Annotated in this window: 52 protein-coding genes and 1 pseudogene (1 of these 53 only partly in view); 5 read left to right on the top strand and 48 right to left on the bottom strand. The window is 48.7% G+C overall.

The annotated features are described in order from the left end of the window. The 15 genes from ACNA6I_RS03220 to ACNA6I_RS03150 all read right to left on the bottom strand — a co-directional run. Nucleotides 1-192, bottom strand: the 5' portion of a protein-coding gene (locus ACNA6I_RS03220) for an amino acid ABC transporter permease (protein ID WP_048005981.1). The gene continues 468 nt to the left of window position 1, outside the view; the window shows 192 of its 660 coding nt (coding positions 1-192); its start codon is at nucleotides 190-192; its stop codon lies off the left edge, out of view. Nucleotides 193-240: 48 nt separating this feature from the next. Continuing rightward, entirely contained in the window at nucleotides 241-1017 is a 777-nt protein-coding gene (locus tag ACNA6I_RS03215) for a transporter substrate-binding domain-containing protein (protein WP_048005982.1), read from the bottom strand. A gap of 175 nt (nucleotides 1018-1192) precedes the next feature. Then, nucleotides 1193-1630: a BrxA/BrxB family bacilliredoxin gene (locus ACNA6I_RS03210; protein WP_048005983.1), complete on the bottom strand. Its 438-nt coding sequence runs from the start codon at nucleotides 1628-1630 to the stop codon at nucleotides 1193-1195. Nucleotides 1631-1701: 71 nt separating this feature from the next. Continuing rightward, the gene (meaB, locus tag ACNA6I_RS03205; protein WP_048014034.1) at nucleotides 1702-2727 is read right to left on the bottom strand and encodes a methylmalonyl Co-A mutase-associated GTPase MeaB; all 1026 of its coding nucleotides are present in this window, start codon (nucleotides 2725-2727) and stop codon (nucleotides 1702-1704) included. Further along, entirely contained in the window at nucleotides 2727-4883 is a 2157-nt protein-coding gene (gene scpA / locus ACNA6I_RS03200) for a methylmalonyl-CoA mutase (RefSeq protein ID WP_251528699.1), read from the bottom strand. Before scpA ends, meaB begins: the two co-directional genes overlap by 1 nt. Then, nucleotides 4867-6606, bottom strand: coding sequence for a methylmalonyl-CoA mutase family protein (locus ACNA6I_RS03195; protein ID WP_416312952.1), 1740 nt, complete (start codon nucleotides 6604-6606; stop codon nucleotides 4867-4869). The genes scpA and ACNA6I_RS03195 overlap by 17 nt, the downstream gene beginning before the upstream one ends. A gap of 152 nt (nucleotides 6607-6758) precedes the next feature. Then, on the bottom strand, nucleotides 6759-11084 hold the full coding sequence (locus tag ACNA6I_RS03190; RefSeq protein WP_416313210.1) for a S8 family serine peptidase: 4326 nt from the start codon (nucleotides 11082-11084) through the stop codon (nucleotides 6759-6761). A 508-nt stretch (nucleotides 11085-11592) separates the two neighbouring features. After that, on the bottom strand, nucleotides 11593-12876 hold the full coding sequence (locus tag ACNA6I_RS03185; protein WP_048014032.1) for a dihydrolipoamide acetyltransferase family protein: 1284 nt from the start codon (nucleotides 12874-12876) through the stop codon (nucleotides 11593-11595). 24 nt (nucleotides 12877-12900) lie between these two features. Then, on the bottom strand, nucleotides 12901-13884 hold the full coding sequence (locus ACNA6I_RS03180; RefSeq protein WP_048005987.1) for an alpha-ketoacid dehydrogenase subunit beta: 984 nt from the start codon (nucleotides 13882-13884) through the stop codon (nucleotides 12901-12903). Between the two features lie 14 nt (nucleotides 13885-13898). Continuing rightward, entirely contained in the window at nucleotides 13899-14897 is a 999-nt protein-coding gene (locus tag ACNA6I_RS03175) for a thiamine pyrophosphate-dependent dehydrogenase E1 component subunit alpha (protein WP_048005988.1), read from the bottom strand. Between the two features lie 259 nt (nucleotides 14898-15156). Further along, a complete protein-coding gene (lpdA, locus tag ACNA6I_RS03170; RefSeq protein WP_048014031.1) occupies nucleotides 15157-16581 on the bottom strand; it encodes a dihydrolipoyl dehydrogenase in 1425 nt (474 codons plus the stop codon). A gap of 14 nt (nucleotides 16582-16595) precedes the next feature. Beyond that, on the bottom strand, nucleotides 16596-17705 hold the full coding sequence (gene buk / locus ACNA6I_RS03165) for a butyrate kinase (protein ID WP_048014030.1): 1110 nt from the start codon (nucleotides 17703-17705) through the stop codon (nucleotides 16596-16598). 129 nt (nucleotides 17706-17834) lie between these two features. After that, complete coding sequence (bcd, locus tag ACNA6I_RS03160) at nucleotides 17835-18929, bottom strand: branched-chain amino acid dehydrogenase (RefSeq protein ID WP_048005991.1); 1095 nt, start codon at nucleotides 18927-18929, stop codon at nucleotides 17835-17837. A 36-nt stretch (nucleotides 18930-18965) separates the two neighbouring features. Beyond that, nucleotides 18966-19874, bottom strand: coding sequence for a phosphate butyryltransferase (yqiS, locus tag ACNA6I_RS03155; protein ID WP_416312951.1), 909 nt, complete (start codon nucleotides 19872-19874; stop codon nucleotides 18966-18968). 134 nt (nucleotides 19875-20008) lie between these two features. Then, nucleotides 20009-22069 carry a sigma 54-interacting transcriptional regulator gene (locus ACNA6I_RS03150; RefSeq protein WP_048014121.1) on the bottom strand — a complete coding sequence of 687 codons (2061 nt, stop codon included), beginning with the start codon at nucleotides 22067-22069 and terminating at the stop codon, nucleotides 20009-20011. 131 nt (nucleotides 22070-22200) lie between these two features. Between ACNA6I_RS03150 and ACNA6I_RS03145 the strand changes: the two genes are divergently transcribed. Next, nucleotides 22201-22440, top strand: coding sequence for a DUF2627 domain-containing protein (locus tag ACNA6I_RS03145; protein WP_048005993.1), 240 nt, complete (start codon nucleotides 22201-22203; stop codon nucleotides 22438-22440). 8 nt (nucleotides 22441-22448) lie between these two features. On the opposite strand, the gene ACNA6I_RS03140 is transcribed toward ACNA6I_RS03145, so the two are convergent. The 5 genes from ACNA6I_RS03140 to ahrC all read right to left on the bottom strand — a co-directional run bounded on the left by ACNA6I_RS03140 (nucleotide 22449) and on the right by ahrC (nucleotide 27994). Then, on the bottom strand, nucleotides 22449-23177 hold the full coding sequence (locus ACNA6I_RS03140; protein ID WP_416312950.1) for a glycerophosphodiester phosphodiesterase: 729 nt from the start codon (nucleotides 23175-23177) through the stop codon (nucleotides 22449-22451). 99 nt (nucleotides 23178-23276) lie between these two features. After that, nucleotides 23277-24053, bottom strand: coding sequence for a sporulation transcription factor Spo0A (gene spo0A, locus ACNA6I_RS03135; RefSeq protein ID WP_048014027.1), 777 nt, complete (start codon nucleotides 24051-24053; stop codon nucleotides 23277-23279). 264 nt (nucleotides 24054-24317) lie between these two features. After that, nucleotides 24318-25595: a SpoIVB peptidase gene (gene spoIVB, locus ACNA6I_RS03130; RefSeq protein ID WP_416312949.1), complete on the bottom strand. Its 1278-nt coding sequence runs from the start codon at nucleotides 25593-25595 to the stop codon at nucleotides 24318-24320. A 126-nt stretch (nucleotides 25596-25721) separates the two neighbouring features. Beyond that, a complete protein-coding gene (gene recN / locus ACNA6I_RS03125) occupies nucleotides 25722-27422 on the bottom strand; it encodes a DNA repair protein RecN (protein WP_048006024.1) in 1701 nt (566 codons plus the stop codon). Nucleotides 27423-27541: 119 nt separating this feature from the next. Continuing rightward, nucleotides 27542-27994, bottom strand: a complete 453-nt coding sequence (gene ahrC / locus ACNA6I_RS03120; protein WP_317947880.1) for a transcriptional regulator AhrC/ArgR — start codon at nucleotides 27992-27994, stop codon at nucleotides 27542-27544. Between the two features lie 490 nt (nucleotides 27995-28484). On the opposite strand from ahrC, the gene ACNA6I_RS03115 reads away from it, so the two are divergent. Then, entirely contained in the window at nucleotides 28485-30080 is a 1596-nt protein-coding gene (locus ACNA6I_RS03115) for an APC family permease (RefSeq protein ID WP_048006026.1), read from the top strand. 72 nt (nucleotides 30081-30152) lie between these two features. On the opposite strand, the gene ACNA6I_RS03110 is transcribed toward ACNA6I_RS03115, so the two are convergent. The 23 genes and pseudogenes from ACNA6I_RS03110 to ACNA6I_RS03000 form a co-directional block, all read right to left on the bottom strand. Next, complete coding sequence (locus ACNA6I_RS03110) at nucleotides 30153-30992, bottom strand: TlyA family RNA methyltransferase (protein WP_048006027.1); 840 nt, start codon at nucleotides 30990-30992, stop codon at nucleotides 30153-30155. Nucleotides 30993-30994: 2 nt separating this feature from the next. Further along, on the bottom strand, nucleotides 30995-32887 hold the full coding sequence (dxs, locus tag ACNA6I_RS03105) for a 1-deoxy-D-xylulose-5-phosphate synthase (RefSeq protein WP_048006028.1): 1893 nt from the start codon (nucleotides 32885-32887) through the stop codon (nucleotides 30995-30997). 356 nt (nucleotides 32888-33243) lie between these two features. Next, nucleotides 33244-34128 (bottom strand): polyprenyl synthetase family protein, encoded by an 885-nt coding sequence (locus ACNA6I_RS03100; RefSeq protein WP_048006029.1) that lies wholly within the window; start codon nucleotides 34126-34128, stop codon nucleotides 33244-33246. After that, complete coding sequence (locus tag ACNA6I_RS03095; RefSeq protein WP_048006030.1) at nucleotides 34125-34361, bottom strand: exodeoxyribonuclease VII small subunit; 237 nt, start codon at nucleotides 34359-34361, stop codon at nucleotides 34125-34127. The genes ACNA6I_RS03100 and ACNA6I_RS03095 overlap by 4 nt, the downstream gene beginning before the upstream one ends. After that, on the bottom strand, nucleotides 34339-35709 hold the full coding sequence (gene xseA, locus ACNA6I_RS03090) for an exodeoxyribonuclease VII large subunit (RefSeq protein WP_416313209.1): 1371 nt from the start codon (nucleotides 35707-35709) through the stop codon (nucleotides 34339-34341). The genes ACNA6I_RS03095 and xseA overlap by 23 nt, the downstream gene beginning before the upstream one ends. Nucleotides 35710-35844: 135 nt before the next feature. After that, a complete protein-coding gene (locus ACNA6I_RS03085; RefSeq protein WP_251528684.1) occupies nucleotides 35845-36690 on the bottom strand; it encodes a bifunctional 5,10-methylenetetrahydrofolate dehydrogenase/5,10-methenyltetrahydrofolate cyclohydrolase in 846 nt (281 codons plus the stop codon). 21 nt (nucleotides 36691-36711) lie between these two features. Next, complete coding sequence (gene nusB, locus ACNA6I_RS03080) at nucleotides 36712-37095, bottom strand: transcription antitermination factor NusB (protein WP_048006032.1); 384 nt, start codon at nucleotides 37093-37095, stop codon at nucleotides 36712-36714. A gap of 201 nt (nucleotides 37096-37296) precedes the next feature. After that, a pseudogene (locus ACNA6I_RS03075) lies at nucleotides 37297-37822 on the bottom strand (GrpB family protein). A 317-nt stretch (nucleotides 37823-38139) separates the two neighbouring features. Beyond that, on the bottom strand, nucleotides 38140-38550 hold the full coding sequence (locus tag ACNA6I_RS03070) for an Asp23/Gls24 family envelope stress response protein (protein WP_048006033.1): 411 nt from the start codon (nucleotides 38548-38550) through the stop codon (nucleotides 38140-38142). A gap of 23 nt (nucleotides 38551-38573) precedes the next feature. Then, on the bottom strand, nucleotides 38574-39926 hold the full coding sequence (accC, locus tag ACNA6I_RS03065; RefSeq protein ID WP_048014023.1) for an acetyl-CoA carboxylase biotin carboxylase subunit: 1353 nt from the start codon (nucleotides 39924-39926) through the stop codon (nucleotides 38574-38576). Nucleotides 39927-39941: 15 nt separating this feature from the next. After that, on the bottom strand, nucleotides 39942-40424 hold the full coding sequence (gene accB / locus ACNA6I_RS03060; RefSeq protein ID WP_048006035.1) for an acetyl-CoA carboxylase biotin carboxyl carrier protein: 483 nt from the start codon (nucleotides 40422-40424) through the stop codon (nucleotides 39942-39944). 224 nt (nucleotides 40425-40648) lie between these two features. Further along, entirely contained in the window at nucleotides 40649-41185 is a 537-nt protein-coding gene (locus tag ACNA6I_RS03055) for a SpoIIIAH-like family protein (RefSeq protein ID WP_048006036.1), read from the bottom strand. Between the two features lie 14 nt (nucleotides 41186-41199). Beyond that, nucleotides 41200-41838, bottom strand: coding sequence for a stage III sporulation protein AG (spoIIIAG, locus tag ACNA6I_RS03050; RefSeq protein WP_048006037.1), 639 nt, complete (start codon nucleotides 41836-41838; stop codon nucleotides 41200-41202). Further along, nucleotides 41825-42442 (bottom strand): stage III sporulation protein AF, encoded by a 618-nt coding sequence (spoIIIAF, locus tag ACNA6I_RS03045; RefSeq protein ID WP_048006038.1) that lies wholly within the window; start codon nucleotides 42440-42442, stop codon nucleotides 41825-41827. The genes spoIIIAG and spoIIIAF overlap by 14 nt, the downstream gene beginning before the upstream one ends. A 24-nt stretch (nucleotides 42443-42466) precedes the next feature. Then, nucleotides 42467-43657: a stage III sporulation protein AE gene (gene spoIIIAE / locus ACNA6I_RS03040; RefSeq protein WP_048014712.1), complete on the bottom strand. Its 1191-nt coding sequence runs from the start codon at nucleotides 43655-43657 to the stop codon at nucleotides 42467-42469. A 22-nt stretch (nucleotides 43658-43679) separates the two neighbouring features. Beyond that, on the bottom strand, nucleotides 43680-44063 hold the full coding sequence (gene spoIIIAD, locus ACNA6I_RS03035; protein WP_142128645.1) for a stage III sporulation protein AD: 384 nt from the start codon (nucleotides 44061-44063) through the stop codon (nucleotides 43680-43682). Nucleotides 44064-44089: 26 nt separating this feature from the next. Then, nucleotides 44090-44296, bottom strand: a complete 207-nt coding sequence (spoIIIAC, locus tag ACNA6I_RS03030) for a stage III sporulation protein AC (RefSeq protein ID WP_048006041.1) — start codon at nucleotides 44294-44296, stop codon at nucleotides 44090-44092. Between the two features lie 19 nt (nucleotides 44297-44315). Then, complete coding sequence (gene spoIIIAB / locus ACNA6I_RS03025) at nucleotides 44316-44831, bottom strand: stage III sporulation protein SpoIIIAB (protein WP_048006042.1); 516 nt, start codon at nucleotides 44829-44831, stop codon at nucleotides 44316-44318. Further along, nucleotides 44828-45754, bottom strand: coding sequence for a stage III sporulation protein AA (gene spoIIIAA / locus ACNA6I_RS03020; RefSeq protein WP_251528691.1), 927 nt, complete (start codon nucleotides 45752-45754; stop codon nucleotides 44828-44830). The genes spoIIIAB and spoIIIAA overlap by 4 nt, the downstream gene beginning before the upstream one ends. Nucleotides 45755-45949: 195 nt before the next feature. Further along, a complete protein-coding gene (efp, locus tag ACNA6I_RS03015) occupies nucleotides 45950-46507 on the bottom strand; it encodes an elongation factor P (protein ID WP_048006044.1) in 558 nt (185 codons plus the stop codon). Nucleotides 46508-46544: 37 nt separating this feature from the next. Continuing rightward, nucleotides 46545-47612 (bottom strand): M24 family metallopeptidase, encoded by a 1068-nt coding sequence (locus tag ACNA6I_RS03010; protein ID WP_416312948.1) that lies wholly within the window; start codon nucleotides 47610-47612, stop codon nucleotides 46545-46547. A 2-nt stretch (nucleotides 47613-47614) separates the two neighbouring features. Beyond that, nucleotides 47615-48067, bottom strand: coding sequence for a type II 3-dehydroquinate dehydratase (aroQ, locus tag ACNA6I_RS03005; RefSeq protein ID WP_048006046.1), 453 nt, complete (start codon nucleotides 48065-48067; stop codon nucleotides 47615-47617). 91 nt (nucleotides 48068-48158) lie between these two features. Continuing rightward, a complete protein-coding gene (locus ACNA6I_RS03000; RefSeq protein ID WP_416312947.1) occupies nucleotides 48159-48722 on the bottom strand; it encodes a YqhR family membrane protein in 564 nt (187 codons plus the stop codon). A 226-nt stretch (nucleotides 48723-48948) separates the two neighbouring features. On the opposite strand from ACNA6I_RS03000, the gene ACNA6I_RS02995 reads away from it, so the two are divergent. Then, nucleotides 48949-49311, top strand: coding sequence for an SA1362 family protein (locus ACNA6I_RS02995; RefSeq protein WP_053073081.1), 363 nt, complete (start codon nucleotides 48949-48951; stop codon nucleotides 49309-49311). Nucleotides 49312-49333: 22 nt separating this feature from the next. Here the strand turns inward: ACNA6I_RS02995 and ACNA6I_RS02990 are convergent, their stop codons facing one another. The 3 genes from ACNA6I_RS02990 to ACNA6I_RS02980 form a co-directional block, all read right to left on the bottom strand. Next, the gene (locus ACNA6I_RS02990) at nucleotides 49334-50209 is read right to left on the bottom strand and encodes a patatin-like phospholipase family protein (RefSeq protein ID WP_048014709.1); all 876 of its coding nucleotides are present in this window, start codon (nucleotides 50207-50209) and stop codon (nucleotides 49334-49336) included. Between the two features lie 170 nt (nucleotides 50210-50379). After that, nucleotides 50380-51408, bottom strand: a complete 1029-nt coding sequence (locus ACNA6I_RS02985; RefSeq protein WP_048014708.1) for a ketopantoate reductase family protein — start codon at nucleotides 51406-51408, stop codon at nucleotides 50380-50382. A 14-nt stretch (nucleotides 51409-51422) separates the two neighbouring features. Further along, nucleotides 51423-52169, bottom strand: a complete 747-nt coding sequence (locus tag ACNA6I_RS02980) for an acetoacetate decarboxylase (RefSeq protein WP_416312946.1) — start codon at nucleotides 52167-52169, stop codon at nucleotides 51423-51425. Between the two features lie 144 nt (nucleotides 52170-52313). Between ACNA6I_RS02980 and ACNA6I_RS02975 the strand changes: the two genes are divergently transcribed. Next, entirely contained in the window at nucleotides 52314-53198 is an 885-nt protein-coding gene (locus ACNA6I_RS02975) for a LysR family transcriptional regulator (RefSeq protein ID WP_048014707.1), read from the top strand. Between the two features lie 87 nt (nucleotides 53199-53285). Here the strand turns inward: ACNA6I_RS02975 and ACNA6I_RS02970 are convergent, their stop codons facing one another. Together ACNA6I_RS02970 and ACNA6I_RS02965 are read right to left on the bottom strand one after the other, a co-directional pair. After that, nucleotides 53286-55847: a vitamin B12-dependent ribonucleotide reductase gene (locus tag ACNA6I_RS02970; RefSeq protein WP_416312945.1), complete on the bottom strand. Its 2562-nt coding sequence runs from the start codon at nucleotides 55845-55847 to the stop codon at nucleotides 53286-53288. Between the two features lie 333 nt (nucleotides 55848-56180). Continuing rightward, entirely contained in the window at nucleotides 56181-57017 is an 837-nt protein-coding gene (locus ACNA6I_RS02965) for a biotin/lipoate A/B protein ligase family protein (protein WP_416312944.1), read from the bottom strand. 212 nt (nucleotides 57018-57229) lie between these two features. Between ACNA6I_RS02965 and ACNA6I_RS02960 the strand changes: the two genes are divergently transcribed. Then, a complete protein-coding gene (locus ACNA6I_RS02960; protein WP_048006053.1) occupies nucleotides 57230-57613 on the top strand; it encodes a rhodanese-like domain-containing protein in 384 nt (127 codons plus the stop codon). The last annotated feature ends 58 nt before the right edge of the window (nucleotides 57614-57671 follow it).

Here is a 57671-nt window from a genome sequence, read left to right as displayed (position 1 = left end):
CCCCCGAAAAATGGATGTATATAAGTCTGCCAGAATGATAAGCGGTTTGATCCGGCTGATTTTTAATAGAGCCAGGAGGATCCCGAATAAGAAACCAAGAACCGCGGCAATGGCGACAATTTTCAATGTAACCTTCAACCCTTCAAGAATGAAGGGAATGGAAGGTGTGAGCTGTGCGAAATCTAGTGGCATGCTATCTCCTCCAAGTAACCGGGGAAGGGACTGCCCTTCCCCTAAACCTTATTCTTCGTTGTCGAACCATTTTTCGGCGAGCTTATCGAGCTCCCCGCTGTCTTTCAATTTTTTCAATTCAGCGTTGAACTCTTTCGTAAGCTTACTTTCTTTCGGGAAGGCGATGGCGTATCCGGACTCTTCCTCATCGACAGGCATTGTCACACCCTGCAGGCTGTCTTCTTTATCTAGGTATCCTTTGGCCACCGTATTCTCGATGATCAAAGCATCAAAACGGCCATTTTGCAGATCCTGGATGAGCTCAGGAATCCGGTCCCGGCTTTCGACCTTTACATCCATGCTCTCGGCAAGCGACTTCGCAGCATCTTCCTGGATCGATCCCAACTGAACACCCACTGTCTTCCCGTCAAGGTCTTTTTCTGATTTGATTCCACTTTCTTTCGTAGAAATGATCATGTCTTCCGCAGTATAATACACATCACTGAAATCCACGTTTTTCTTACGCTCCGGTTTGACGCTCATGGCAGACATAACGAAATCCACCTGCTTCGTCTTCAATGCGGTGATCAGACCGCTGAATTCCATGTCCTTGAATTCTACTTCATAGCCGAGTTCGTCTGCGATCATATTCGCTACATCAATATCGTATCCAACGATTTTAGAGCTGTTGGCCGTATCAACAAATTCAAACGGTTTATAATCTGCCGAAGTCCCCATCACGAGTTTTTTCGGATCTCCCGTTGTGGTCTCGTCTTTGTTCGTACCGCATGCCGCCAAAGAGAAAGTCAGTGCGACAGCCGCTGCAGATAGTAGTATCTTTTTCATGTGTTATGCCCCCTGTATTTGAATATTTATAAGTGATAATGAATAATTATTGCATAAAAGTATTTTAGCAAATTACTAGCGTTATGCAAGACTATTTTCACATATTTTAAGAAGTTTGTATATTCTGATATTTAACCTCTTAAAAAATCCCCATCTTTCTAGATGGGGATTTCGCTTATACTTCTTCGCAATATTCGTCAAAGTACGACTGCAGTTTCGAAACGACCGACATCGGATCATGTCCTTCGATCTCATGACGCTCTACCATCTTGAGGATCTGACCATCCTTTAGCAGAGCAAAAGACGGGGAGGAAGGCGGATACCCTGTAAAATAACTGCGTGCTTTGGCCGTTGCTTCCTTATCCTGACCGGCAAATACCGTAACGAGACGATCCGGGCGTTTATCATAATGGATGGAATGGGCCGCAGCCGGACGAGCAATCCCTCCCGCACAACCGCAAACGGAGTTCACCATTACGAGGGTGGTGCCTTTTGCCGTGAGGGCCTGATCGACATCCTCTTCCGTTGTCAGCTGTGCATAGCCTGCCATCTCGATTTCCTGGCGTGCTTGACGGACAACATCATTCATAAGCAAATTAAAATCTATATCCATGTGGATCTCTCCTTTTCCTTTTCAGACATATCCTTATCATACCAATGAACCTACTATGGTTTCAATAAAATTCACCTGAACCCGTTTTTATACAGGGTCAATAGTTCTTCAATCGCCTTTGTCGTCGTGGTCTCTGAATGTTTCAGCCGCTCTTCCATCCGGGGGAGCGTTTCTTTGATTTTCTCATTGAATAGGAAGTCTGTCAGGACCCGCTCTTTCAGCATGGTATGGAACCATTCTTCTTTTTGCTTTTCCCTTCTGCTGTCAAAGACGAGGGACTTTTTCATCTCTTGTTCAAATGTACGGATGAGCTGCCATAGTTCGCTCAGCCCCTCCTTTTTCAGTGCGGAACATGTATGGGCGCCTGGTGTCCATCCCTTTGTGGCTGGCGTAAGGAAATGAAGGATCTGATTCAATTCTTTTTTCGTTTTCTCTGCAAGGGCGCGATTCTCGCCGTCTGCCTTGTTCACGACGATGGCATCGGCCAGTTCCATGATCCCCTTTTTCATCCCCTGAAGCTCATCACCTGCTCCTGTGATGACGAGGAGCATGAAAAAGTCCACCATTTGCCGGACAAGCACTTCACTTTGTCCGACACCCACGGTTTCAATGAGGACGACTTCATAACCGGCTGCTTCACATAGAAGAAGCGTTTCATTCGTCCGGCGGTGGACGCCCCCAAGGGTCCCGGCCGTCGGGGATGGCCGGACGAATGCAAGGGGATTTTTTGAGAGGAGCTCCATCCGGGTCTTGTCCCCGAGGATGCTCCCCCCGCTTACAGATGAGCTCGGATCGATGGCAAGGACTGCCACCTTCAGCCCCTCCTCACACAGCATCTCTCCGAATTGCTCGATGAAGGTGCTTTTCCCTGCTCCGGGTACACCTGTGATGCCGATCCGTAATGAATGGCCTGTATGGCCAAGCAGCTCTTGTAATAATTGTTGACCTGCGGCGTAATGCCCGGGCGAACTGCTCTCAATGAGGGTGATGCCCCTGGCGAGGGAAGCCCGGTTCCCCTGAAGGATGCCTTCTTTCATCTCCTCGATTGGAATCGGTGCAGCCTGTTTCTTGACGAACTTCTTTTTAGGGAGTGTCATCACTCCACCACTTCCTCATATCCAAGAACACGGTAGATCTCTTTGATTACTTTTTGCGCGGCCACAGGGATGATGGTACCCGGACCGAAAACAGCGGATGCCCCGTTGGTTAGAAGGAATTCATAATCCTTCGCCGGGATGACTCCGCCGATCACCACCAGGATATCCTCCCTTCCAAGAGCCTTCAGCTCTTTCACGAGCTCGGGAAGGAGGGTTTTATGACCGGCTGCGAGGGAGCTGAATCCGACCACATGCACATCATTCTCCACAGCCTGAAGCGCCGTTTCTTCAGGGGTCTGGAAAAGGGGACCGATATCTACGTCGAATCCGAGATCGGCAAACGCCGTAGCAATGACCTTGGCTCCCCTGTCATGTCCGTCCTGCCCCATCTTCGCGATGAGGATACGCGGTCTCCTCCCTTCATTTCCAAGGAATTCCTCTGCCATCTCCTGCACTTCGCGGATCTCCTGCTCGTTGGAAAAATTGGAGCTGTATACCCCGCTGATGCTACGGATCGTCGCTTTATGCCGTCCGCATGCCCTTTCCACAGCATCCGAGATTTCTCCAAGGGTCGCTCTTGCACGTGCAGCTGCCACCGCACGGTCGAGGAGGTTCCCATTCCCGGAAGCCGCTGTTTCAAAGAGATCATGGAGTGCCTTTTGAACCACTCCCTCATCGCGGGTTTCTTTGAGCTGTCGGATTCTCTCCACCTGTTTCAACCTGACCGCCGTGTTATCGATATCGAGGGTATCGATCGGATCCTCTTGCTCGAGTCTGTACCGGTTGACCCCGATGATGGCTTCTTCTCCAGAGTCGATCATTGCCTGCCTCCGAGCAGCTGCTTCTTCGATCCTCATTTTCGGGAGGCCCGTTTCAATGGCTTTGGTCATGCCGCCCAGTTCCTCGATCTCCTCGATATGTTCCCATGCCCGCTCCATGAGTTCACGGGTAAGGGATTCCACATAATAGGAACCTGCCCATGGATCGATGACTTTGGTGATTCCCGTTTCCTCCTGGAGGTAGAGCTGGGTATTCCGGGCAATCCGCGCCGAGAAATCAGTCGGCAGCGCGATGGCTTCGTCCAGTGCATTCGTATGGAGCGATTGCGTATGCCCCATGGCGGCGGCATGGGCTTCGAGAAGGGTCCGTGTGACATTATTGAACGGATCCTGCTCGGTCAGACTCCATCCGGAGGTCTGGGAATGGGTACGAAGGGCAAGGGATTTGGGGTTGGCCGGTTCAAATGTTTTCATCATCTTGGCCCAGATGCGCCTGGCTGCCCTCATCTTCGCGACTTCCATGAAGTAGTTCATCCCGATTGCCCAGAAGAAGGATAGCCTCGGTGCGAATGAATCGATCCCGATCCCTGCTTTCAATCCCGTGCGCACGTAGTCAAGGCCATCTGCCAGGGTGTAGGCAAGCTCGATATCCGCCGGTGCCCCCGCCTCCTGCATGTGATAGCCCGAGATGCTGATGCTGTTGAACTTCGGCATATGGGTGGCTGTATAGTCAAAAATATCCGCGATGATCTTCATCGACATTTCGGGAGGATAGATATACGTATTCCTGACCATATATTCTTTCAAAATATCATTCTGGATCGTTCCGGAAAGCTTTTCCCTGCTTACCCCCTGCTCTTCAGCCGTGACGATGTAGAAAGCCAATATGGGAAGCACGGCCCCGTTCATCGTCATGGATACAGACATCTGATCGAGGGGGATCCCGTCAAACAGGATCTTCATATCGAGGATGGAATCAATGGCCACACCCGCTTTTCCGACATCCCCCAGTACCCTCGGGTGATCGGAGTCGTATCCCCGGTGGGTGGCAAGGTCGAAGGCGACGGACAGCCCTTTTTGCCCCATGCTCAGATTCCTTCTGTAGAAGGCATTGCTTTCCTCGGCTGTAGAGAATCCCGCATACTGCCTCACCGTCCACGGACGGGATACGTACATGGTCGGATAGGGGCCTCTCGTAAATGGTGCAATCCCCGGGAGATCATTCAAATGCTCGCTGCCGTCCAAGTCACGTTCGGAATAGCGGGACTTGACCTCGATGGATTCGTTTGTTGTATAAGAACGATCATGTTCGTTCCCTTTTTCACCGTTCCCGGAAGCAAACGGGTCGATGGCAGACCAATCAGGCTTGTTCATCATCATTCATTCCCTCCTCCCAGATGGATAGTAATCGGTCCAGCTTCTCCAGGGCATCCATTCCCTTGCGGATCGTGCCATTTATCCCAGGAGCGGTTCTCGACCCGGCAATGTCCAGGGTGATCCCTGGATCAATGGCGATGATCGATTCGGACGCTTCAGGCAGGAAACGGTCGTACTCTGCGTCCGTTCCACAGATAACATAGTAGGAATACCTTGTTTCCTCTATGAATCTCAGGATCTCACTTTTTGTATGGCACGGACTGCTTTCCTTCGTGTATATGCCCCCGACGGCCAGGAATCCTTTTGTAAAGTCGGCTCTCGCCTTATAATCCTTCCAATCCCCCAGACCGATGATGCCGGCAATCGGTTTTGATCCCCTCTCTGCAATCCGCTGTGCCCTTACCCGGAGACGTTCATATGGAAGGGAAAGGCGCCCGGGCAGATCGTCCTCCACGGATGAGAGCGTGTCCTCGGGATTAGCGTATGCATTTGTCCCGATCAGCGTGCTTTTACCTGAGGAAAGGTCATTCAATCGTCCGGCGTGCACCGCTTCAAGATCACGTGCAAGGTCCCCGCTCTCGATATAAGGGATGACCCCTCCAGACTCTTGCATCCGCACGAACTCTTTCCATGCTCTCCGACCGACTTCCTCGGTAAGCCATTCGATATAATACGATCCGGCACCCGGATCGATCACTTTGTCCAGATGGGATTCCTCCCCGATGATCATGGGGATATTCCTTGCCATCCGTTCTCCGAGAACACTTCCGCCACTCCCGTCAAACGGTTGAACATCGATATAGTCGACTCCTCCAAGCGTGGAGGCAAATGCTTCTCCTCCGCTTCTGAGCATATTGACGTAAGGATCCAATCGGGATTTATTCAGTGGCGACGTTTCGGCACTCATGCTTCCCCGTTCTGTAGAATCATCCCCGTATGTTTGAATGACGGTCTTCCAAAGGGATGAGAATGCCCTCATCTTCGCCACTTCCATGAAGAATTGACTGCCTACAGCGAAATGAATGTGGATTTTCCCTGCAATTTGATCCATCGTCCACCCTTGTTTCAGCAAAACATCAATGAAGAGGACCCCCTCGGAAAGAGCCAGTGCAAGTTCTTGCACCGCATGGGCACCTTTCCTATGATACGGTGTAAGATCTATTATGATGGGCTTTAAGGCAGGTGCAAAATCATGGATGGTTTCAAGATTCCTTATCCATGCTGGCACATCCCATTCTTCCCCTGAAAAGAGTCCTTGAGATAAGGGATCCCAACCGAACACTCCCGAGAAGGCTCCGCCTTTTTCTGTCTTCCACGCTTTCATCAATGAAAAATCCCGATCGGTGAGGTAGAATGCATTGATATCTTTTCCCTTTGCAAGAATCTTCTCCATGAATGGAGGGAAGCCTTCGGGATCGAGGTCATCCCCTCTGAAGGAAATGCACTCCTGTCCTTTCTCCAACGCCTCTTCCAATGCTGTGAATAACCCTTCCCAATTGTTGCGCCAAATGCGCGGGGCCACTTTTGGGCTCCTGCGCTGCGATGTTGCCGATAACTTGGAAGGAAGATCATCTTTTGTATATAAAGGCTTCAATGTTATGCCTTCGTAGGTTTCTGTGCGGAGGGAATCAATGGATTTCCCCTTCAAAGCCGATTCTGCGGCTGTCTTCCATTCCTCGACGGTACGTGCTTCAAATTCCTGCTCCTTCATTTCCCGCAGCATGAAACTCCCCCTATAATGTAATCGTTTACAAATATGAAGATTCGAAATGTTTTCTCTTTACTATTTTAGTATATAGAAAGAAGCCATCAGGTTCAATGCAGGCATATGAAAAAACGTCCCGGGATACGATCCCGGAACGTTCCTTGTCACCATTACTTTTTCGCGTTGATATACAGTTTTCCTTCAGCGCGTTTCGTTTCTACATTTCCGAAGTCATCTTCCACTTTCACTTCCACGACTGCTCCAGGAGCTTTCACGTTTGAAGTGGCTGTGTAGTAGCCTTCATAATGACCTTCAGACGTTTCCCTCATCGGGAGTTCTGTCGAATTCGAGGTCATGCTGCGGGCATTCGTCAATGGCATATGGAGAACGAATGTCGCATCGAGTCCAGGCTCACTGTCAAATTCGATCTTGACTGATTCACCTGATTTCAATTCCTTATCTTCTCCAGGGAGTACATTGGAAATCTCAAGATTTCTGTATTTAGCCTCGATGGTGACTTTCTTCGTGGTTTTGTTGCCCGCTTTGTCTTGAGCAACGACTTTAATGATGTTTTCACCCTGTTCTAGAAGGATTCGATGGCTGAATGCACCATCCTTCACGTCTGCCTTTTTGCCGTTCACCTTCACCCAATCAAGATTGTCGTCAGACACATTCCCTTTGACGGTAACCGTTTCTTTATTGGTTTTGGATTTATCGGCAGGAGATGTGATGGAAAGCTCCGGCTTTTCTTGATCAAGGATGATGGTAACAGGTTCGGATGCCCCTGTTTGCCCCTGCTCAGTGGAAGCCTTGGCCGTCAGTACATTTTCCCCTTCCTGCAGGCTGACGTCAGCAGCGAATTTACCTTCACTGTCTGCTGTTGTCGTAGCCGCTTCTTCATCACCATTCAAGATGATGACATCTGTGTCCGGAGCAGATGTTCCTTCCACTTTCACCTGATCTTTGTTCGTGAATGAACCATCTTCAGGTGATGTGATGACCGGCTCTTTCACTTCATAATTCACCGTTGCACGGATCATATAGTTTCCTTCATCTTCAGGAGACTGCGACCATGCCCCGCTGACACGCTGCCAGCTGCGCGCAGCATATTCCCCGTCTTCATCTGTTGCAAGTCCAGGGGCATTCGGGTTGGCTTTTGTCTGCGTGTAGACCATGTAGAAGTCACCATCGACCATGATGCCTTCATCACTGAGGTCGACCTGTGTCCATTGACCGTTACGGAGAGCTTCCCCTTCGAATGGTCCAGCAAGCTTCTTGCCTGGAGCACCGTCCGGACCGCTTGCATCATAAACTTCCACTTCAAACTCGGTTCCACCCGGTACCGGCCATTCTGTATCCCAGAATCGGAACAGACCGCCAGTGACGAGGGCAGTATCATTTCCTTCCGCAAGCGACATCTTCACAGCCCATGAGTTGCCAGCTGCATTATAGGCACGTGCATTTTCAGCCGTACCGTCATCGTAGCCGATTTCTCCAGGATATCCGATGAATGGTTTCAGTGCAAAATCCTTCGTTTCGGATTCCCCACCTTCAACCGTGACTGCGTCTTCTTGACTGTAATAGTTAGGAGCGACCACTTTGACCGTATAGTCGCCTTCATATACGTTCAGCTCATATCGTCCGTCAGCGTCCGTTTGGACAGGTTGAACGGCAGCATCTTCAAGGACCATGACGGTTGCATTTGCAACAGGATCCCCGGTCAATTGATTCGTGATGGTACCCGTGACGGTCCCTTTAGGAATTTCTTCAAGGGTGAAGTTGGCAGTCGTTGTACTGTCTGCTTCAATCGTCACACTCTGAGTCTGGGAACGGAATCCGTAGGTCGATGCCTGCAGGGTGAAATCACCAGCTGCATGAGCGATTTCATAGGATCCTGTTGCCGGATTCGTATAGACACTTCGTCCAGTTTCCAAAACAGATACTTCTGCTTGAAGTGGAAGCAGGACAGGTGCCGGTGCTTCCTTGCTTTGATCTTTAGCCACAGGCTTTTCAACCTGGATCTTGGCTGGGTCTACTTTCGGCTTTTTGGAAACGGAAGAAGCGGCATCCTTCTTCGAATCCAATCCAAGGCTCATTTTCTTGGATGGCTGCAGGGATGAATCGGTCAGCTTGACATCATCCAGATACCATCCTTGCTTTTGAACACTTCCATCGCTTGTCACATTGAATGCGATATAGATGCGTTGACCTGCATATTCACTCAGATCCACTTCTCCATCGATCCATCCGTTCGTCGTTCCGTTGACGCGGAGAGCCTGTGTCCACTCCTTGCCGTCTGTAGAGACGAATACATGACCGAAATCATATCGGGTTTCAAGGTCATGCCACTGTTTGAACTGGAGGAAGCTGTTTCCTTCAGGCAGATCGACCGGTGGCATTTGCAGGGACATGTTGGCGCTGTTTGCATAATTCCCATCGAGCTTCGTAGCGTACACCTTTTCGCCGGAAGCTGCATTTCCTGGTCCGGAAGTAGGAATTCCCCATTCCCAGCTATTCCCGTTTCCATAAGAGAACCAGCCCGCAGGTTCAGATTCGAAGTCCTGCTCGTAACCGACCGAAATGCCCGGAAGAAGTTCTAAGGAATATTCATCTGTTGCAGCCTCATTTCCTCCGAAGTCTACCGCTGTCCATTTATAGGTCACATTGTCCGTATTCAACGCATCAGCAGGGATGATCGCTTCGTAGATCCCTTTAGTGAAGTCGCCGCTTTTACGTTTCGCGTCGACATCCACCCACTCGCCATCAGCATGTTGATAAGACAGCTTAACAGATGTGACACTGACATTATCCGTTGCTTCTGCTTCCAATTTCAGATCCATTCCTTGGTAGACGTCTGTCGGTTGTTCGTGGTTGATGGACGGTGCTTCTGTATCATCGCCCTCTTTAGCGACTTGACCACTCACCTTACCAAGGCCATTCATGATGGAATTGACCGCATCGAATGCGTTGACAAGACCATTCCCGAATCCGTTGTTCGGTACATCAGGATACGTACCGTTCGTCAATGGTACAGCAGTCGTGTTCAAGATTTCCTCAATCTGATCGACTGTCAGGTTGGCGTTTACTTGTTTCAGCAGGGCCACAACAGCTGAAACGTGAGGTCCAGCCATGGACGTCCCGTTCCATCCGCCTTCATACGTCCCACCTGGAACGGAAGATCGGATGTTCACACCAGGAGCTGCGATATCCGGCTTGATTTCATCATAAGGGGATGGACCAAGCAGGGAGAAGCTCCCAAGGTTGTTGTTGATGTCTGTTGCCCCGGTTGCATAGGACTCAGGATAGTTTGCCGGGTTCGCGATGGAACCAGGACCCCCTGGATTCGTAAGGGTCGTATTTCCTGCTGAGAACTCTGGGAAGATTTCCGCCGCTCTCCATGCATTGACCATTTCACGATACCATTCGTCAAGTCCTTTCCCTCCGCCCCATGAGTTATTTACAACGTCCGGAGCTTTTTCAGGATGTGGATTGCCCTCGGCATCTTTTGGAGCAAGGATCCATTCCCCTGCAGCCAATAGATCGGCATCCGTTCCTCCTTGGGAAGTGAACGCTTTGACAGCGATCCATTTCGCACCAGGAGCCACTCCGATCTGATTGGAACCATTCGGCTCGTGACCGACCATCGTACCGGTTACATGGGTACCATGGCCATTATCGTCATATGGTGTCCCTTGACCGGCCGTTGCATCGAACCAATTGAACTCATGGTTCGGTGAGTTCGGGCTTTGAGGATTGAATCCTCTGTACTGCTCTTTCAAAGCAGGGTGATCCCATTGAACACCCGTGTCGATGGAAGCAACGACTGTCCCTGATCCATCAATGCCCATATCCCATACGGCAGGAGCACCGACCTTATCAATGTTCCATTCAACAGCAGCCGTTTCACCTTTCTTCTTGGAGGTTTCCTTCTCTTTTACCACTTCTGGCTTGTTGAGCTCACGAACTTCATTCGGCAGGATTTTCTCAACTTCAGCGTAAGTGGAAAGCTTCTCCATCACTTCTTTCGTACTTGTAACGGCCATGCCATTGACAACATAATAGCTTTGGATGTCTTTGACTGCACCGGATTTCTTTTGCTTGGTTAAGTATTCTTTTACTTCTGCTTGCGTTTCAAGTGAGGTAGCACGAAGCTCTGAAACAACGAGGTTCCGCTTCAACAGTTTACTGTTGTTGGCAGAAAGCTTTTGCTTCTTCGCATTTTTTTCCGCTTTCTCGGCGATCTTTAACGTATCTACCTGCTCCTTGAACTTTACTAAGTATGTGACGTGCTTATCTTTGTCGAATTGTTTCTGGAGCTTTGATGTGATCTTGGACTGTGGAGACACTTTGGCAGAATCTTTTACTGAAGTCGATGGCTTTTCCTTTTGAGCGGCACTGACAGCCCCTGCGTTAAAAGGAAATAATAGTGGAACGAACATCGCTAATGTCAAAATGATGGATAACCATTTTGCCCTCTGTCTTCTTCTTCCCTTCATCCAATTCCCTCCGTTTGGTTTCATTTTGGTTGTTCGGACATGATCTCCTTTCATTTTTATTCCACCTGGTAAATAGTAGGTGTTAAACCAAACATAACCAAAGAGTATTGTCGAATGTTGTAGAGGAATGTCATGTAAATTCCTAATATTCTGAAAATAAACAGAAAGGCTTAGCCACCTTGTTCCGAATTGTGACGAAGGGTGTATTTATGAATGACCATTCACCTATCCCATCCCTTATTTTCCTGTTTTATATGGGCCATTCGACTATTCCTTACAAATTGGGAACAATAATTCCTCATTAAGCCTCACCTGGGATCTAAGGGGAAAAGCGTTTAGCCTATCGTCCTATTCTCATTGATTACTTAACCTTATGAAATATTCTTTTGAAACTATTCCGTGCCATTTGCCTACTTTTTCATTCCGATCCCCCTCTCCCGTCACCCTAAAGTCTCATGGATCGTCAACAAAAAAAGGACCCTCCTCCCCAGGAAGGGTCCTTTCTCACTTAGTAGATGGACGTTGTTTCTTTCGACGTGTTTTCGAGGATTTCTTTCACACGCTGCAGGAATCGTCCGCAAACCAGTCCGTCCAATACGCGGTGATCAAGGGACATGCAGAGGTTCACCATATCCCGCACGGCAATCATTCCGTTGTTCATGACAACAGGACGCTTGACGATCGATTCCACCTGAAGGATCGCTGCCTGAGGATAATTGATGATTCCCATTGATTGCACTGATCCAAAAGAACCCGTATTGTTCACTGTAAATGTACCACCCTGCATATCTTGGGAAGTCAGTTTCCCACTTCTTACTTTTCCAGCAAGCTCGGTGATTTCCCTTGCAATGCCCTTAATGGTCTTTTCGTCTGCATTCTTGATGACCGGTACATAGAGGGCATCATCGGTTGCAACAGCGATCGACAGATTGATATCCTTCTTCTGGATGATCTTATCGCCAGCCCACATGGAATTGATCTGTGGGTACTCTTTAAGCGCCTGTGCAACGGCCTTGACGAAGAATGCGAAGAAGGTCAGATTATAGCCTTCCTTCTGCTTGAATTCTGTTTTGAGGGAATTGCGGTAGTCGACCAGGTTGGTGACATCCACTTCCATCATCGTCCAAGCATGGGGAGCTTCATGCTTGCTTCGAAGCATATTTGCTGCGATGGCTTTCCGGATTCCAGTTACAGGAATTTCAATATCACCTGGCTTGGTAGGCACGTCCGGAGCCTGAGGGGCAGGCTTTTTGGACGGCTGAGCTGCAGTTTCCCCTTGTGAGGGCGATTCCTGCTGCGGAGCGGCCTTCGGTGCCTCGCTCGCCTGAGGGATGTTGCCTGACTCGATGATCTTTTTAAGGTCTTTTCTTGTAATCCGGCCACCGGCCCCTGTTCCCGTCACCTGGGTCAGGTCGATTCCGTTTTCCTGGGACATTTTCAGGACGGCAGGAGAATATCTGCCTTTATTGCTTGTATCCGCTGAGGCAGGTGAAGACGGTGCTGCTTCTTCTTTCTTTTCCACCTTTTCTTCAGCAGGAGCATCAGTGCCCCCCTCTAATTCAATCGAACAGATGAGCTCTCCGACTTCAAGGGTGTCGCCTTCCTCGGCAAGAAGTTCCTTGATGACCCCTGTAAACGAAGAAGGTACTTCGGCGTTGACTTTATCCGTTTGTACTTCGGCGATCGGATCATATTTATTGACCGCATCTCCCGGAGACACCAACCATTTGCTGATCGTCCCTTCGGTTACGCTCTCGCCTAGCTGAGGCATTTTCATTTTTTCAATCCCCATGAGGATCCCTCCTAATCTGGTTCGTTAAAATTCCGCCAATTCCCTCATTGCTTTTTCCACTTTATCCGGGTTGATCATAAAGTGTTTTTCCATTGTCGGTGCGTACGGCATGGCCGGTACATCCGGGCCGGCAAGGCGCTTGATTGGTGCATCAAGGTCGAACAAGCAATGTTCTGCGATGATGGCAGACACTTCACCCATGATGCTTCCTTCTTTATTGTCTTCCGTTACAAGCAGTACTTTACCCGTCTTGGAAGCTGCTTCGATGATTGCTTCTTTATCCAATGGATAGATGGTGCGAAGATCGAGGATATGTGCTTCAATGCCATCCTGGGCAAGCTTTTCTGCTGCTTGAAGGGCAAAGTGGACGCAAAGGCCGTAGGTAATGACCGTAATGTCTTCCCCTTCGCGTTTTACATCTGCTTTTCCGATCGGAAGCGTATAATCGTCCTCCGGTACTTCACCTTTAATGAGGCGGTAGGCCCGTTTATGTTCAAAGAATAGCACAGGATCTTCATCACGGATCGCTGCCTTCAGAAGGCCTTTTACATCGTAAGGCGTTGAAGGCATGACGATCTTCAGACCAGGCTGATTGGCAAAGACCGCTTCTACTGATTGAGAATGATAAAGGGCTCCGTGTACTCCTCCGCCATACGGTGCGCGGATGACCATCGGACAGCTCCAGTCATTGTTGGAACGATAACGGATTTTGGCCGCTTCGGAAATGATCTGGTTGACAGCAGGCATGATAAAATCAGCAAACTGCATTTCAGCGATCGGTCTCATACCGTACATGGCAGCTCCGATCCCAACCCCTGCTATGGCCGACTCGGCAAGGGGCGTATCGATGACGCGGTCCTCTCCGAATTGATCATATAATCCGTGAGTCGCCTTAAAGACGCCTCCTTTTTTGCCGACGTCCTCGCCGAGCACAAATACTTTTTCATCTCGTTCCATTTCTTCTCTCATGGCCAATGTTACGGCATCAATATAAGACATTACTGGCATATTGGTTCTCCCCCTTACTTCTCTTCTGCGTAAACATATTTCATGGCGGATTCAGGCTCTGCATACGGTGCAGCCTCTGCGTAATCCGTTGCTTCATTCACTTGTTTCATCACGCGGTCATTGATGGCTTTCTCCAGCTCATCGTCCATGACGCCTGTTTCTTTTAAATACGCACCAAACGTAATGATCGGATCATTCGTTTTGGCTTTCGCCACTTCATCTGGAGAGCGATAGCTGCGGTCATCATCATCTGAGGAGTGGGGAGTCAGACGGTAGGAAACCGTCTCGATCAATGTCGGACCTTCTCCGCGTCTTCCGCGATCAGCCGCTTCCTTGACCACTTTATACACTTCGATGGGATCATTTCCATCAACGGTGATTCCTGGCATACCATAACCGATGGCACGGTCTGATACTTTCTCACATGCCAATTGCTTCTCGATCGGGACCGAAATGGCATATTTATTGTTCTCACACATGAAGATGACCGGAAGTTTATGTACACCGGCAAAATTTGCTCCTTCGTGGAAATCCCCTTGGTTGGACGATCCTTCACCAAACGTAACAAATGTCACAAGGTCTTTTTTCTCCATTTTCCCTGCGAGTGCCAGTCCGACAGCATGCGGCACCTGGGTGGTTACCGGAGAAGATCCCGTGACGATGCGGTTTTTCTTTTGTCCGAAGTGCCCCGGCATCTGACGGCCGCCTGAGTTCGGATCTTCTGCTTTCGCAAAGCCTGAAAGCATCAATTCTTGAGCCGTCATCCCGAATGTGAGGACAACGCCCATATCACGATAGTACGGAAGAGCATAATCCTTCTCGGTATCAAGTGCAAATGCTGCACCGACTTGAGCGGCCTCTTGACCTTGACAGGAAATGACGAACGGGATCTTACCTGAACGGTTCAACAGCCACATCCGCTCATCAATTTTCCTGGCGAGTAGCATAGTTTCATACATCTCTAACACTTTCTCATTGGAAAGTCCTAATTCTTCATGACGATTGCTTGCCATTTTTTTAACCTCCTACAGCGTTAATGGATAACAGGGTGCCTTCTGTCAGGAACCCTGTCCCTGGGTAATGAATGTTCATACTGGGAATTGAGCGTTTGTATATCGGGTCAGAGGGTCAGAGCCCCTCCGCTTTTCTATTGTCCAGCTACGGGGCTTAGGGGCTCGAGGTCATAAGCTGTACTGATCAAAAAGGCTAAGGTCGCCTTTCCGCTCAGCCCATCTTATGCTTGTCGCCCCTAAGCAAAGCCCCTCCGCTTTTCTAGCCATGTATGGCTTTTCCGTCTACTGCCAGGGCGGCTTCGCCTATGGCTTCTGAGAGGGATGGATGCGGGTGGATGGTGTGGGCGATTTCCCACGGTGTTGCGTCAAGCACTTTGGCAAGTCCTGCTTCGGAGATCATGTCGGTGACGTGTGGGCCGATCATGTGAACGCCTAGGAGGTCATCCGTTTCCTTGTCTGCGATAATTTTGACGAATCCGTCTGATTCTCCGTAGACAAGGGCTTTTCCGATGGCCCTGAAATTGAATTTCCCGACTTTGACCTCGTGTCCTTCGTCTTTTGCTTGCTGTTCCGTCAATCCCACACTGGCGATTTCAGGACTGCTGTAGATGCATTTTGAAATGAGATTATAGTCGATTGGATGAGGCTTTTGATCAGCCAGATGCTCCACTGCCGTGATCCCTTCATGTGACGCGACGTGGGCAAGCTGCAAGCCACCGATCACATCTCCGATCGCATAGATATGGGATTCTTTCGTTTGGTAGTATTCATTTACTTCGATGAAACCTTTTTCCACTTTGATATCTGTATTTTCAAGACCAATTCCCTCGACATTCGCCTGACGTCCAACGGAAACGAGGATCTTTTCAGCTTCGAAGGTCTTCGTTTCGCCTTTGTGCTCGGCACTGATTGCGACACTGCCTGAGCCTTTGTTCAGCGTATCAGAGAGGACTTTCGCGCCAGTAACGATCTTGACGCCTTTTTTCTTCATCAGTCTTTGCATTTCTTTAGCAATATCTTTATCTTCTGTCGGGACAATGGTGTCAGCATATTCGATGACCGTGACATCCACATCAAAATCAGATAACATCGAAGCCCATTCAATCCCGATGACCCCGCCCCCAACAATGATGATGGATTTCGGCAAGGATTCCAGGGCAAGAGCCTCATCTGAAGATAGTACATGCGTTCCGTCAATCTCAAGGCCTGGCAGTGAGCGTGGGCGGGAGCCTGTTGCAACGATGACATTTTTCGGAATGAGCATGGCGTTGTCTTCACCGTTGTTCATCTCGACTGAAATGGTTCCCGGCATCGGCGAGAAGATGGATGGCCCAAGGATTCTTCCAAGTCCTTCGAAGACATCGATCTTCCCTTGCTTCATCAAGTGCTGTACACCTTTATGAAGGCCTTCGACGATGCTTTCTTTACGTGCCTGCACTTTAGGGAAGTCAAGCTCTACTCCGTTGATCTTCACACCAAAATCTTCACTGTGCTTTGCCGTTGCGTATACTTCGGCACTCCGGAGAAGCGCTTTACTTGGGATACATCCCTTATGTAGACATGTTCCTCCCAGTTTCCCTTTTTCCACGATTGCTGTTTTCAGACCCAATTGAGATGCACGGATGGCGGCGACGTAGCCGCCTGTTCCTCCACCCAGAATGACAAGATCATATTCTTCAGCCATTGTTCATGACCTCCTTATTGTATCCGGGCCTCACTTTTTGACGTTCCCGGATATTCTTTGTATTCTTCTTCCTGTTTGAGTACACGCAATGCCCCTTCAGCAAGGGCCTGAAGTTCATTTTCACCAGGTTGGATGATCACATCGGCGATCCAGCTGATTCGTTTCGAAATGGCTTTGACGAACCCTTTTCCGTATGCAAGTCCTCCCGTCAGGATAATTGCATCCACCTTGCCGCTCAGCACCGCGCTGGCTGCGCCGATTTCCTTGGCGATTTGATAAGCCATGGCATCATAGACATGGCGGGCCTGTTCATCTCCATTTTCGATCATCTTTTCTACTTTAACTGCATCGCTTGTACCGAGGTATCCTACAAGACCACCCTGTCCGACAAGCTTCTTCATGATCTCTTCGCGGTAGTAATCCCCTGAAAAGCACAGGTCGACAAGGTCCCCGGCAGGGACTGTTCCAGCGCGTTCAGGACTGAAGGGACCGTCGCCATGCAGTCCATTATTGACGTCGATGACTTTCCCGAGATGATGGACACCAACGGTGATCCCACCTCCCATATGGGTGATGATCAGGTTCAGCTCTTCATATTTCTTACCGAGCTGCTTGGCCACCCTTCTTGCGACCGCCTTCTGATTAAGGGCATGGAAAATGCTTCTGCGCTCGATCAAGGAAAACCCTGACACCCTGGCGAGAGGTTGGAGCTCGTCCACTACCACCGGGTCGACGATATAGGATGGGATATTGAGTCCGGAGGCGATTTCGAATGCAAGGATGCCTCCGAGATTCGATGCATGCTGTCCGGATACACCTTCTTTTAGGTCGCGGAGCATCTCTTCGTTCACAAGATAGGTTCCACCTTCAATGGGCTTCAGAAGGCCTCCCCGTCCACAGACGGCACTCAATTTGGATATATTGATCCCTTCTTCATCGAGAGCTTCGAGTATCGTATGCTTACGGAACTCATATTGATCAATGATAGTCGGGTATTGATTGATCGTTTCGGTTTCATGACGGATCGTCTTTTCAAAAACGGAACGGTCTTCATCGAAGACCCCGATTTTAGTCGATGTGGATCCCGGGTTGATGACTAGGATCCGGTGCTTGATTTCTTGCACAGCAGTAACCTCCAATAGGGCGAATTATATCTTTATTCTCTCTATTCCAAGGACCCCCTGATGACAAAATGTCTTTTACACAAAGATGGGGCACCCCTCCTTTTTTGGAGGAGCACCCATCAATGTGTTTTAGCGGCGGCTAAGGATGTGATGTCCGTTTTGAAGGAATTGACTTCTTGAACGGCGCATTTTTTCGATGCGTTCTTCTGCCATGCGGTCAGCGGCTACATACGTAGGAACATGATCACGCTTGGCGATTTCGATTACGCGCTCGACGTTATTATAAACCTGTTCGACCTTTTTCATGGCTCTCTCGCTGTTATATCCATAAAGCTCATCAGCTACATTGATGACCCCACCTGCGTTGATGACATAATCCGGAGCATAGACGATTCCCATTTCGTGGATGGCATCTCCGTGACGGGCTTCTTTCAGCTGGTTATTCGCAGCTCCGGCAATCACCTTGGCTTTCAGCTGTGGAATCGTTTCATCATTAATGATGGCACCGAGGGCACAAGGCGCGAAGATGTCACAGTCTACTCCATAGATTTCATTGGTATCTACAGCTTTAGCACCAAACTCTTCCACGGCACGCTGAACGGCTTCTTTATTGATATCCGTTACGATCAGATTGGCTCCTTCTTCGTGAAGGTGGCGGCACATATTGTACGCAACATTACCCACACCTTGGACTGCAATGGTTTTGCCTTCAAGCGAATCCGTCCCGAATGCTTCCTTGGCTGCCGCTTTGATTCCGCGGTACACGCCGTAAGCTGTTACAGGGGATGGATTCCCTGATGAACCGAATGCAGGAGAAATCCCTGTTACATAATCGGTTTCTTCGTGGATCAGGTCCATGTCCGCAACGGTTGTACCTACATCCTCTGCCGTGATATAACGGCCATTCAGCCCTTGGATATAGCGTCCGAATGCACGGAACATCTCTTCGTTCTTGTCTTTGCGCGGGTCTCCGATGATGACGGTCTTACCGCCTCCGAGATTCAATCCGGCTGCAGCATTCTTGTAAGTCATACCTTTGGCAAGGCGAAGGGCGTCTTCGATTGCCGCTTCCTCTGATTCATATGTCCACATGCGTGTTCCGCCGAGTGCAGGGCCGAGAGTGGTATCGTGGATGGCGATGATGGCTTTCAAGCCTGATTCCTGATCTTGGCAGAATACCAATTGTTCGTAGTCGTATTGTTCCATATAGCTGAAGATTTTCATGAGTGTTTCCCCCTATTTATACGTTAGTTGTGTTCGTTAGCGGTTTTCTGAAGAGCTGATGGCGAGTGCCAATGAGTACAGCTTGCTCTCTGCCAGGTCCGACCTGGATGTTAATACGATTGGTGCTGTGGCTCCCGAAATGACGGCAGCCACCTTGGCCCCTGCGAAATACATAAGGGACTTATAAAGGACGTTTCCTGCTTCTATAGTAGGCACCAGGAGGATATCCGCTTCTCCGGCCACCTCGCTGACAATTCCTTTTTGTCTCGCCGCAATCGATGAAACGGCGTTATCGAGTGCAAGCGGCCCGTCCACCAGGCAATCTTTGATTTGTCCCCGTTGGTTCATCACCGTCAGGGCGGCAGCATCCAATGTAGCCTGCATTTGCGGGTTGATGACCTCAACGGCTGCGAGAGGAGCTACTTTCGGCTGGTCGATTCCGATGGACCGGGCAACCGAAACGGTATTTTGAATGATCTGGGCCTTTTGCCCAAGGTCCGGTGAAATGTTCATGGCGGCATCAGTCACAAAAACGAGTTTTTCAAATCCTTCAACTTCGAAGGCGGCTGCGTGCGATAGCACATTCCCGGTCCTAAGACCCCACTCTTTATTCAGTACAGCTTTGAGGAGGACCGAAGTGGAAACATGCCCTTTCATCAAAACGTCTGCTTCTTTTTTGTTGACGGCCTGAACGGCAAGTTCTGAAGCATTTTGCACGGAAGGTGAATGGATGATTTTAATCCTGGCACTTTCCAGAAGATCGCGCTGTGATTCTTCCATCACCTGTTCGATCTTCTCCCTGTCACCGAAAAGCAGGAACTCAGCCATCCCATGTTCCACGGCCATGGATACAGCCTTCAGGACTTCTTTATCTTCCGCCGCAGCAACAGCTACAGTGGCATTTTCCTTGCGGGTTGCTAGGTCTACTAGAGATTGGAGATTCATGTATGTGATTCAACCCCTTTTTACAATTATCGGTTCCACTATTCTATCTCGCAAGAAGCGTGCCAACTTTCAAAAGCATGAAAACGCTTCATTAAACGAAATGTGATCATGCAATTTTTTGCAGGGTCTGCAAATTATTTCATGCTATTTATTTCAATGTTATATTTTTCAATTTTATAGTACAGGTTCCTGACAGAAACATTCAGTGCTTTCGCCGTGGCTGTCTTGTTCCCTTTATGTTGCGCTAAAACCGACTGGATTATCTGTTTTTCATACCACTCGAGGCGTGCATTCAAATCTGTCTCTACCGGATCAGACTCCATCTCGGTTGCACGACCCTTCGCATGACCCATGGAGGAAAGATGCTTTTCGTCTATATACGTTTCACTTGCCTCCATGAATATGACGGCTCTGCCAAGTACGTTTTCCAGCTCGCGCACGTTCCCTGGCCAGTCATGCTCCATCAGCTTCACCGTGGCCTTTTTCGTCAGCCCTTCCACCTTACGCCCGTAATCCTGATTGATCTTGGTGATGAGACGTTCGGATATCAACGGGATATCGCCTTTTCGCTGGCGAAGGGGCGGGATCTGGATCGGCATTCGATTGAGGCGGTAATAAAGATCCTCCCTGAATGACCCGTCCCCCATGCCTTTCTCGAGGTTCACATTGGTGGCGGCAATCACCCGGACGTTTATGGGGATGGACTTGGTTCCTCCCACCCGGACGATTTCTTGTTCCTGGAGCACCCTTAAAAGCTTCGCCTGCGTGCTGGCACTCAGCTCCCCGATCTCATCAAGGAAAATGCTCCCATTATTCGCTTCTTCAAAGAGACCCCGCTTGCCCCCGCGCTTCGCTCCGGAAAACGCGCCGTCTTCATAACCGAACAGCTCACTTTCCAACAAGTTTTCAGCCAGGGCAGCACAGTTGACCCGGATGAACTTGTTGAACTTCCGGTCACTTGCATTATGTATGGCATGGGCAAACAGTTCCTTTCCGGTGCCGGATTCACCCCGCAGCAAGACGGTAGCCGGCGTCTTTGCCCCAAGCTTCGCCTGTTCGATGGCAATTTTCATTTCTTCGGATGTCCCGATGATATCGTCAAAAATGTATTTTGCCTCTAGGGTCCGGATGATCCTGCGTGCCCGGTCCAATTCATTCGTGAGGGATTGGATCTCCGACATATCATGGATGACGCCGACGCTCCCTTTCAAAATGTCATTGACGATGATCGGTGCCACATTGACGATGACTTCCTTCCGCTTCGGGCCGACGCGCATCCTCGTGCCCCTGATGGCCTTTCGGGTCCTGAGGACTTTGAGATGGATGCTTTCACCTTCGGAAATATCCGCAGTTGCCGGCTGCCCGATCACCTCTCCACTGGAAAGACCCGTGATTCTCGTATAGGCGGGATTGATCAAGATCCCCTTCCCATCCTCATCCACGACAGATATGGCATCATCACTTGATTGGATGATGGCTTCAAGCATCGTCTGGATTTCTTTTAGATCCGTGATCTGTTCGGCAAGGTTCACCACTTCGGTAATATCCTTGAACACCGAAAATGCACCGATTACTTCATCCGAGGATGTGATCATCGGGATCCTGCTCGAAATGATCTTCAAACCGTTTTGGAGGATCACTTCTTGATTGATTTCAGGCCTCCTTGTTTCGATGGTCGAGAGCAGCCGGCTTTCCGGCACGACCTCAAGGATGTTCCGGTTCAAAGCATCCTCCCCGCTGATCCCCGTCATGCGCTGGGCACTTTGATTGAAAAGGATGATCTTACCCCTGTGATCAATTCCAATCATCCCGTCATCCGTTGAATTGAATATGAGATCCCGCTTGAAGGATTCACTAGTGAGTTCATGGATCAGCTCTTCTTTTTCCTCGAGGAGCTTGGAAATGAGAAATGCGACACTTCCGGGGATGAGCACGGTATTCTTCCCGCGTCGATCCCTGATGTCTTCAAACACTGCCTGATCCCCCGTCACCTCGATGACGATATCTATGGAAGAGTCAAGATACGGTCGCCAATCATCTCCGACCGCGATGCCCCATTCCCCGGCAAGCTTTACCCCGGGAGCCTGCCTGTCCACATCGATGACCGCTACTACATTCATGGAAGAGGCTTCGTGGAGAATTTTCAAGATCGCCACCCCACCTTTTCCTCCCCCTACTATGAGAACATCCTGCAACATTCTTCACCCCATCGCTTTGTCCGTGCAATATATTTCACAGTTCCATTTTACCTCACAAGGGCCACCTTGACAATTTTCATGATGGAGGTAAAATTCAAGTAAGTGGATACAAAGGGGAAATGTTCATAATGTCACGCCTTATCGCTTTGATCATCATGCTCATACCCGGTGCATTTGCAGCGCTTGGTATCAAGCTTATGAGGGACATGCTCTTCGGCATCCTGCAGCCTCCCATACCGTACCTCTGGCTGCAATTCATTCTCGGTCTTGTCTTTTTCGTGGTCGGCCTGGGATTCATTGCAGGATTCGTTCTCCATAGGGACCGGAAAAGGAACAAAGTTCAACCTCGTTTCACGAAAAAAAGCTAGCCCGGGGGCTAGCTTTTTTCTGTATTCCTGATTCCGATTGCACGTTCGGGGAAATCGGTAATGAGGGCAGGACACCGTATGTGGAGCAGCCTTTTCATCGACGTTTCCTTATTCACCGTGTAGGGCCGCACCAGCACACCCGCCTTCACCGACTGCAGGATCATGTCATCGGTTACGGCATTGAGGTTAGGATGGATGGCACCTGCCCCGATGGAACGGGCATAGGACCACGGCATGAAAAGCCTGTTCGAGTAAAGGGCTGCCACTTCAACTGCCGGATTCAACTTCTTGCACTTGACAAGGGAGTAGTGATTGAAGGAAGAGATGATGATCCGATCATCGTATCCATATTCCCTGCTCAGTTCAAAGATTTTCTCTTCGAGGCCTGTATAGTCCATGACGCTGTTCTTCAATTCGATATTGCAGAGGAGATCATTCCCCCTCATCCATTCGAACACTTCGATCAAAGAAGGCACCCGGCATCGTCGGAGCATCTTCCATTTTCCGTTCGCCCTGAGCTTTTGTATATCCTTGAGGGTGACATCCTGGACAAATCCTTTACCATTCGTCGTACGATCGAGTGTTTCGTCGTGGATGACGACCACCTGATCGTCCGAGGTGAGTTGCACATCAATTTCGATCCCATCCGCCCCGACCCGGGCTGCCTCGGCGAACGCTTCCAATGTATTCTCAGGATGAGTCCCTGCAGAACCCCTGTGGGCAAAGATCAATGTCATAACCTTCACGTCCTTTTTTTGCATCTATGTAGGGTGGGTACCCTTTCGCACAAAAATAAAAACCCGGCAGGCACCGGGTCATCCGTTCTACTTACCCTTTCAAGAGGCCTTATGCTCCAAACGCAGCTTGTCAGCCACCATCGCAATGAACTCAGAATTGGTCGGTTTTGCTTTTGTCATGCTTACAGTATAACCGAAGAGGGAGGAGATGGAATCGATATTCCCACGGCTCCAGGCTACTTCGATGGCATGACGGATCGCACGCTCGACCCTCGAAGCGGTGGTGTTGTATTTCTTTGCGATATCAGGATAAAGGACTTTGGTGATGGAACCAAGGAGTTCGATATCATTGTAGACCATGGAGATCGCTTCCCTTAAGTACATATATCCTTTAATATGTGCCGGCACGCCGATTTCATGAATGATGCTCGTGATGCTTGCATCGAGATTTCTCGGTTTATGATCAGAATTCATTCGGGAGGAAGGCTTCTTGATGATCGGGTTCGTTTTCCCGCTTACCTGTCGGATATGGCTCACCAGGTTTTCCATATCGAACGGCTTCAGGATGAAATAGGATGCACCGAGATCCACCGCTTTTTTCGTCACGTCTTCCTGACCGAAAGCTGTCAGCATGATGACATTCGGAATGTTCTTCCTCTCCCTCAGGCGCTCGAGAACGGCAAGGCCATCCAGGTGGGGCATGATGATATCCAAGACGAGTACGTCCGTTTCGACTTCCTCCAAGAGATCCAGGCAGTCCTGTCCATTATGGGCAATCCCTACAACTTCCAAGTCATTTTGTGAGGCAATATAATCTTCCAACAATGAGGTGAGTTCCCGGTTATCATCCACTATACAAACTTTAATCGATTTCACTAAACGTTTCCTCCTCAGTCCAAATAAATTCACTGTTATTTTTTATTGTAAATTACTTTTTCGACAATGCAACCTAATTTCCTTTTATTTTTGAAAAAAACTTGAAATATATTCTTTTTCCTTCGTTTTACTTTCATTTTCTCTTAATTTCGACCTGATTCGATTTCCACACTGAACTTTTGTCGAATTATCTTTATTTTAACGGAATTCCTCAGCTTTCACAAACGCACAAAAAATCCGGCGCTTGCTCAGCGCCGGATCCATTCAACTTGCTCTGCTGTGATCTTTCTTATAAATATCAATGCCTGCTTCGCTCAGCATCCACTCGATATGGACACCGTACCCACTCGTGGGGTCATTCACGAATACATGGGTGACAGCCCCTACGACCTTCCCATCCTGAATGATCGGGCTACCGCTCATCCCTTGGACGATCCCGCCGGTTTTCTTCAGTAACTTCGGATCCGTCACCTTCAACACCATCCCTTTTGTTGCGGGATATTTCTGCGGGATCGTGCTCATGATTTCAATATCATACATTTCGACTTCCTTGCCATCGACCACCGTCAGGATCTGCGCTGGCCCTTCCTTTACCTGGTGAGAAAGAGCGATCGGCATGGGTTTATCCATACGCTCATTCTCGATGGTCTGGTTCAGGCGTCCGAATATCCCAAACGGACTGTTCCTCGTGATATCCCCGATCACTTTATGATCGGATGAGAATCTTGCCAGTTTCTCCCCAGGCTTTCCATCGCTCCCTTTCTGGATGGATGTGACTTCGGAATGGACGATTTCCCCATCTGCCACGACGATCGGTTTCTTCGTATCCATATCGGAAATCACATGTCCAAGAGCGCCATATTTCTTCGATTGGGGATCATAGAAAGTCATGGTGCCGATTCCTGCAGCCGAGTCCCTGATATAAAGGCCGAGCTTATAAGCAGCGTCCCCTTTTTCCCTAACCGGCAGGAGAGTGGTTTTGATGGTTTTCTTCTCTCTTTTCACCACGAGTTTCAAGGATTCCTGATCTTTTCCCGCGGATTGGACGAAAGGAGCCACGTCGGAAAGTTCTTCGATCTTGGTTCCATTGATCTCGGTTATCATGTCTCCGACCTGAATCCCAGCCTTTTCACCCGGGGAAACTTTTCCCTCTTCTGTATTCACAAGATGATGACCGACGACCAGTACGCCTACGGTATTCAATTTGACCCCGATCGATTGGCCGCCGGGGATCACTTTAAAATCTTTCAGTACTTCAACATTGACTTCTTTGATGGGGAGTCCGGCAATTTCAAAGACCACTTCGTCTTTTCCGACACGGCTGCCTCCCACGGATAATTGTTCGTTATTCGACGAAAGTTGTACCGTCCCTTCAGATGCGGCAGCAGGTGCTGATATGGGGAGAGCAACTTGATCCCCTTCCATCATCCTAATGAACGTGGGTGTTTTCACCCACTGTTGGACAGGTTCCAAAAAACCGATAAGAATGAGCGAAACAAGGAGAATTCCACCTATGCATTTCCTTAACGAATCTGACTTCACTACTTTCACTCTCCTCGCTTCTAATCCAAACACACTGGTGATTTGGCTACAGTTTTACTTTTGCCTTTTGGAAGGACATTTATAACTGGTAATAATGAAAAAAAGCTACCCGTATTGGATAGCTTTTCATGTCTCTTTGATGCTTCCTGCCAAATGAAGGAGCTCTTTGGCATGTTCAAGGGTAAGATCGGTGATTTCCACGCCGGAGATCATGCGGGAGATTTCCTGGATCTTCTCATTTTCCTCTAGTCTTTTTACCTTCGTGCTCGTGCGCCCGTTCGCTTGTTTCTTCGAAATGAACAGATGACAGTCTGCCATGGCCGCAACCTGCGGAAGATGGGATATGCACATCACTTGTGAATGGACGGCCACCTGATAGATCTTCTCTGCAATCGATTGAGCCACCCTTCCGCTGACACCCGTATCCACTTCGTCGAAGATGATGGAAGTGATCCCCTGATGCTTGGAGAAGATCGTCTTAAGGGCGAGCATGATGCGGGAAAGTTCTCCCCCCGAAGCGACCTTCGAGAGCGGCTTCAGGGGTTCACCAGGATTCGTGGAGATATAAAACTCGACTTCATCCCACCCCTCCTTCTTGAATTTCCGGTTTACGGCATCCCCGTCGGTAAGGAACTTGACCTCGAATTTCGTTTTATCCATGTAGAGCTGCTTCAACTGCTCGTGGATACTGACCGTAAGTTTCTTGGCCCACTTTTTACGGGCGATCGTCAGATTTTCCGCCTCCACCGAGAGATCATTTTCAAGGGACTGCAACTGATCTTGCAGCTGCTGTACATGCGAATCCTTGTTGATGATGGTTTCGATCTCCTCTTCGATCCGTGAACCATATGCAAGGATTTCTTCGATTGATGAACCGTACTTCCGTTTCAGTCCATTGATTTCATTCAGCCTGGATTCGATCATATCCAGCCTTCCCGGTTCAAACTCGAGCTGATCCAGTTCCGCCCTGATGGCATGGGCAGCATCCTCAAGGATGTAGTAGGCTGAGGATACTGACTCAAGCGTCCCGCCAAACTGCGCGTCCACTTCCGCCGCGGTTTCAAGATGCCCCATGGCGAGTCCCGCCCAGTCCATTCCTTTTCTTTCCCCGCGCAGGCTGTCATATGACGTCTGGAGGGCTTCGTATAGCTTCTCGAAATTGACGAGCTTCAGCTTTTCCTCCTGCAGTTCATCATCCTCATGCAGGCGGAGCTCCGCATCCTGTATCTCTTTTTGCTGGAATTGGATAAGATCAAGGCGATGAGCCATCTCCTGTTCATTTTCATTCAACCGCTTAAGCTGTCTGGACACGGTCTGATACTCATCGAATACATCCAGATATGCCGTGAGCGACGAAGCAATATCCTTTCCACCAAACTGATCCAGAAGTGTCAGATGAAGATGCTCATTCATGAGCTCCTGATGCTCGTGCTGCCCATGGATGTCAATGAGCGTTGACCCGATTTCACGCATGGTAGCAATCGTCACAAGCTTTCCGTTCACCCGGCACACACTTTTACCCGTACTGGAAATATCTCTCCTGAGAACAATCATGCCCTCTTCGATGTCGATCCCGAATTCAGAAGCCTTTGCATAGCAAGGATGATGGGGATCGTCCAATAGGAATAACCCTTCAATCTCGGCTTTTTTCTCTCCATGCCGGACGAACTCGGATGACCCCCTGCCTCCTACCAATAGATGGATGGCATCGATGATGATGGACTTCCCCGCACCTGTTTCCCCTGAAAGGACGGTCAATCCTTCTTCAAATGAAAGGGCAATCGAGTCGATGATGGCAAAATTTTTGATTGAAAGTTCCTGTAACAAGAAATACTCACCTCATATAATAAGACACTTCCGATCATGTATCCCGGATAGAACCGAATCACGTTGGAAAGTGCCTCTGTTTTCATTTAATTTACCCCGTCGATAGGGTGGTCAACCTTTTATAGCATATCAAGGAAACGTTTGGAAATGACTTCGGTTTCCACTTCAGACCGACAAATGATCAAGCAGGTGTCATCCCCGCAGATCGTCCCAAGGATTTCCTCCCAGTCCAAGTTGTCGATGAGGGCACCGATGGCATTCGCATTCCCCGGTAGCGTCTTCATGACCAGCATATGACCGGCAGCATCAATCTTGACGAAGGCATCCGTCAGCGTCCTCTTCAACTTTTGAAGGGGGTTGAAGCGCTGGTCCGCCGGCAGGCTATATTTATAGCGGCCGTCCATAAGCGGAACCTTAACCAAATGAAGCTCCTTTATATCCCTTGAAACGGTTGCCTGTGTGACATTGAAGCCTGCATTTTTCAGGCTGTCCACAAGCTCATCCTGGGTTTCCACATCCCGATTCGTGATGATTTCCCTGATCTTTATATGTCTCTGACCCTTATTTAACATCACCATACACCTCTTACTCCATATTGAACCTGTATATTTATACCTCTACGATTATGTTAGCCTATTTCCTTGTACAAATCCACCAGAAACCGTGCAGATCTGCATGTTCTTTATCAGTATTGACGGAAAAGCGAAATAATTTTACATAATTATGTATAATTAATATTTTTTATCAATAATGTAACAATATTCAAATATAGCTTTATTGCTGGAAAATAGAAAGAAATTTAAGACTTTTAAATGAAATCGTTTACCCGTTTGAAACCTGCCACTATACAGTTTAGTGTATATAAACACGGGGTATAAGACTATAGGAATTGCACATATTACTTATTATTCAAGAATACCCATTTTTAAAAATTTTTATTGTGCACCATTTGAAAGCCTGACATGAATCGTTTGCTTTGAACGCAAAATACAAAAAGACGGGGGGATGGAGTAGAAAAAAGAAGTTAGGTTCGGGTTAAACAGAAGGAGGAACATAACACTTATGAGTCAAGGAAAATTTAAAAAGACGATATCACTATTGGACCTCACCCTAATCGGTCTTGGGGCGATCTTTGGATCTGCATGGCTGTTCGCTGTCAGTAACGTCGCATCCCAAGCGGGTCCAGCCGGGAGTTTCTCCTGGATCATCGGAGGCGTCATCATCCTGTTGATCGGTCTCGTATACGCAGAGTTAGGGGCGGCACTTCCCCGCACGGGAGGAATCATCCGCTATCCTGTCTACTCTCACGGGCCTCTCGTTGGATACATGATCTCATTCATTACCATCGTGGCGTACACCAGCTTGATTTCCATCGAGGTAACGGCAGTGCGTCAGTATCTGGCTTATTGGATTCCCGGTCTGACCAAGGCGGGATCGGAGTCACCGACGATTGGAGGTTGGTTGCTCCAGCTGGGACTACTCATCGCTTTTTTCCTGCTCAATTTTTGGAGCGTAAAGGCTTTTGCCAAATCCAATATCATCATTTCCATTTTCAAATACGTCGTTCCCATCACAATCATCGTCGTATTGTCGTTCCACTTTAAATCAGCAAACTTCTCTGTAGAAGCTTTTGCACCATTCGGCTTTGATGGTATCCAAGGAGCCATCGCAACGGGCGGGGTCATGTTTGCCTATCTTGGGCTTCATCCCATCGTATCGGTTGCCAGCGAGGTCAAGAACCCTCAACGGAATATCCCGATTGCCCTTGTGCTCTGCATCATCCTTGCAGCCTTGATCTATACGGCATTGCAAGTATTGTTCATCGGGGCCATCCCTACTGACACCATCAGCAATGTGGGCTGGGCTGGAATTCAAGAAGAATTCTCCCTTCCATTCGGAGATATCGCGATTGTTCTGGGTCTCGGCTGGTTATCGGCACTTGTGGTATTCGATGCCATCCTGTCCCCGGGAGGTAACGGAAACATCTTCATGAATACAACGGCGCGCCTTGTGTATGCATGGTCACGAAACGGTACGTTGTTCAAGACATTCTCCAAAGTGGACAAAGTAACGGGAATTCCCCGGTCTTCCCTGTGGTTATCACTGGGGCTTTCAATCTTCTGGACACTGCCATTCCCTTCATGGAATGCACTGGTTAATGTCTGCTCAGTAGCACTGATCCTCTCCTATGCCATTGCACCTATTTCATCGGCCACCTTCTCGGTCAACGCAAAGGGTCTAGAGAAGCCGTTTAAACTTAAAGGAATGAGTATCATCGCACCTATTTCCTTTATCTTTGCTTCTTACATTGTCTATTGGTCTGGTTGGAAGACCATCTCATGGTTGTTGGGCTCTCAACTGGTCATGTTCGTCGTTTACTTCATATTCAAGAAATATGTACCGACAGACAAAGTGAACCTTCCACAGCAGCTTAAATCAGCCTGGTGGCTCGTTGGATATTACATCACTATGCTCATCATCTCGTACTTCGGTTCATTCGGCGGCGGAAAAGGATATCTGGATAATCCAGTCGACCTGATCCTTATTGCCATTGTATCACTCGCCATATTCTTCTGGGCGAAGTACACGGGTCTGCCGAAAGCCATGATCGACTCGGATGATGAAACACCAGAAGAAAAAGTAGAAACTTCACATTAAGATGTGCATTCTTATAGTCTTTTACCACAAAGAAAGCGTGGGACCATCAATCGGTCCCACGCTTTCTTATGTTTACTCCTCATTCTTTTGAGCAGATTTGAATTGAGTATGTGCTTCCTTGATTACCTCTTCGGGTGTGACCTCCAAATGAGACAATCCTTCTTCCCGTCCCTGCCATTTGAGATGGATCAGGAACTCGATGTTCCCGTCCCCGCCTGTGATCGGTGAGAAGGAGAGACCTTCGATATCAAAGCCCTCATTCAGTGATAGGGAAATGATCTTCTCGATCACCGTCTTATGGACAGAAGGATCTCGTACGATGCCTTTTTTCCCGACCTGTTCCCTGCCCGCTTCAAATTGCGGTTTGATGAGGGCGATACAGTCGCCGCCTTGCACAAGGAGCGTCTTCAGTACAGGGAGGATCAAGGCGAGTGAGATGAAGGAGACATCGATGGACGCAAGATTCGGCATTTCGCCTTCAAGATCCTCAGGTTTCACGTATCGGAAATTTGTCCGCTCCATGACGACCACGCGCTCATCCTTCCTGAGCTTCCAGGCAAGCTGGTTGTAGCCTACATCCAGGGCATAGCTCATTTTGGCTCCGTTTTGGAGGGCACAGTCCGTGAATCCCCCGGTGGAGGCTCCGATATCCAGAAGGACTTTATCTTCTGCTGTGATATCGAATACCTTGAGGGCTTTTTCAAGCTTCAAGCCTCCCCTACTGACGTAAGGCATCACTTTCCCTTTAACCGTCAGGGGTGAATCCTCGCTTATCTTCTCACCCGGTTTATCCAGTCTCACTTCATTTGAATACACAAGACCGGCCATGACGGCCCTTTTTGCCTTTTCACGTGTTTCGAAAAGACCTTGTTCTACAAGAAGTATATCTAATCGTTGTTTTTTCACTTTCATGTTCAAGCCCTTTTTTGTTTTTTTGGTGTGATCGTCAAGATCCGGTCTACGACGTTTTCCTTCGTCATGCCGATTTCATTGAGCAGTTCTTTGACGCTTCCATGCTCCACGAAATAATCCGGGATTCCGATGCGGTCTATAACGGCATCATGATAGCCTTTTTCCTGGGCAAACTCGAGGACCCCGCTTCCGAAGCCGCCCTGAAGGACTGCTTCTTCAATGGTCAACACTGGTATTTCCTCGGAAAGAATGGAAGAGAGCATTGCCTCATCCATCGGCTTGATGAACCGTGCATTCACGACCCGTACCGATACCCCTTGCTTCTCAAGGTCTTCCGCTGCTTCCATGGCCATCGGGATCGTGGTACCGAATGTCAGGATGACTGCATCCGTCCCGTCCTTGAGGATTTCCCACGAACCGATCGGAATGGTCTTCAATTCTTCGTCCATCTTCACACCGTAGCCATTTCCACGAGGGAAACGCAGGGCGATCGGACCATCGTTGTAGGCAAGAGCCGTATTAACCATGTGCTGGCCTTCATTTTCGTCTTTTGGCATCATAAGCACCATATTCGGCAGATGACGGAGGAAGGCAATATCGAATACCCCTTGATGTGTTTCGCCGTCTGCACCGACAAGACCCGCACGGTCGATTCCGATGAACACGTTGAGGTTCTGTCTGCAAATATCGTGAACCACTTGATCATAGGCCCGCTGGAGGAATGTCGAATAAATCGCCAGGAACGGTTTCATATCCTGAGTGGCAAGACCTGCCGCTACGGTTGCCGCATGCTGTTCGGCAATCCCGACGTCGAACATCCTGTCGGGGAATTCCTCTGCAAACCCAAGAAGGCTTGAGCCGACCGGCATGGCAGGAGTGATGGCCACGACCCGCTCATCTTCACGTGCGACCCTCCTGACCGTTTCACTGACAAGGCTGCTCCAGGACGGCGGAGCTCCTACCGGTTTGATCAGATCGCCCGTATCGATCTTGTACGGGCCGGTTCCGTGCCATGTACCGAGGGTGTCTTTTTCAGCAGGCTGGAACCCCTTCCCCTTCTTCGTGAGGACGTGAAGGAGAACCGGGCCTTTTGTCTTTTTCGCATATTGGATGTTTTCCTGTAAGTTTTCATAATCATGTCCATCGATCGGACCAAGATAGGTAAAGCCAAGCTCTTCAAAGAACATCCCGGAGACGAATAGATATTTCAAGCTGTCCTTCACCCGTTCAGCCGTACTGGCAAGCTTGCCTCCGACTGCGGGTATGCGCTTCAGGATATACTCCAGTTCATCCTTCACCCAGTTATACTTATTCGCTGTGCGAAGGCGGCCCAGGATATTGTGCAGGGCACCGACATTCGGTGCGATGGACATCTCATTATCGTTCAATACGACGATCATGTCCTTCTTTTCATGGCCGATATGGTTGAGGGCTTCGAGGGCCATCCCTCCAGTCAGGGCACCGTCCCCGATGACGGGGATGATATAGGAATCTTCCTTTTTCACATCCCGTGCAATCGCCATCCCCATGGCAGCCGAAAGGGAGGTGGAGCTGTGCCCTGTCTCCCATACGTCGTGCTCGCTTTCATTCCGTTTAGGGAAGCCGCATAGTCCCTTATATTGTCTAAGGGTATCGAACTGACCTGCACGCCCCGTCAGGATCTTGTGTACATAGGACTGATGTCCCACATCCCATAAAATTTTGTCCTTGGGACTATCAAAATGCTTATGAAGGGCTACAGTCAATTCGACCACGCCGAGATTCGGCCCGATATGACCGCCGGTTTTGGAAAGATTCCCGATCAGGAAATCACGGATATCCTGACTGAGCCCCTCCAGTTGTTCATTGGACATATCCTTTAAGAAAGAGGGATCTTTAATCGATAATAAATCCATATGGTCCACTCACTTTCATCACTAGTTAGTTTATTTCCTGTGTTTGACGTTTTGCGTTTTGTATGATTTCCACTTGGGGTATTCATTTCGCCGATTTCGACATTTTTCACTGTATATTCCCTAGAATACGCAATTCCGGGCAATTTTCCAAGTGCTTTGACTTTCACTGAGTGAAAGCACTTGTCCCCGCGTGTAAAAATAGCCGCTAACACGAATGTGATAACGGCCATGCTGATCATTCAATGTATTGAATTGTTCACTATGGACCGGACTTCATCCTGTTTCTCAACGTCCGATGTAATGGCTTTCCTGAGTGGATTATACCATAAAAGGGTATTGTCCTCAAACAGCAGCTGTCAGTGGTTACGCACGGCTATGAGGTTGGCGATCTCTTCAAGAAGGACCGTATCTCTGTCCACCCTTTTCAAGGACGCGAGTGCCCCATTGAGATGATATGCCAGTTTTTCCTTTGCTCCCGCCATGGTCAAAAGTTTCGGATAGGTGCTCTTATGTTTGGATTCATCGCTTCCGACCGGCTTTCCGATCAATTCTTCCGAACCCTCGATATCCAGGATATCGTCCTGGATCTGGAAGGCAAGACCGATATGATAAGCAAACTCCTCTAAGGAAGCACGCTCTTCTTCAGAGGCATCTGACATGATGGCCCCTGCCATGACGGAGAACATAAGAAGCTTGCCCGTTTTGCGGATATGGATCGACTGTAGTTCTTCTACGGTCAACTCTCCATTTTCCCCTTCGATATCGGCGACTTGACCTCCAACCATCCCCTCTGGCCCAGCACAGCGGGCAAGGAGGGCGATCAGTTCGACCTTCTTCTTGTCTGAGAGATGCTCATCTTCAGCAAGCAGTTGAAAGCTGAATGTGAGCAGCCCATCCCCTGCAAGGATGGCCATTGCCTCACCGAACACTTTATGATTCGTCGGGTTGCCCCTCCTCAAATCATCATCATCCATAGCAGGCAGATCATCATGGATGAGGGAATATGTATGGATCATTTCAAGTGCAGAAGCCGCTGCCATCCCTGTTTTCGGATCCCGTCCGAAAGATTGCATGGTGGCCAGCACCATGAGGGGGCGAAGTCTTTTGCCACCTGCCTGCAAGGAATAGATCATCGACTCCTTCAGGTGATCGGGAAGGGTCAGAGCTTTCACCTTCCCAATCATATGGTTAGTTACTTCAGAAAGATAGGTGGTTTGAAAATCATTGAACGACATGATCATTCCTCCTCAGGGAGATCGATCGTTTGCTCCCCCTCATCCGTCATCATCTTCGTAAGCTTATTCTCCGCTTGCTGAAGCGTATCGTGGCAATACTTAGAAAGGTTCATCCCCTTCTGATAGTAATCGATGGCCTGTTCCAAAGGGACCTCGCCTTCTTCGAGCTTTTCTACGATTTCTTCAAGCTGAGCAATCGCCTCTTCAAACGTCGGTTCATTTTTCTTTGCTTTCGGCATGTGGTTCACTCTCCTCAATAGAATCTGCCTTACAATGTATTCGACCATCTTTGACCCGGACGGTCAGGGATTGTCCTTTTTGCACCTGTGCAACCGAGGTGATCAAACTGTCATCTTCACTGTAGGACAAGCTATATCCACGTTCCATGACTTTCAATGGGCTCAGCGCCTCCAACGTCGAGAGAATCGACAAGAACTGTTGGCGCTTCTCCTTCAGTCCCGAGGCATATTGCTTTTCAAGTCGTGACTGCATGGATCGCAATCGTTCCCCTTGAAGCTTGATCATACGATCCGGATGAAGACGAAGCATCCTTTCAGTTAATTGATCGGTATGGTCCTGCAGCTCTTTGAGACAGGAGGCTGCTGCCCTGTCCATCTTCTCATTGAGACGGTCGAGTTGCTCCATCTTCTGCTGGTAGACCAGATGAGGATTTCGTAACGAATAGGACCTTCTCAGTGTTTCCAGCCGTTGACGATCATGGTTGAGCCTGTTTTTGAAGGCTTTGATGAGCCGGAGTTTACGGTTCATCACCCGTTCAAGGAGGTCATCAATGTGGGGAACGGCAAGCTCTCCGGCAGCAGTAGGGGTCGGCGCCCTGAGATCGGCTACGAAGTCTGCAATGGTGAAATCTGTTTCATGTCCGACTGCTGAAATGATGGGAACCATCGAGTCTGCTATGGCATCTGCAACAATCTCTTCGTTGAATGCCCATAACTCTTCGATGGATCCGCCACCCCTGCCGATGATCAATACATCGATTGTCGGGTCCTCATTGACTTTATGGATGGCCTCCGCAACGGAAGCCGGTGCTTTTTCCCCTTGGACCAGTGCAGGGTAGACGAGGACTTCCCCGATGGGGTATCTCCTTTTGATGGTAGTGATGATATCCCTGATGGCCGCTCCTGTCGGGGACGTGACGACAGCGATCCTGGACGGGAAGGAAGGGATCTTCTTTTTCCTGGACTCATCGAAATATCCGGCACCCTTCAGCTTTTCCTTGAGCTGTTCATACGCAAGATAAAGAGCACCGATACCGTCGGGCTGCATATCCTTCACATAAATTTGATACTGTCCGCCTGCTTCGTAGACGGATAGATCTCCGCGAATGAGAACATTCATCCCGTTTTCCGGTCTGAACTTCAGCGACTGATTCTGGCTTGAAAACATCACGGCCAGGATGCGTGCCTTTTCATCTTTCAACGTGAAATACATATGACCGCTGGAATGCCGTTTGAAGTTCGAGATCTCCCCTTTGACGTAGACACCGTTCAAATGAGGATCCCGGTCAAATTTCCGTTTTATGTATTTTGTCAGAGCTTGTACGGTTAAGTAGGTTGCTTGTTCCATCTCCATGTGAGTCCTGACTCCTTTTTTGCATGTACTGGGCGTCTGAATGAGCAGGTGCTCAATCAAAAGAAAGGGACGCATCCGCTGTCCCTTCCATTGGTATCCATTGTACTATGTTTCACTCATTTTTACGATTCAAAACATGCCCGTGGCAGACTTCACTGTATTATGAAGAAGCATGGTGATGGTCAAAGGGCCGATTCCACCTGGAACCGGTGTAAGCAAGCCGGCCCGTCCCATCACGTCATCGGCATCGACATCACCGCAAACGCCGCCATCTTCTCCCCTGTTCATACCAGCATCGATGACCAGGGCTCCGGGTTTAATGGCTTCTCTTCCGATAAACCCGGCCTTTCCTGCGGCGGAGATGAGGATGTCGGCCTGTCTGGTGAGGGAAAAGAGATCCTCCGTGATCGATTGACATTGTGTTACAGTCGCATCACGGTTCACTAGCATCGTCCCTAACGGTTTACCGATCAGATTGCTCTTACCGATGATCACCACGTGACGGCCTGCGATGGGGATTTTCTCATGCTGAAGCATTTTGGTGATGGCGAGGGGGGCGCAAGGGTGGAAGGTTTCCTGAGCGGTTGCCAACCTGCCGATGGAAAGGGGATGAAGGCCATCGATATCCTTCGTCGGGGATACCGCCCCCACGACGCTGGCGGGGTCGATATGGCCGGGAAGGGGCAACTGGACGAGGATACCGTGTATATGGCCGGCTGTGTTCAACTGATCAATGAGTCCAACTAACTGGTCTTGATCGGCAGACTCAAAGTGATGGAGTTCGGAATGGATACCGACATCGGAACAAGCCTTTTCTTTTAACCTGACAAAGGACCTCGATGCAGGATTATCCCCGACGAGGATGATGGCAAGTCCCGGAGTGATGCCACGTTGTTTCAGCTTTCTGACCCGGGCCTTCAATTCCAGACGCCACTCATAAGAAATCTTCGTACCATCTATGATCCTGGTCGACATCCGCACAAGCTCCCTTCTCGATCAGTCTTGCTTCACTTTGGACAGCACTCCATTGACGAACTTACTTGACTGCTCGTCTCCGAAAATCTTGGCAATCTCAACGGCTTCATTGATCGCGACTTTTCCAGGTACGTCCTCTACATGAAGAAGTTCATAGGTACCGATACGCAAAATATTGCGATCGACCTTGGCCAATCGATCGAACGACCATTTTTCAAGATTCCCTTTGATGACCTCGTCGATGGAATCCTGGTGTTCAATGAACCCAAGCACAAGCTGCTGTAGGTATGCATCCATCTTCTCTTCTTCCAACACATTCGAAAGGGCCGCCTCCGGCTCAATCCCGCTCATATCTATTTGAAATAACGCCTGCAATGCCTTTTCACGGGCTACTCTTCTTTTCATTATAATGACTCCTTTTAATCCAAACTCAATTTACATACCTTTGATAATAGCACAAACCGGCACCAATACGCACGCGTAACTAAAAAAATCAATATTCTAAAAACAATAATGATAAATGGGATTGGAAGGTTAATCAACTACGAAAGAAACTTACATATCCAGACGGCCCCGTTTGTTTAAGCCGTTTCAGCCCCCGTCCGTTTATTCGCACAGCACATGATTGATAAATTCTGTTTGTGCTTGGGTATATCTCTCACGGTCATGATTATATTCTTGTGCTAACCGTCTTTTAAGTGCAGCATATTGATCCGCAAGACGTATCTCGAAATATAAGTTGCTCACCCCAGCGTTTTTGTCCTTCTTGCATGAGATGTAAATGAGCTACCCGTTTATCGTTCTTTACTTTTACAAAGAATCTTCTCCACTGCTGTTTGTCTAATTTTTTGGGGACATAATGCCAATCGTACATAGATAGATGATCCGCTATTCTGTTGATCTGTCCAAATCATGAAAGAGAAGCCATCAAGTCGATAATGGGCTTAGCGGGCAGATCGGGAATGGCTGTACTTCCAATGTGTTCTACTTCCTTGACTCCGAATGCAGAAAGGATGCGGTGCAGCTCTTTGCTTTCCAGGATACCTCTATCCTTCCAAGTGAGGTCTGAATTCTTGATCTCAATTGTTTCATATGCCCATACCGGGATATTCAGCTGATCATCATTGGTCATATCGCCCATCCTCCTTGAACAAAGCGCTATTAGGGATCTCCGTCACCATCAGATTATCACAGGTTCGATATCCGCCAGAACTGACTGCGTTGGTATCAAGCGGCGTACCCTTCCTTATAAAAGCTTCGCTTTCGATTGGGCATTCTCACTCCCTCGCCCTCATCGTTTTTTATGGACTGTGTTGCGTCCAATATTATTGAAGCAGGGGCGGGTCGTCCTGGACCGTCATACATAAGCTGAGCCATTGAAAAGATGGAACACCCTTATCCTCCATTCCGAAAGAAAAAAGGCAGCCCATGACAGGCTGCCCTTTTCTACTACATTTCTTCTTCAATCTCAGGTTCGATCCTTTGATTTTCAAACTGTACGCCGACGATATGAACGTTGACTTCTTCTGCCTCTAGGGCCGTCATGTTCAAGAGTGCCTGACGGATATTGTCCTGGATCTTTTGGGCGACATTCGGAATGGAGACGCCGAACTGCATGATGCAGTATACATCGATCAGGATACCGTCTTCAGCAAGTTCCACTTTGACACCTTTACCATGATTTTTCTTGCCTAGGCGTTCAACGACACCTGACGCAAAGTTTCCGCGCATCTGTGAGACGCCTTCCACTTCAGAGGCCGCGATCCCCGCAATGACCTCGATCACTTCCGGAGCGATTTCGATCTTCCCAAGTCCGTCTTTACCGTGAGACATCTGTAAAAGATTTTGATTTTCCGCCATTCGTGGTCCCTCCCTGGATTTCTCTAGGATTTCATAATTTCATATTTCTCTAGGAATTTCGTATTGAAATCTCCACCTACAAAGGTTTCGTGTTCCAACAGTTTCAAGTGGAATCCGATGGTTGTGTGAACTCCTTCGACAACGAATTCATTCAGTGCACGCTTCATCCTTGAAATGGCTTCTTCCCTCGTTGCCCCGAATGAAATGACCTTCGCGATCATGCTATCGTAGTAAGGCGGGATCATATAACCAGGATATGCAGCAGAATCGACCCTTACACCTACACCGCCTGGAGGCAGATACATTTCGATCCTTCCCGCGGATGGCATGAAGTTCTTTTCAGGATTCTCTGCGTTGATGCGGCACTCGATCGCCCACCCGTTGAAGGTCACATCTTCTTGTGTCAGGGAAAGTTTCTCCCCTGAAGCCACCCGGATCTGTTCCTTGATGAGGTCGACGCCAGTGACTTGTTCCGTCACGGGATGTTCGACCTGGATACGGGTATTCATCTCCATGAAATAGAAGGATTGCTGATTGTAATCATAGATAAATTCTACCGTGCCGGCACCTGTATAATCAACCGCTTCTGCCGCTTTTACAGCAGCATCTCCCATTCTTTCCCGAACTTCTTCGTTCAAGGCAGGTGACGGGCTTTCTTCAAGGAGCTTTTGCAGACGACGTTGGATCGTGCAGTCACGCTCCCCGAGGTGGATGACGTTCCCGAAATTATCAGCCATGACCTGGATCTCGACGTGACGGAAATCCTCGATGAATTTCTCGATATAGACACCCGGGTTCCCGAATGCCGTCATTGCTTCCTGCTGGGTGATGTTGACACCCTTCACGAGCTCTTCTTCGGTCTTCGCAACACGGATCCCTTTACCTCCACCGCCGGCAGTCGCCTTGATGATGACAGGATATCCCATGGATTCAGCAAGTGCTACTGCTTCTTCTGCATCCTTGACGATCCCTTTGGAGCCGGGAACGACGGGTACACCTGCTTCGCGCATCGTTTCACGCGCCACATCCTTCGTACCCATTTTCGAAATGGCTTCAGGTGATGGGCCGATGAACGTGATGTGGCATTCGCGGCATAATTCCGCGAAATCAGAGTTCTCCGCAAGGAAGCCATAGCCTGGATGGATCGCATCACAGCCTGTGAGCTTTGCAACAGAGATGATATTCGTGAAATTCAGGTAGCTGTCTTTCGACGTCTTCGGACCGATACAATATGCTTCATCGGCCAGCTGTACGTGTAGTGCTTCTTTATCTGCTTCGGAGTAGACGGCTACGCTTTCGATGTCCATATCCCGGCAAGCCCGGATGATGCGGACGGCGATCTCTCCCCGATTGGCAACTAATACTTTCTTAATCATGAGTCCATTCGCTCCTTATTCAGGTTTCACCAAGAACAATGGCTGACCGTATTCGACCAGTTGACCATCCTTCACTAGGATCTCGGCGATTTCCCCTTTTACTTCGGCTTCGATTTCGTTGAACAGCTTCATGGCTTCAACGATGCAGACAACGGAATTCTCGTCCACTTTGGAGCCCAATTTCACATAGGCACCTGATTCTGGTGAAGAGGATTGATAGAATGTCCCTACCATCGGTGACGTGATGGTATGAAGATTGGATTGATCTGCAGGTGCTTCCGCTGCCGGTGCTTCCTGCTTTGGTGCAGGTGCTGTTGCAGCCGGAGCCTGTTGGATGGCCTGAACGGCCGGTTCGCGTACCTCTTGTACGGCTTGTACCTGTTGTACAGCGTTCTTTTTCAGCTTGATCTTGGAACCTTCGTGCTCGTATGTAAATTCATCCACACTTGATTGGTCTACCAATTTGATTATTTCCCGGATTTCTTGGATTTTTAACACAATTTTACACCCCTCTTAATGGTTAACTAATTATGACTAGCTACTAATATCATACGATAATATCTAGTCTAAATTCAACATATGATTCTTGTTGTGGTGGGACTTACCTATCCCTTACCCTTATTCTAGACCTTTTCAACAAAAAAATAAAATGGTTACCCGAAAAAATGGAGAACAAAAAAAGCCTGACCTCCCCTTCCGGGAAATCAGGCTTTGGAGCGGACTTAATTATTCGGCTGGAACTCTACTGCAACCGGCTTCAATTGACCGACTTCACTTTTGACGAGGCGGATGATTTCATTGGCCTCAGTGGCACTATGCTCTTTATCAGACTTGACTGTGATACGGATATTCTCTGCTGATGCCCTGACGAGTGCATCCTTGTAGCCCATCGTTTTGATCAGCGTTTCAAGGACTTCCTCTGTCATGGCCGAATCCTTCAGGTTTTCCATTTCTTCATAGGCAGCGCTTTTATCTTCTGCCGAAACTTCCGGATCTCCCACTTTCGCTTCAAGTTCCTCCCTCATCTGATCCCGCTTCTCATTTACTTCGATGCGGAGGGCTTCGAACATTTCATTGCCGGCAGCATCCGTCACCACTTCCACATCACCCGATGTTTCTTTGTCCTTTGCCCCTTTTTTTGCATCTTCTGCTGCGAAATCCGTGGCCTGCTGCGTAGGTGAAGTGATGTAATATACCGATAGGACAATCACAAGGCTCAGCATCGTCAACAACCATACCGTTTGCTTTTTCAATAACATGTATCGTTTCCCCCTTATTTTTTCGGTAGGACCGAAACCCGGTGGCTTGGTACATCCAGCGTACGGGTCACTGCCTCGATGATCCATTTTTTCAGCTGTATATTATCGGCTCCCTTGGCTACCACCAGGACTCCGCTTACTTTTGGTTTTTTTGTTTCTTTGATGATGGGAACTTCTTTCTCTCCATCCCGGATGATCACGATCTGTTCTTCCTTGTTGCTTTCCTGGATGGACCGTTCCCCGCCTTGCTTGTCTACCTCATCGGTCTTCTGATTGGATTGGGTCGCATTTTTCTCGAACACCTTGCTCTCCGTTGCTTCGACGTTGACGACGACATGGGCTTCGCTCACACCGACAATCTGATCGAGCGCTTCCTTGAGCTGATTCTTATAATGTTCTTCATATTCTTTCATCAGCTGCTCCGTATCGGATTCTTTTGACCCAAAAGCCGGTACCTCCTCAGGACTACTAGAAACTTCGACGGCATCTTTTTTCGGCACCCATAGATCACTCATCAGCATAAAGGCTACCCCGAGGAGCAATACGATCAGGACGTATTGATATTTCTTCCCTTTCTTACCTGGCGGAGGGTTTGGCCTTTCCTTTGAAAACCATTCCTTCAATGCTTGTAACGGTCCTTTATCGAGATTCACGGGATGAATTCCCCCCTTCGACTGAAATGATTAGCTGATCCTGGTCCAGACTCCATTTTTCTGCTAGAAATGAGGCGATCCCTGAGTTGTCATTTTTTGCTTCCCTGTTTACCTTCTTCTCTTGTGAATCGATCTCCACCATCTGTACCGCTTCTACCGAATCATCTTTTTCCTCCGTCAGATGAACCGTGACGCTCGTGATGCTCTCGGGCAACCGGTCCAGATCTTCGGCCTGTATGTCGACACTGTCAATGACTTTGTTATGCCGGTCCATCATCTCCTTTTCAGCATCGTTTTTCATTTGGACAGCCATTTGTTCTAAAATATATGCACGCTGTGAAGCTTGTATTTCTTTTTTCTTCGATTCAATCGAATTTTCTACAGATTGACTGGTTGATTGCTTCCAATCCATGGACGCAAGGGCTGCGTCAAAATCGGTTGTGAACAATTTAAGGAGTGGCGTCAAGATGATCGTGATCAGGATGAGACCGGTGACGATTTTGGCATACTTCTTCATGTTCGAGCTTGGCAGGAGCATGTCGATGACCGTCGCCAAGAGGATGAACACGATGATGTTCGTGATCCATTCGGTTAAAAATGACATCGGGGATCCTCCTTTTGAAAGCTGTTACCGGACCATCATGGTAATGTTCCCTGCAGCTACGATGATGGTGATGCTGAGGAAAAACATGAACGATACGATGGCCAGGGCAGCAAAGACGTAAATAATGCTTTTCGAGATGGTATCGAGGCACTCAATCACCGGTCCTCCCCCAAGAGGCTGGAGGAGGGCGGCAGCCAGTTTATAGATGAACGCAATCATCAGAATCTTGATGGCGGGGAATGCCGCAATCAGCAGGATGATGGCCACCCCTGCGATCCCTACGGTGTTCTTAAGAAGGACCGAAGCGCTGATGACCGTGTCGGTTGCATCGGTGAACATCCGGCCGATCACGGGGACGAAATTCCCGGTGACGAATTTGGCCGTCCTGATCGAGACACCGTCCGAGACGGCGGCAGTGGTCCCCTGGACTGAGATCACGCCAAGAAAGATGGTCATGAATGCACCCAGCAATCCAATGCTCCATGTCCTGAGGAGCTGTGCGAGTTGCGTAACCTTATAGTGGGTCGATAAGGTGCTCACGATGCTCAGAAGCGTGGACAGGAATAGGAGGGGCAGGACGACATTCTTGATCAATAGACCGCTTGTATTCATGAGGAAGATGATGACCGGATGAAAGAAGGCAGCAGATATGAGGCCGCCTGATGCAGCGATCAATGCGAGCAGGAGCGGGATGAGGGCGATGATGAAATTGACCATGGTGGTGATGGCCTCATACGTATAATCGATGGCCACATGGAAGCTGTTAAGGGCGATGATGATCAGGACCATGAAGACGATCCCATAAGCGACCTTGCTGACATTCCCTCCTTCAAATGCATTCTGAAGCGACTGAAGGAACATACTGAAGATCGTGAGGAGGATCAGTGTACCGAGAAGCTTGCCGTTCATCATCAGCTCCTGAAACGCAAAGTGCAGCAGTCCGGTGAACCAAGCTTTGAACGAAAACTCTTTCTCTCCTTTGATGAAGTCGATGAGGCTTCCTTTTTGACTCTCAGGTAGGAACCCCCCGTAATCATCCACGATGCTTGTCCAATATCCTTTCAGCTCATCGATACCGAGATGATCGATCTGCTCGTTGATCATTTCATCCTGGAGGGTTGAATCCTCCCCCGAATTTCCTTCGGCTTGTCCGGTTGCAGGGAATAAGAAGGTGATTAATAGGATGAGCACGAACGTGCGTTGGATGACTTTCATGATTTCCCTCCTCGGGAACGGTTCAAGTGGACGGGATCATATTGATGATCGTTTCGATGATGACCGTCAAAATCGGGATGGCCATGGCGAGGATCAGGATCTTCCCGGCAAGCTCGACCTTGGCAGCGATGGCTCCCTCCCCGGCATCCCTCGTGATATGAGCGGCAAATTCAGCTATATAGGCGATCCCGATGATCTTCAGGATCGTCTGAACATACACAAGGTTCACATTTGCATTCGCAGCCAGTTTCTCAAGCATATGAATGATGGCGTAGATCTGATCAATGAGGAACAGGAAGATCGAGCAGCCGACAAAAACGATGAGCAGAAAAGCAAAGTTCGGCTTCTGTTCCTTGATGAGCAAGGCCAGGAAGGTCGAGACTAGTGCGATTCCGACTATCTGGATGATCTCAATCGTCGTCCCCCCCTTTCCTATCCCTGATACAAGAAGACCGATTTGATTTTTTGAAATAATTCATCCACGATGGATGCCACCATGAACAGAATATAGATAAAACCGAATAACGTGACCCACTGGGCATATTCCTTCTTTCCCATTTGATCAAGGATCGTGTGAAGGAAAGCCACGACGATCCCCACCCCTGCAATTTTAAAAATGATATCCACGTCTATTCCCATCTTGTTTTCCTCCTTCGCGTCACAGCAGAAGGATGATGAGAAGCAGCCCCGTCAAAAAACCGAGGCTCTTAGTCATCCGTTCATACTTCTTCTGCTTCTCGGCCGCTTCTACTTCTTCTCGTTCCAAGTGCAGCAAGGCAAGTCTGATATGCTTTTGTTCCGTGACAATGTCATGACGGCCGAGCGTCTGTCCAAACTGTTTGAGGATTTCGTAATCCTCCTTCTTGAGGGCGGTCATTTTCCATATTGCATCCAGGCTTTCCTCCCATGCCCTCCGTACGGATATTTCCTCCTTGGTCAACTTCCTGGAGAAGGAATCAAAGATCAGGGATACGGGGGATGTGAGCTGCGATGATATTTTCCTGGCCGCTTCATGAAGCGGGGTATGGCTATAGGTGATCTCAGCTTCAAGATACTGAAGTGCCGACTTCAACGAGCGTAATTGTTTCGGTCGCTCCGTCAAGACTTTGGATAGCTCAAATCCTGCCCACGAAGTGGACAGCAGAATGAAGATTGCACCGATGATTTTGATCATGTAGCTCTGAGCCCTGATGGTGAAAGCAGCTTCCCATCTGCATCGAGCACACGATGGATCACACCAGGCTCTCCCCCCTTTTTCAGCTCCACGAATCGATCGAATGTATGAAGGTCCATGACCTCCCTGATCACCGGGCGCTTTCTCACCTCTTCTAGGGAATCACCATGGACCGTTGATATCAGGGTGATTCCTGCATTGACAGCTTCCTGAATGGCGGTACCGTCTTCTTGACGGCCGATTTCATCCACGATAAGCACATCTGGGCTCATGGAACGGATGAGCATCATCATGCCCTCTGCTTTCGGACAGGCATCGAGTACATCGATGCGCTGGCCGAATGACAACTGAGGTACACCTTCCACACACCCTGCAATTTCGGATCGTTCATCCACAATCCCCACCTTCGCCGGTGGGATCCGTTCCCCGGGTACCCCGCTTGAGATCATGCGTGCAATATCCCTCAGCAACGTGGTCTTCCCTGTCTGTGGGGGCCCGATGATCATCGTATGCTTCCATCCTCCGTCTGACAGATAGGGGATGAGGGGCTCCGCGATCCCGATCTTTTGACGGGCGACGCGGATGTTGAAGGAGGACAGGTTCCGTATGCCCTTCACGACCCCTCCTTCGAGGATGACTTTCCCGGCGAGACCGACCCGGTGTCCTCCTTCGATGGTGATATATCCTCGTCTCAGCTCCTCTTCCAGTGCATAAAACGAGTGCTTCGACAGTTTGTTTATCAGGTTTTCGCTATCTTCTGCGGTGACTGTGTACGGGAGGAAATGCGGCTTCCCCCTTGACGTCACTTCCAGTTCTCTATGGGTTCTCACCCTTATCTCTTCAATGGATTCTAGCAATGGTCGCGGCAGGAGCTGAATATGGCTGGATATGGTGGTGGGAAGCATGGCCAGGATCTCTTGCATGAACTCTACCTCCTAACGAAATTCCATTACGGGATATGTACAAGCTCCCGGATAATACAATGTATTTCGCCAACGGTCGGTTTATGACAGATTGTTCGGTGAGGTTCGGGAATGGGATTATCAGGGCGGAGATAGGGACCGTTTCGGGCAAATAAAAAAAGCCAAGCGGAATTTCCGCTTGGCTTTCTGTTTGGATTATGCGCGTGATACGTATGAACCATCCGTTGTGTTTACAACCAATTTATCCCCTTCATTGACGAAGAAAGGAACGTTCACCACAAGTCCGGTTTCCGTTTTGGCAGGTTTTGATCCGCCGGAAGCCGTATCGCCTTTGATTCCTGGTTCTGTTTCTGTTACTTCGAGTTCAACCGTGTTCGGAAGCTCAACACCCAATGTTTCACCTTGATACATCATGATGGAAACTTCCATGTTTTCTTTAAGGTACTTCAACTCATATTCAATGGAAGGAGCCGGAAGCTCGATTTGCTCGTAGCTTTCGTTATCCATGAATACGTGCATATCTCCATTGGCATAGAGATATTGCATGCGGCGGTTGTCAATTTGGGCTTTGCCCACTTTTTCACCCGCACGGAAAGTTTTCTCCTGGATCGCACCTGTACGCAGGTTACGAAGCTTGGAGCGTACGAAGGCTGCTCCCTTACCAGGTTTAACGTGTTGGAAATCCATCACGCGCCAAATCCCGTTATCTACTTCGATGGTTAGTCCTGTACGAAAATCATTAACTGAAATCATGTATGTTCCTCCTACTATATAATAATCCTGTCTGCCATCAGAATGGCAAGATGATCAATTCTTTCGACGAATGCATGAGGTTGTCATTACCATCCTCGGTGATCACCAGATCATCCTCGATCCGCACGCCACCGACTCCCGGCACGTAAATGCCAGGTTCCACTGTGACGATCATACCCGGCTCAAGGGTCGTTTCCGATCTGAATGAAAGCCCTGGACCCTCGTGGACCTCAAGTCCGATCCCGTGTCCTAGTGAATGGCCGAAACAGTCCCCATACCCTTTTTCGGTTATGTAGTCTCGACTGATGGCGTCAGCTTCCTTACCGGTCATGCCGGGTTTGATCTGCTCGACAGCCATCAACTGGGATTGCAGGACGATATCGTAGATTTCCTTCAGCTTCTTGCTGGGCTCACCGACTGAAATGGTCCTTGTCATATCTGAAGCATATCCATTATAGTATGCACCAAAGTCAAGGGTTACAAAATCCCCTTTTTCAATGACTTTCTCGCTTGCCACCCCGTGAGGCATGGCAGAGCGGAGTCCCGATGCGACGATGGTATCGAATGAAGAACTGGTCGCGCCTTGCTTCCGCATGAAGAACTCCATTTCATTGGAAACGTCCAGCTCGGTCAAACCAGGTCTGATGTAATCCAGGATATGCTTGAATGTAGCTTCGGCGATGTCCGCAGCATACTTAATTATCTTAATCTCTTCAGGAGTCTTAATCAAGCGTAATTTTTCCACTACACCCGACACCGGGACAAATTCGGCACTGAGGGCAGCCTGATAGGTCGTGAAGGCATCATAGGTCATGTAGTCCTTCTCGAAGCCGACCTTCTTGAGCCCGAGTTCCTTCACCTGCTTGGCCACTTCTTCGTGAATCGGTCCTTTATGCTGGATGATGTCATATCCGACAGCCTGCTCCGCAGCCTGCTCGGTATAACGGAAGTCAGTGATGAATAAGGCTTTTTCCGCTGAGATGAGAACCACTCCTGCCGATCCCGTGAAGTTGGTCATATAGCGGCGATTGAATTCGCTTGTAATCAAGAGTCCATCAATGTTTCGTTCATTCAAAGATTCGCGTAAACGGTCAATTTTTGTCATGTTTATTTCCCTCTCCCCATTCGATAATTGTCCAACGCATCCATGGCCATTTCGTACCCAAGGAAACCAAAACCTGCAATCTGCCCCACCGCTTCAGGAGCGATGACGGATGTGTGCCGGAAGGATTCCCGTGCATGAATGTTGGAGATATGCACTTCAATGAAAGGTATGTCCACCGCTGCCACGGCATCACGGATGGCATAGCTGTAATGGGTGAACGCACCCGGGTTCATGATGATTCCGGCTGCCCCTTCGTCTTCAGCGCGATGGATCCAGTCGATCAGTTCCCCTTCATGATTGGACTGGTACGCTTGAATTGCATACCCCATGGCACTTGCTTTCCGGCTCAATCGTTCTTCCAGGTCGGCAAGGGTCTCACTTCCATAGATACCAGGCTCCCTTTTTCCGAGCCTGTTTAAATTCGGTCCGTTCAATATCAGGATCGTTTTCTGCATATGTATTCCCCTAAAAAAAATAGAATGTTCATCATGAACATTCTATCATAAAGCTATGCTGATACCTACATAATTGTCTGATAACGGTCCCTCATTGGGAAACCTGGTCTGTACTCCCGTGTTTCGCCCTCAGCTCATTTTCCTCATACGAAATGGAATAGCCGACAAAGACGCCGTACAGGATGTAAAGACACAGACTGGTCACGAATGTATCAACTCCGATTTTCATGAGTGAACCAATGCTCGGGAACAGGGGGTAAAGGACGAGGAAGAATAACAAGAACAGTGCTACCCCGTATGCCGCTCCAACCCACATGGATTTGAATCTTCTCAGGATGGCATAATAGACGAAAGCCACTCCGATGGAAATGATTCCGTATGCGAGGATGGCCAAGACCATCCCGATCCATTTATCAACCCAATCCCCCGCTGCCCAAGGCTCAAAAATGACGGTCGGTTCGATTTTCGTAAAAGAAAAATAATAGGACAGATACGCGATGGCACTCCAGAAAATACCCCCCATGAACCCTGTTATGACGACCAAAGCTGCGAAAGACAGAGGTTTTTCACTCTGATTTTGCTCGAGTCCAGGGGCCTTTTTGCTTTCTGTGCTCCCTTCTTGAACCTTTTCATGCTGTCCTTTTTCTTCTGCCATAAGTATCACCTCCGTCGTAGTATGTCCGAAATGAAATGGCTCATGCGAGAAAATCGTGGCTCTTTCTAGTGCTTTCTTTCTTTTTTTAGTAAAATGGATATACACCCCGGCAATCGGGAACATTGTGCCTCGGATTTTTTAAAAATTGTAGGTTAAAAAATGTGAAATCGGTCTAAACTATACGTATAGAATGAAAGTCTGCATATATGGTAAGGAGGTGGCTTTGTTGAACGCTCGTAACCTATTCGTCTTTTCCCTTATGATACTCGCCGCAGTGGGACTTGGTTCCCTTCTCATCGGCAATCCCCTGGGTCTTTTGCGACAGATCTTAGTGACCGCCGCCGTGATCGGTATCATCTACTTCATTTATCGCAAGTGGTTCAGCGGTCGCCGTACAGGCAGCAACAACGAGCAAAGAGCGTTTGTTAAAGCGGCCAAAATGTCCAAAAAGAGGCATAAGCGTAAGCCTGCCAGTAAACCTCAAGTCTCAAGCGTGTCAAAAAAACGTCCGGTGCGGAAAAAATCCAGCGCCAATCTGACGGTTATAGAAGGAAAGAAAAGCAAAAAGAACAACCGCGCCTCTTTTTAATGGAGGAATGGTTGTTCTTTTTTTAATGCCAGTACTTCAGGAATTCTGCCGTCCTGCTCCTTCCAAACTCAATGAGCTCAGACTTCCGTGTCCCATCCAACTCAAAATCGGTGGTCATGACCCCTTCTGTCGGGATGAACACGATATTCCGCTCGTGTTTCCGGGAGATATAGCGGGCGTCATGGGCATCCCTCATGGTTGTGAATAAAGCCTGATACAGCTCGATGGCATTTTTGATCACTTTTTTCGGTTGATCCGTCAGGTCGTGACTCAGCTTCACACCGAGAACGGGCCTCTCTGATTTGTCGTTATCCTTATCGAACAGCCACATGGGAAAGTTGCTCAGGACCCCGCCGTCGACAGTGATACTTGTTCCCTCTAGGGATTTAAGCCTTACCGGCTCAAAGAAAAAGGGAAGATTTGCGCTCATCCGGATCGCCCTTGCTACCGGGAACGTTTCTTTCGGGATTCCGTAACTTTCCAGATCATCGGGAAGAACGATCATCCTTCCGTTCGAAAGATCCGATGCAATGACCCTGAGGGCATGTGGCGGCAGATCTGCAAATGTCTCGACGCCCTTCGCCTTCAGCTTCTCCTCGATCCAAGCTTCTAGGGCTTTCCCCTTATACAAGCCCAGGCGGAAATACACCATGAGCCACTTGATGATCGGCAGGGAAAACGGCGAGGCATCCATAAAGGTCTTCACGTCGACTTCATCCATAAGTTGTGCAATTTCTTCACTCGTATATCCGGCTGCGATAAAAGCTGATATGATCGCACCTGCACTTGTACCCGCCAATCGCTTGAACGCATATCCCTTTTCCTCCACAGCCTGATACGCTCCTATGAGGGCGAAGCCTTTTATGCCCCCTCCAGAAAAAACGCCGTCGATTTCCATCCTACTCCCCCCTTCAAAAGGTATTACTACATACCTAATGAAGAAGACTGGATTTTAGACGTCTTTCAATGAAAGAAATCCACCAGATGCAAAAAGGGAAGCGGCACTCGCATGCCGCTCCCCTTATTATTGGTACTACTGACCCTTCCACTTACGGGCGCCCATGCGGGTCAGTGTGCCAACAGCTTTGCGAATGCTTGTACATTCACATCAAAGTCCGGCACCATTTGGGCATCTTCCGCATCCTTCACCTGTTTTACAACCATTTCATTGAATGGAGTCGAAATGCCCTTCCCTTCTCCCAGTTTTGGTATAACGCCGTTGATGTAATCAATTTCGGTTTTCCGTTTTTTCTCGAGGTCCTGCAGCATGCTTGCCCGCAGCAATCTTGATGGTCCCATCACGCCCCTCAGTGTTTGAATGCGATCAGCGATATCTTGGTCGCTTTCCAACTCAAGGGATTCCACGTCGAATCCGCCCATCTTGGCAAAGTGAACGCCGTTGGCATGACCAACCTTGATGGTTTCATCGGCGATATGAACGGCACTGATGATGCCTGTTTCATCGTCAAGGATGTCCCCGTATTCACCGTTCAACGCAGCAGATAAGCCGCTGAAAGCATTGTTAATCAGTAGTTTGGACCATTTGGTTCCCACCAGATTATCGGAAATATGCGTGCCGCCCACAAGGTCCAGGATGGATTTGATCCGCTTGATCCTTTCCGTCGTTTCACCAGACAACTCTCCGATCTGAAACGCATACTGTTTGAATTGGGTGATTTCGGTTGTAAGATTCGATACACCCGGTTCAATGAATGTGGCACCGAATTCAACAGAACCGGCAATTACACGCTCTTTTCCGATAATGGAACCGACCTTGTCTTCGGGAATCCCATTCTGCAGGGAGCATACGACGCTATCCTCGTGCAAGAAAGGTAGAAGCTCCTGCAAAATCGCCTCATTATATAGTTGCTTGGTGAGAAGCAGAACCAAATCATATGTTCCTGCTTTCTCCTCAGGCGTGATGGCTTTGACCCTGGCCTGAAAATCTGTCGTACCGATGACTTTGGCACCTTCCTGATTCAACCGGTCGACATGTTCTTTATATGAATCAATCAGTTCTACATCCATCCCCCCGTGGGCAAGATATGCTCCGACGATGGTTCCGAGTGAACCTGCTCCTAATACTGCAATTCTCATGAAAGATATCCTCCTTATTTTCCCTCCAGATAGTTATAAACCGGTTGTGCTACATTCAATGTCAGGTCTGTCAGGATATGGGATGCCGATATCACTTCCAATACGGGAAGGTCGGCAAGCGGCGCCAGTGCATGTTCGAATAATTGAAGTCTGGCAGGGCCGCTCCATGCCCCCTTCACGTTGATATCTGTTATCCGGGTGCGCACGAGATCGCAGATCCTCAAATTCCCTTCATAATCTGTTGCCATCTTGACCATGAAATTCGGCCGGCAAATCTCTTCTTGCGCTTCTTCCTTCGCCATCTCGGAATGCTTATATCCCATGGTGGCCGTTGCAACCCGGAGTGAACCATAGTCCAGGGTCCCAACAAGGGTGTCGGAATCGACATAAAGCTTAGGATTGCCCAGTTTCTTCGGATAGGCCGTCAGCTCCCTACCGCTTGCAATCGCAGGGAAGTTGTCTACGTACATCGAATGCACATAATCACCCTCTTCGCCATTGAAGCGGACAGGAATGACCTGGCCAGATTCTGTATACGCACCCAGACCGGAAACGTCCGGCATCCACATGACTTCGAATTTCACCAGGGGTTCATTGATCTCCAGTGGTTCCGGGACGGCTTCACGCAATGCCTTTTCATCCGTCCGATACAGGATCGTCAGGTATTCCCGGTTGACAAATTTATATGCCGGGAAAGGATAAGCCGGTGCTGTTAATGGGGTTGTTAGATTTTTCGAAATGGTATTCACATCAATTTTCATCGTGATCGCACCTTCCATCATAGTGAGTGAGATTTATTGAACTGAACCTCTACCATGAGCTTACTCCTCCATTTACATTTAATCTAATACATAATAATATATAATTATATTTATCTTAGTAAATGATTTAAAGGAGCATGATGGATGGAACTTTTACAGCTCAAATACTTTCAGACCGTTGCCTATACCGAGCATCTCTCGAATGCGGCGAAACAGCTTACCATTGCCCAGCCTTCCCTGAGTCTGACCATTAAACGGCTAGAAGATGAGCTGGGAACCAAACTCTTCGACCGGAAAGGACGGAATATTCAATTGAGCGCTTCGGGGAAGATCCTCCTGAAACACGTAAACCGGATCTTTATCGAACTGGAAAATGCACAGGCTGAAATTGAACGGGAGGAGCATCACCTGGCCAACACCATCAAAATCGCCATTTCCAACCCCCGGTTCCTCTCCGGCCTGATCAGTGAGTACATCAATCTCTCACCTGAAACAACGATCATTCAATCCATCAGGGGGAAAAGCGATATACTCTCTAGTTTAAAACGGGGGGAGGTCGAACTCGGGATAGCTGGCGATACGGTTCAGGATGAAGAACTGGAGAGCCGTTTGCTTGTAAATGAGGATCTTGTGCTGGCCCTGCCCTCCAACCACAGATTGACAGGCAAAACCGAGTTATCGCTCAGTCATGTGGCCAATGAACCCTTCATTACCCTGGCCAATAATGAAGAATACCGCAGTTTTACATCCATGCTTTGTGAGAAAGCTGGTTTCACGCCGAATACGGCCTTTGAGGTGGATTCCAATCTATTGGTTGAAATCATCAAATTGGATCAAGGAGTGGCATTGCTCCCGATTTCCATTTGCAGAAAGCTGGGATTGAATTATCGTCCATTGACGGATCATTCCGCTACCTACCCGGTGAGACTATATTGGAGAAAGAACAAGGTGCTCCCCTCTTCAACGGAGGGCCTTCGAATTTTTATTTTGTCGTATTATACAGACCACCATCACCTTTTCAAGGCGTGATGCGCCCCTCAGGATGGAAGAAGACTTCCAAAACAAAAAACACCTCTTTGGATTAACTAATCCAAAGAGGTGTTTCTCTATATCAGCTTACAGTCCGCATTTGAGCTGTGCACCACAGTTCGTGCATGTGTTGCATCCGCCCATGTCTTTGACTGTCCCTTTACGGCAGACCGGGCATGTGTTGCCGACTTCCGATCCGATAGTCACATCAGTCGAGCGCACATCCTGGATCGTGTCTACAAGAACAACGGGTTTTTTCGCTGTTTCTACAATGGTCTCTTCTTCATCGTCAAAGCTGTTTTCTTCTGCTTTGAGGGTGAGGACCTGTGAATCACGGCTTCCGTCTACATACACGGTACCGCCTTTAGCGCCACCTTTATAGAGGCGTTCGTACACTTTTTGCACCTGCTCTACTGTGTAACCGCGCGGGGCGTTGACCGTTTTGGAGATGGAGCTGTCAATCCAGTTCTGGATCACACATTGAACGTCCGCATGTGCTTCCGGTGCCAGGCTCATGGATGAAACGAACCACTCAGGCAGCTCATCTGCACTTGCTCCTGGATTTCTTGATAGATAATCTTCTACAATATCCGCTTTGACTTCGATGAATTTACCGAGTCTTCCGCTTCTATAATACGTGAAGGAGAAGTATGGCTCAAGACCTGTGGATACTCCTACCATCGTTCCGGTCGATCCGGTCGGTGCAACCGTCAACAGATGGGAGTTACGGATTCCGTGCTCAAGGATTCCTTCCTTCACATCTTCAGGCATTTTCTCCATGAAGCCCGTCTGCGTGAAGCGTTCACGGATGGCTTGTGTTTCAGCATCGGTGCTTCCGACCAAGAACGGGAAGCTCCCTTTTTCTTTGGAAAGCTCGATGGATGCACGGTAGGCAGTCGTCGCGATGACCTCGAATACCTCATCAACGAGCTTGTTGCCTTCTTCTGAGCCGTATTCTTTCTCACAGTAGATCAGAAGATCGGCAAGTCCCATGACTCCGAGACCGACACGGCGTTCACCGAGTGCCTGTGTTTTATTCTCATCAAGGAAGTATGGAGTCGCATCGATGACATTGTCCTGCATGCGCACGCCGACTTCGACTGTTTGCTTAAGCTTCTCAAAATCAACGGTTTTCGCATCCTTATCTGCGAATTCAGCGAGATTGACAGCTGCAAGATTACATACGGAATACGGAGCCAGAGGCTGTTCACCGCAAGGGTTGGTTGCCACGACTTTTTGACCGTATGCTTTTGCATTCGTCATATCATTGGCATTGTCGATGAAGAAGATTCCAGGTTCTGCAGAGTATGTCGCACATACGTTGATCAGATTCCAAAGTTCCTTCGCCTTGATCTTGCGATAGGTTCTCACTTTATAGCCCATCTGTTCCCATTCGCGAACATCCCCGACGTTATGCCACTCTTCATTATAGAATGCCATCGTGTCGGCATCATAGCTTTCGACATCCGGGAAGCGAAGCTCATACTCTTCGTCATTCTCGACTGCATCCATGAAGTCGCTTGTGAGGCAGACTGAGATGTTGGCGCCGGTGAGGAACTCCGGATTGTGAACGCTGTAGGTTCCACCGGTATTAAGCTTCTCTTCTGCACCTCTCAGGATCTTCTCATCAAAGCCTCCGTAACCAGGGATATGTCTGTAATTCAGGATTCCCTGATACATCGCTTCTTCCTGCTCGGTGAGCGGTGTGAATTTCAATTTATCCTGAGCCGCTTTCTTGATGGTCTCATCTTCCGTATTCTCAAGCAAGTAGCGGAGGATACGGGGATTCTGCATTTTGGAGATGATGAATTCCACGATATCCGGGTGCCAGTCTGATAGCATGATCATCTGGGCACCGCGACGTGAGCCGCCCTGCTCGACAAGGTGAGTAAGCTTGGCAATATCATCAAGCCACGATACAGATCCTGAAGATTTTCCGTTCACGCCTTTCGCCAGCGTATTGCGTGGACGCAGTGTAGAACCATTGGTTCCCACCCCGCCTCCGCGGCTCATGATTTCCATTACCTGTTTCCGGTGTTCGGATATACCTTCACGTGAATCCTGCACAAACGGCATGACGTAGCAGTTGAAGTATGTAACATCCGTTCCTGCCCCTGCCCCGTAAAGGACGCGTCCTGCCGGTACAAAGTGCAGGTTCACCAATTCATGATAGAATTTCTCGAACCAGACTTGCTTCAGTTCAGGAGTTTCTTCCACTTCTGCCAGACCTGTTGCGTTACGCTTGGCAATCTGCTCGTAGAATACTTCAAGGGGCTTTTCGATCACATCCAGATTACGCAGGACGATGCCCGTTTCCATTTCCTCCGGCTTTTCGATTGCACTCCGGTATTCTTCTTCGATCCAGACGTGTGCCTTTTTGTTCTCAAAATCGATTTCTTTGATATATCCAAGGCCGCGTGCCGGGAACTTCGGATCTTCCTTGATGGTCAGAACAACGAAGTCACCTGCTGAGAGGGTGATTTTTTCGGTATCCTTGAATGAGTATCGGTCGATCATCACCAGGCGGGATACACCTTTATGGGTGGTCTTCATACCCGGGGTGATCTCGTGCACCTGTGGGAACAAACGGATATCTTCATTCAATCTCTCAATGTTTAAACTCATATTTTCTTTCGACGCAACAGTCATATCGACAACTCCTTCTAACTCTATGTTTCTCTGCGATACATGATGGTTTGATTTCCTTAACTAACGTTATCACAGCGACTTTAGAAAAGCAACAATAAAACACAACATATAGTGGTCAGAATTTTACGTCTCACACCATATGTTGTGCCGATGTTCATTTCGCCCTTCATTTGTCAAGTGGACAATCCTTCAAGAACATTAGAAAAAAGGAGATTAACCGGAATAAACCATTGGAAATCGACCCATTTCTATGATTTTCAATGTTGATATTATCCAATCCCCGACAAACTTTGTAACAGCGGGCATTATTCTATTTCCTGCAAAAAATAAAATTTATCTTTTATAGTTCCACTCGTCGGATTCGTAACGTTCCTTCGCGATCTTTTCTACATATTGTGTTTCTTCCGGTGAAAGCTCATAAGGCTCCAATCCGATTCCGAGACCGTCTTCGAACCCTTTCTTGAAGGCTTCCTTGGCCATCTCCATGGTGACCGGTTCCGCACTGATCTCATTCATGGCGACTGCCTTGCTCTTGAATGCGCGCTGCATGCGTTCTTTCACACGATCATTCGGATAGTTGAAGAGGCTGAAGAGCTTGTCTTCGTCCAGGTCAAGGAGGATGGATCCGTGCTGGAGGATCACGCCCTTCTGTCGTGTCTGGGCACTGCCGGCCACTTTACGGCCTTCCACCACGAGCTCATACCAGCTTGGCGCATCAAAGCAGACGGCTGAGCGCGGATTCTTCAATCCTTCCCGCTCCTCCGCTGTTTTCGGCACGGCAAAATATGCTTCCAGACCGAGCGCCCGGAACCCTTGTAAGATCCCCTCGGAAATGACGCGGTACGCTTCCGTTACCGTCTTCGGCATATCGGGGTGATCTTCCGAGACGATGACGCTGTAGGTGAGTTCGTGTTCATGAAGGACACCCCTGCCTCCTGTCGGTCTTCTCACAAAGCCCAGATTATGCTTTTTCACATTTTCCATGTTGATTTCTTTTTCTACCTTTTGGAAGTATCCGATTGAGAGGGTCGCCGGGTCCCAGCCATAGAATCGGATCGTGGGAGGGATCTTCCCTTCGCTGTGCCAGTCAAGGAGCGCTTCATCCAATGCCATATTGAAAGAAGGGGAGCAGTGACCGGAATCGATGAATCTCCATATTTCCTTTTCCATTATGCATACCTCATTCTTATGTTCGCAGTATTATGTATCGGTCACAAATGTCAGACCGTTCTAATCCGTTATTTAGTCTATCAAATACCCGATAAAAAACAAAGGGAAACCGATTGGAAAGTGTTTGAACTTTATTTCAAAAATCTTTTGATTATGTTTGTCATCATGAATATAATAGTAGATAGCGCATTTGTAGAAAGGAGCATGAATGGATGGAAGCTTTATATATCCTATTGATTGTAATCGGTGCAATCGCAGCATATTCACTCATTACATATTTCAATCAAAAAAGAATCGTCAACACACTCACAGAGGAAGAGTTTCGCGCAGGCTACCGTAAAGCGCAGCTGATCGATGTCCGCGAAACCAATGAATATAACAACGGTCATATTCTTGGCGCCAGAAACATTCCACTTTCTCAACTGAAAATGAGACAAAAAGAAATCCGTAAAGATCAGCCCGTCTATCTCTACTGCCAGAGCGGCATGCGAAGCGGCAGGGCGGCTCAAATGCTCCGTCGTCTCGGCTACCGTGATCTCCACCAATTAAAAGGTGGATTCAAAAAGTGGACCGGGAAAATCAAGCACAAAAAATAAAGCCTTCTGGGGACCCCATCAGGGTCCCGGAGGCTTTTTTCGTTTGTAAGAAGAGGCT

The sequence above is a fragment of the Rossellomorea sp. FS2 genome, from assembly GCF_047915635.1.
Classification (GTDB): Bacteria; Bacillota; Bacilli; order Bacillales; family Bacillaceae_B; genus Rossellomorea; species Rossellomorea marisflavi_A.
Note: the sequence above shows the minus strand (reverse complement) of the source record. Positions and strands in the feature narration are given on the sequence as shown.

Bases quoted from the DNA above. Each gene is read 5' to 3' on its own strand.
- ACNA6I_RS03215 (WP_048005982.1), bottom strand. From the start codon at position 1,017: ATGAAAAAGATACTACTATCTGCAGCGGCTGTCGCACTGACTTTCTCT.
- ACNA6I_RS03210 (WP_048005983.1), bottom strand. From the start codon at position 1,630: ATGGATATAGATTTTAATTTGCTTATGAATGATGTTGTCCGTCAAGCA.
- meaB (WP_048014034.1), bottom strand. From the start codon at position 2,727: ATGACACTCCCTAAAAAGAAGTTCGTCAAGAAACAGGCTGCACCGATT.
- scpA (WP_251528699.1), bottom strand. From the start codon at position 4,883: ATGATGAACAAGCCTGATTGGTCTGCCATCGACCCGTTTGCTTCCGGG.
- ACNA6I_RS03195 (WP_416312952.1), bottom strand. From the start codon at position 6,606: ATGCTGCGGGAAATGAAGGAGCAGGAATTTGAAGCACGTACCGTCGAG.
- ACNA6I_RS03190 (WP_416313210.1), bottom strand. From the start codon at position 11,084: ATGAAGGGAAGAAGAAGACAGAGGGCAAAATGGTTATCCATCATTTTG.
- ACNA6I_RS03185 (WP_048014032.1), bottom strand. From the start codon at position 12,876: ATGGGGATTGAAAAAATGAAAATGCCTCAGCTAGGCGAGAGCGTAACC.
- ACNA6I_RS03180 (WP_048005987.1), bottom strand. From the start codon at position 13,884: ATGCCAGTAATGTCTTATATTGATGCCGTAACATTGGCCATGAGAGAA.
- ACNA6I_RS03175 (WP_048005988.1), bottom strand. From the start codon at position 14,897: ATGGCAAGCAATCGTCATGAAGAATTAGGACTTTCCAATGAGAAAGTG.
- lpdA (WP_048014031.1), bottom strand. From the start codon at position 16,581: ATGGCTGAAGAATATGATCTTGTCATTCTGGGTGGAGGAACAGGCGGC.
- bcd (WP_048005991.1), bottom strand. From the start codon at position 18,929: ATGAAAATCTTCAGCTATATGGAACAATACGACTACGAACAATTGGTA.
- yqiS (WP_416312951.1), bottom strand. From the start codon at position 19,874: ATGAATCTCCAATCTCTAGTAGACCTAGCAACCCGCAAGGAAAATGCC.
- ACNA6I_RS03145 (WP_048005993.1), top strand. From the start codon at position 22,201: ATGTCACGCCTTATCGCTTTGATCATCATGCTCATACCCGGTGCATTT.
- ACNA6I_RS03140 (WP_416312950.1), bottom strand. From the start codon at position 23,177: ATGACATTGATCTTTGCCCACAGGGGTTCTGCAGGGACTCATCCTGAG.
- ahrC (WP_317947880.1), bottom strand. From the start codon at position 27,994: ATGTTAAATAAGGGTCAGAGACATATAAAGATCAGGGAAATCATCACG.
- ACNA6I_RS03115 (WP_048006026.1), top strand. From the start codon at position 28,485: ATGAGTCAAGGAAAATTTAAAAAGACGATATCACTATTGGACCTCACC.
- ACNA6I_RS03110 (WP_048006027.1), bottom strand. From the start codon at position 30,992: ATGAAAGTGAAAAAACAACGATTAGATATACTTCTTGTAGAACAAGGT.
- dxs (WP_048006028.1), bottom strand. From the start codon at position 32,887: ATGGATTTATTATCGATTAAAGATCCCTCTTTCTTAAAGGATATGTCC.
- ACNA6I_RS03100 (WP_048006029.1), bottom strand. From the start codon at position 34,128: ATGATCATGTCGTTCAATGATTTTCAAACCACCTATCTTTCTGAAGTA.
- ACNA6I_RS03095 (WP_048006030.1), bottom strand. From the start codon at position 34,361: ATGCCGAAAGCAAAGAAAAATGAACCGACGTTTGAAGAGGCGATTGCT.
- xseA (WP_416313209.1), bottom strand. From the start codon at position 35,709: ATGGAACAAGCAACCTACTTAACCGTACAAGCTCTGACAAAATACATA.
- ACNA6I_RS03085 (WP_251528684.1), bottom strand. From the start codon at position 36,690: ATGTCGACCAGGATCATAGATGGTACGAAGATTTCTTATGAGTGGCGT.
- nusB (WP_048006032.1), bottom strand. From the start codon at position 37,095: ATGAAAAGAAGAGTAGCCCGTGAAAAGGCATTGCAGGCGTTATTTCAA.
- ACNA6I_RS03070 (WP_048006033.1), bottom strand. From the start codon at position 38,550: ATGGCGGAAAATCAAAATCTTTTACAGATGTCTCACGGTAAAGACGGA.
- accC (WP_048014023.1), bottom strand. From the start codon at position 39,926: ATGATTAAGAAAGTATTAGTTGCCAATCGGGGAGAGATCGCCGTCCGC.
- ACNA6I_RS03055 (WP_048006036.1), bottom strand. From the start codon at position 41,185: ATGTTATTGAAAAAGCAAACGGTATGGTTGTTGACGATGCTGAGCCTT.
- spoIIIAF (WP_048006038.1), bottom strand. From the start codon at position 42,442: ATGTCATTTTTAACCGAATGGATCACGAACATCATCGTGTTCATCCTC.
- spoIIIAE (WP_048014712.1), bottom strand. From the start codon at position 43,657: ATGAAAGTCATCCAACGCACGTTCGTGCTCATCCTATTAATCACCTTC.
- spoIIIAC (WP_048006041.1), bottom strand. From the start codon at position 44,296: ATGGGAATAGACGTGGATATCATTTTTAAAATTGCAGGGGTGGGGATC.
- spoIIIAB (WP_048006042.1), bottom strand. From the start codon at position 44,831: ATGATCAAAATCATCGGTGCAATCTTCATTCTGCTGTCCACTTCGTGG.
- spoIIIAA (WP_251528691.1), bottom strand. From the start codon at position 45,754: ATGCAAGAGATCCTGGCCATGCTTCCCACCACCATATCCAGCCATATT.
- efp (WP_048006044.1), bottom strand. From the start codon at position 46,507: ATGATTTCAGTTAATGATTTTCGTACAGGACTAACCATCGAAGTAGAT.
- ACNA6I_RS03010 (WP_416312948.1), bottom strand. From the start codon at position 47,612: ATGACAAAAATTGACCGTTTACGCGAATCTTTGAATGAACGAAACATT.
- aroQ (WP_048006046.1), bottom strand. From the start codon at position 48,067: ATGCAGAAAACGATCCTGATATTGAACGGACCGAATTTAAACAGGCTC.
- ACNA6I_RS03000 (WP_416312947.1), bottom strand. From the start codon at position 48,722: ATGGCAGAAGAAAAAGGACAGCATGAAAAGGTTCAAGAAGGGAGCACA.
- ACNA6I_RS02990 (WP_048014709.1), bottom strand. From the start codon at position 50,209: ATGGAAATCGACGGCGTTTTTTCTGGAGGGGGCATAAAAGGCTTCGCC.
- ACNA6I_RS02985 (WP_048014708.1), bottom strand. From the start codon at position 51,408: ATGAGAATTGCAGTATTAGGAGCAGGTTCACTCGGAACCATCGTCGGA.
- ACNA6I_RS02980 (WP_416312946.1), bottom strand. From the start codon at position 52,169: ATGAAAATTGATGTGAATACCATTTCGAAAAATCTAACAACCCCATTA.
- ACNA6I_RS02975 (WP_048014707.1), top strand. From the start codon at position 52,314: ATGGAACTTTTACAGCTCAAATACTTTCAGACCGTTGCCTATACCGAG.
- ACNA6I_RS02970 (WP_416312945.1), bottom strand. From the start codon at position 55,847: ATGACTGTTGCGTCGAAAGAAAATATGAGTTTAAACATTGAGAGATTG.
- ACNA6I_RS02965 (WP_416312944.1), bottom strand. From the start codon at position 57,017: ATGGAAAAGGAAATATGGAGATTCATCGATTCCGGTCACTGCTCCCCT.
- ACNA6I_RS02960 (WP_048006053.1), top strand. From the start codon at position 57,230: ATGGAAGCTTTATATATCCTATTGATTGTAATCGGTGCAATCGCAGCA.